Origin of the sequence: Pantoea sp. Seng, assembly GCF_009829935.1 — a bacterium.
GTDB lineage: Bacteria > Pseudomonadota > Gammaproteobacteria > Enterobacterales > Enterobacteriaceae > Pantoea > Pantoea communis.
In genome coordinates, this window is record NZ_SZZV01000011.1 from 1 (window position 1) to 57,671 (window position 57,671).

At 55.2% G+C, this 57,671-nt stretch carries 46 protein-coding genes and 1 tRNA gene (1 of these 47 running past the window's edge); 15 read left to right on the plus strand and 32 right to left on the minus strand.

Annotated elements, in window-relative coordinates; all coding sequences use genetic code 11:
* Window positions 1-155: 155 nt before the first annotated feature.
* The 4 genes from fabF to FD737_RS12845 form a co-directional block, all read right to left on the minus strand.
* On the minus strand, window positions 156-1,442 hold the full coding sequence (fabF, locus tag FD737_RS12830; protein WP_160833650.1) for a beta-ketoacyl-ACP synthase II: 1,287 nt from the start codon (window positions 1,440-1,442) through the stop codon (window positions 156-158).
* Between the two features lie 83 nt (window positions 1,443-1,525).
* Window positions 1,526-4,615, minus strand: coding sequence for an efflux RND transporter permease subunit (locus FD737_RS12835; RefSeq protein ID WP_160833651.1), 3,090 nt, complete (start codon window positions 4,613-4,615; stop codon window positions 1,526-1,528).
* On the minus strand, window positions 4,608-5,723 hold the full coding sequence (locus FD737_RS12840; RefSeq protein ID WP_160833652.1) for an efflux RND transporter periplasmic adaptor subunit: 1,116 nt from the start codon (window positions 5,721-5,723) through the stop codon (window positions 4,608-4,610). Before FD737_RS12840 ends, FD737_RS12835 begins: the two co-directional genes overlap by 8 nt.
* Window positions 5,724-5,798: 75 nt before the next feature.
* Window positions 5,799-6,413 (minus strand): TetR/AcrR family transcriptional regulator, encoded by a 615-nt coding sequence (locus FD737_RS12845; protein ID WP_160833653.1) that lies wholly within the window; start codon window positions 6,411-6,413, stop codon window positions 5,799-5,801.
* An 89-nt stretch (window positions 6,414-6,502) separates the two neighbouring features.
* On the opposite strand from FD737_RS12845, the gene FD737_RS12850 reads away from it, so the two are divergent.
* The 3 genes from FD737_RS12850 (at window position 6,503) to FD737_RS12860 (ending at window position 9,442) form a co-directional block, all read left to right on the plus strand.
* Window positions 6,503-7,972, plus strand: a complete 1,470-nt coding sequence (locus tag FD737_RS12850) for an efflux transporter outer membrane subunit (protein ID WP_160833654.1) — start codon at window positions 6,503-6,505, stop codon at window positions 7,970-7,972.
* Between the two features lie 86 nt (window positions 7,973-8,058).
* A complete protein-coding gene (locus FD737_RS12855; protein WP_160833655.1) occupies window positions 8,059-8,535 on the plus strand; it encodes a hypothetical protein in 477 nt (158 codons plus the stop codon).
* 121 nt (window positions 8,536-8,656) lie between these two features.
* Window positions 8,657-9,442, plus strand: a complete 786-nt coding sequence (locus FD737_RS12860; RefSeq protein WP_160833656.1) for an SDR family oxidoreductase — start codon at window positions 8,657-8,659, stop codon at window positions 9,440-9,442.
* Window positions 9,443-10,196: 754 nt separating this feature from the next.
* Here the strand turns inward: FD737_RS12860 and FD737_RS12865 are convergent.
* A tRNA-Phe gene (locus FD737_RS12865) sits at window positions 10,197-10,272 on the minus strand.
* 194 nt (window positions 10,273-10,466) lie between these two features.
* Here FD737_RS12865 and FD737_RS12870 point away from each other — a divergent pair.
* The 5 genes from FD737_RS12870 (at window position 10,467) to FD737_RS12890 (ending at window position 14,778) form a co-directional block, all read left to right on the plus strand.
* Window positions 10,467-11,789, plus strand: coding sequence for a PAS domain-containing methyl-accepting chemotaxis protein (locus FD737_RS12870; protein WP_160833657.1), 1,323 nt, complete (start codon window positions 10,467-10,469; stop codon window positions 11,787-11,789).
* A gap of 102 nt (window positions 11,790-11,891) precedes the next feature.
* Complete coding sequence (locus FD737_RS12875; protein WP_034828500.1) at window positions 11,892-13,115, plus strand: SpoIIE family protein phosphatase; 1,224 nt, start codon at window positions 11,892-11,894, stop codon at window positions 13,113-13,115.
* A gap of 10 nt (window positions 13,116-13,125) precedes the next feature.
* Window positions 13,126-13,677, plus strand: a complete 552-nt coding sequence (locus FD737_RS12880; protein WP_160833658.1) for a SiaB family protein kinase — start codon at window positions 13,126-13,128, stop codon at window positions 13,675-13,677.
* A gap of 7 nt (window positions 13,678-13,684) precedes the next feature.
* Window positions 13,685-14,071, plus strand: a complete 387-nt coding sequence (locus FD737_RS12885; RefSeq protein WP_160833659.1) for a DUF1987 domain-containing protein — start codon at window positions 13,685-13,687, stop codon at window positions 14,069-14,071.
* Entirely contained in the window at window positions 14,068-14,778 is a 711-nt protein-coding gene (locus FD737_RS12890; protein ID WP_160833660.1) for a GGDEF domain-containing protein, read from the plus strand. Before FD737_RS12885 ends, FD737_RS12890 begins: the two co-directional genes overlap by 4 nt.
* A gap of 103 nt (window positions 14,779-14,881) precedes the next feature.
* On the opposite strand, the gene mrdA is transcribed toward FD737_RS12890, so the two are convergent.
* The 11 genes from mrdA to FD737_RS12940 all read right to left on the minus strand — a co-directional run bounded on the left by mrdA (window position 14,882) and on the right by FD737_RS12940 (window position 27,724).
* Entirely contained in the window at window positions 14,882-16,759 is a 1,878-nt protein-coding gene (gene mrdA / locus FD737_RS12895) for a penicillin-binding protein 2 (protein WP_160833661.1), read from the minus strand.
* Window positions 16,760-17,045: 286 nt separating this feature from the next.
* Complete coding sequence (gene deoD / locus FD737_RS23730; protein WP_034828492.1) at window positions 17,046-17,759, minus strand: purine-nucleoside phosphorylase; 714 nt, start codon at window positions 17,757-17,759, stop codon at window positions 17,046-17,048.
* 33 nt (window positions 17,760-17,792) lie between these two features.
* Window positions 17,793-19,016, minus strand: coding sequence for a phosphopentomutase (deoB, locus tag FD737_RS23735; protein ID WP_034828490.1), 1,224 nt, complete (start codon window positions 19,014-19,016; stop codon window positions 17,793-17,795).
* A 91-nt stretch (window positions 19,017-19,107) separates the two neighbouring features.
* Window positions 19,108-20,430 (minus strand): thymidine phosphorylase, encoded by a 1,323-nt coding sequence (gene deoA, locus FD737_RS12905; RefSeq protein ID WP_160833662.1) that lies wholly within the window; start codon window positions 20,428-20,430, stop codon window positions 19,108-19,110.
* A gap of 79 nt (window positions 20,431-20,509) precedes the next feature.
* Complete coding sequence (deoC, locus tag FD737_RS12910; protein ID WP_097118107.1) at window positions 20,510-21,289, minus strand: deoxyribose-phosphate aldolase; 780 nt, start codon at window positions 21,287-21,289, stop codon at window positions 20,510-20,512.
* A 291-nt stretch (window positions 21,290-21,580) separates the two neighbouring features.
* Entirely contained in the window at window positions 21,581-22,357 is a 777-nt protein-coding gene (locus tag FD737_RS12915) for a TatD family hydrolase (protein ID WP_160833663.1), read from the minus strand.
* Window positions 22,354-23,406, minus strand: coding sequence for a patatin family protein (locus FD737_RS12920; protein ID WP_160833664.1), 1,053 nt, complete (start codon window positions 23,404-23,406; stop codon window positions 22,354-22,356). Before FD737_RS12920 ends, FD737_RS12915 begins: the two co-directional genes overlap by 4 nt.
* Before the next feature lie 178 nt (window positions 23,407-23,584).
* The gene (locus FD737_RS12925) at window positions 23,585-23,746 is read right to left on the minus strand and encodes a DUF1328 domain-containing protein (protein WP_007893192.1); all 162 of its coding nucleotides are present in this window, start codon (window positions 23,744-23,746) and stop codon (window positions 23,585-23,587) included.
* Between the two features lie 95 nt (window positions 23,747-23,841).
* On the minus strand, window positions 23,842-24,429 hold the full coding sequence (osmY, locus tag FD737_RS12930) for a molecular chaperone OsmY (protein WP_058959206.1): 588 nt from the start codon (window positions 24,427-24,429) through the stop codon (window positions 23,842-23,844).
* A 257-nt stretch (window positions 24,430-24,686) separates the two neighbouring features.
* Window positions 24,687-26,276 carry a peptide chain release factor 3 gene (gene prfC / locus FD737_RS12935; protein WP_160833665.1) on the minus strand — a complete coding sequence of 530 codons (1,590 nt, stop codon included), beginning with the start codon at window positions 26,274-26,276 and terminating at the stop codon, window positions 24,687-24,689.
* Window positions 26,277-26,620: 344 nt separating this feature from the next.
* On the minus strand, window positions 26,621-27,724 hold the full coding sequence (locus FD737_RS12940; RefSeq protein WP_160833666.1) for a M20 peptidase aminoacylase family protein: 1,104 nt from the start codon (window positions 27,722-27,724) through the stop codon (window positions 26,621-26,623).
* A gap of 238 nt (window positions 27,725-27,962) precedes the next feature.
* Between FD737_RS12940 and ftnA the strand changes: the two genes are divergently transcribed.
* Window positions 27,963-28,472, plus strand: a complete 510-nt coding sequence (gene ftnA / locus FD737_RS12945; protein ID WP_097118111.1) for a non-heme ferritin — start codon at window positions 27,963-27,965, stop codon at window positions 28,470-28,472.
* 170 nt (window positions 28,473-28,642) lie between these two features.
* Here the strand turns inward: ftnA and FD737_RS12950 are convergent, their stop codons facing one another.
* The 11 genes from FD737_RS12950 to FD737_RS13000 all read right to left on the minus strand — a co-directional run bounded on the left by FD737_RS12950 (window position 28,643) and on the right by FD737_RS13000 (window position 43,292).
* A complete protein-coding gene (locus FD737_RS12950) occupies window positions 28,643-31,486 on the minus strand; it encodes a bifunctional diguanylate cyclase/phosphodiesterase (RefSeq protein WP_160833667.1) in 2,844 nt (947 codons plus the stop codon).
* Window positions 31,487-31,652: 166 nt separating this feature from the next.
* Window positions 31,653-32,771: an MBL fold metallo-hydrolase gene (locus FD737_RS12955; RefSeq protein ID WP_097118113.1), complete on the minus strand. Its 1,119-nt coding sequence runs from the start codon at window positions 32,769-32,771 to the stop codon at window positions 31,653-31,655.
* The gene (locus FD737_RS12960; RefSeq protein WP_160833668.1) at window positions 32,759-34,501 is read right to left on the minus strand and encodes an iron ABC transporter permease; all 1,743 of its coding nucleotides are present in this window, start codon (window positions 34,499-34,501) and stop codon (window positions 32,759-32,761) included. Before FD737_RS12960 ends, FD737_RS12955 begins: the two co-directional genes overlap by 13 nt.
* A 2-nt stretch (window positions 34,502-34,503) precedes the next feature.
* On the minus strand, window positions 34,504-35,493 hold the full coding sequence (locus tag FD737_RS12965) for an ABC transporter substrate-binding protein (protein ID WP_160833669.1): 990 nt from the start codon (window positions 35,491-35,493) through the stop codon (window positions 34,504-34,506).
* 24 nt (window positions 35,494-35,517) lie between these two features.
* On the minus strand, window positions 35,518-36,585 hold the full coding sequence (locus FD737_RS12970; RefSeq protein ID WP_160833670.1) for an ABC transporter ATP-binding protein: 1,068 nt from the start codon (window positions 36,583-36,585) through the stop codon (window positions 35,518-35,520).
* 122 nt (window positions 36,586-36,707) lie between these two features.
* Window positions 36,708-38,426 (minus strand): lysophospholipid acyltransferase family protein, encoded by a 1,719-nt coding sequence (locus tag FD737_RS12975; protein ID WP_097118117.1) that lies wholly within the window; start codon window positions 38,424-38,426, stop codon window positions 36,708-36,710.
* 240 nt (window positions 38,427-38,666) lie between these two features.
* Complete coding sequence (locus FD737_RS12980; protein WP_038644739.1) at window positions 38,667-39,371, minus strand: proteasome-type protease; 705 nt, start codon at window positions 39,369-39,371, stop codon at window positions 38,667-38,669.
* 21 nt (window positions 39,372-39,392) lie between these two features.
* On the minus strand, window positions 39,393-40,193 hold the full coding sequence (locus FD737_RS12985; protein WP_034828459.1) for a transglutaminase family protein: 801 nt from the start codon (window positions 40,191-40,193) through the stop codon (window positions 39,393-39,395).
* Entirely contained in the window at window positions 40,190-41,119 is a 930-nt protein-coding gene (locus FD737_RS12990; RefSeq protein WP_160833671.1) for an alpha-E domain-containing protein, read from the minus strand. The genes FD737_RS12985 and FD737_RS12990 overlap by 4 nt, the downstream gene beginning before the upstream one ends.
* Window positions 41,113-42,552, minus strand: coding sequence for a circularly permuted type 2 ATP-grasp protein (locus FD737_RS12995; RefSeq protein ID WP_097118120.1), 1,440 nt, complete (start codon window positions 42,550-42,552; stop codon window positions 41,113-41,115). Before FD737_RS12995 ends, FD737_RS12990 begins: the two co-directional genes overlap by 7 nt.
* A gap of 125 nt (window positions 42,553-42,677) precedes the next feature.
* On the minus strand, window positions 42,678-43,292 hold the full coding sequence (locus FD737_RS13000) for a cupin domain-containing protein (protein WP_160833672.1): 615 nt from the start codon (window positions 43,290-43,292) through the stop codon (window positions 42,678-42,680).
* 253 nt (window positions 43,293-43,545) lie between these two features.
* On the opposite strand from FD737_RS13000, the gene FD737_RS13005 reads away from it, so the two are divergent.
* A complete protein-coding gene (locus tag FD737_RS13005; protein ID WP_097118122.1) occupies window positions 43,546-44,028 on the plus strand; it encodes a YlaC family protein in 483 nt (160 codons plus the stop codon).
* A 171-nt stretch (window positions 44,029-44,199) separates the two neighbouring features.
* Here the strand turns inward: FD737_RS13005 and FD737_RS13010 are convergent, their stop codons facing one another.
* The 3 genes from FD737_RS13010 to FD737_RS13020 form a co-directional block, all read right to left on the minus strand.
* Window positions 44,200-45,615 (minus strand): PLP-dependent aminotransferase family protein, encoded by a 1,416-nt coding sequence (locus FD737_RS13010; RefSeq protein ID WP_160833673.1) that lies wholly within the window; start codon window positions 45,613-45,615, stop codon window positions 44,200-44,202.
* 108 nt (window positions 45,616-45,723) lie between these two features.
* Window positions 45,724-47,814: a bifunctional diguanylate cyclase/phosphodiesterase gene (locus FD737_RS13015; RefSeq protein ID WP_160833674.1), complete on the minus strand. Its 2,091-nt coding sequence runs from the start codon at window positions 47,812-47,814 to the stop codon at window positions 45,724-45,726.
* 159 nt (window positions 47,815-47,973) lie between these two features.
* Window positions 47,974-50,076, minus strand: a complete 2,103-nt coding sequence (locus FD737_RS13020; protein WP_160833675.1) for a bifunctional diguanylate cyclase/phosphodiesterase — start codon at window positions 50,074-50,076, stop codon at window positions 47,974-47,976.
* A 547-nt stretch (window positions 50,077-50,623) separates the two neighbouring features.
* On the opposite strand from FD737_RS13020, the gene FD737_RS13025 reads away from it, so the two are divergent.
* From FD737_RS13025 to FD737_RS13045, 5 genes are read left to right on the plus strand one after another with little or no spacing between them, the layout of a single operon-like run.
* Complete coding sequence (locus FD737_RS13025; RefSeq protein ID WP_160833676.1) at window positions 50,624-51,193, plus strand: spore coat protein U domain-containing protein; 570 nt, start codon at window positions 50,624-50,626, stop codon at window positions 51,191-51,193.
* A 22-nt stretch (window positions 51,194-51,215) separates the two neighbouring features.
* The gene (locus tag FD737_RS13030) at window positions 51,216-51,731 is read left to right on the plus strand and encodes a spore coat U domain-containing protein (RefSeq protein WP_160833677.1); all 516 of its coding nucleotides are present in this window, start codon (window positions 51,216-51,218) and stop codon (window positions 51,729-51,731) included.
* Between the two features lie 25 nt (window positions 51,732-51,756).
* The gene (locus tag FD737_RS13035) at window positions 51,757-52,455 is read left to right on the plus strand and encodes a molecular chaperone (protein WP_370523077.1); all 699 of its coding nucleotides are present in this window, start codon (window positions 51,757-51,759) and stop codon (window positions 52,453-52,455) included.
* A complete protein-coding gene (locus FD737_RS13040) occupies window positions 52,452-54,890 on the plus strand; it encodes a fimbria/pilus outer membrane usher protein (protein ID WP_202404541.1) in 2,439 nt (812 codons plus the stop codon). Before FD737_RS13035 ends, FD737_RS13040 begins: the two co-directional genes overlap by 4 nt.
* Complete coding sequence (locus tag FD737_RS13045; protein ID WP_160833680.1) at window positions 54,887-55,852, plus strand: spore coat protein U domain-containing protein; 966 nt, start codon at window positions 54,887-54,889, stop codon at window positions 55,850-55,852. Before FD737_RS13040 ends, FD737_RS13045 begins: the two co-directional genes overlap by 4 nt.
* Window positions 55,853-56,015: 163 nt before the next feature.
* On the opposite strand, the gene FD737_RS13050 is transcribed toward FD737_RS13045, so the two are convergent.
* Both FD737_RS13050 and exbD read right to left on the minus strand, forming a co-directional pair.
* The gene (locus tag FD737_RS13050) at window positions 56,016-57,338 is read right to left on the minus strand and encodes an MFS transporter (RefSeq protein ID WP_160833681.1); all 1,323 of its coding nucleotides are present in this window, start codon (window positions 57,336-57,338) and stop codon (window positions 56,016-56,018) included.
* Window positions 57,339-57,520: 182 nt separating this feature from the next.
* Window positions 57,521-57,671: the 3' portion of a TonB system transport protein ExbD gene (gene exbD / locus FD737_RS13055; protein WP_034828432.1), read on the minus strand. Its footprint extends 272 nt past the window's final position; only the last 151 of its 423 coding nucleotides appear in the window; its start codon lies beyond the right edge, outside the window; its stop codon occupies window positions 57,521-57,523.

Sequence of the window (57,671 nt, forward strand, 5' to 3'; positions counted from 1 at the left end):
CACGATCAACAACCTGTTTGACTGCTTCAATTTTAAACTCTTCTGGATAACGCTTACCGCTCATGGGCACCTCTCTTTAAGCCATCTTAAATGACTCTGAGGTGTCTGTTAAACCCATAGCGATTCATCTCTTCCATTCAGTCATGATACCCATATTAAATGGCTTCCCACCGGCGGAACAGAACGCTGGCATTCACCCCGCCAAATCCAAATCCGTTCGATAACGCATGTCGGATGGCAGAATAGCGTGCCTTTAATGCAACCAGGTTCAGACCTTCACCCGCCTGATCGGGATTATGTAAATTCAGCGTTGGCGGAATGATCTGGTCACGCAAAGCCAGTACGGTAAAGATGGCTTCAATACCGCCAGCCGCGCCCAGCAGATGCCCGGTAGCCGACTTGGTCGAACTGATAGCGACTTTGCTGTCTTTACCAAACACAGAACGGATCGCCGAGAGTTCTCCTTTATCTCCGACCATAGTTGAGGTGGCATGGGCATTGATGTGCTGTACATCATCGGCACTCACTCCAGCCTGGGCTAACGCAAGCGCAATGGCTCTGCGGGCTCCGCTGCCGTCTTCAGGTCCCGCAGTCAGATGCCATGCATCGGCGCTGGTGCCATACCCCACCAGTTCAGCCAGCGGCGTTGCCCCGCGGCTCAGCGCGTGTTCTAAAGACTCAATAACCAGTATGCCTGCACCTTCGGCCATCACAAATCCGTCCCGATCTGTGTCAAAGGGTCTTGAGGCTTCGCCAGGTTTATCACCATTATTTGTGGAGAGTGCGCGTGCTGCAGAAAAACATCCCAGCGTAACGCGATCTATTGCGGCTTCTGTCCCGCCGCAAACTGCAATATCGGCTTCGCCGGTTTTAATCAGCCTGGCCGCATCACCGATGGCCTGCACACCTGCAGCACATGCTGTTACTGGCGCACCAACAGGTCCCCGGAAGCCATGCTTAATTGAGACATGACCCGCAGCCATGTTTGCAAGAAAAGAAGGTGCAGTGAACGGTGATAAGCGGCGTGGTCCGCGTGTGTCGGTCGTTCTTACTGCGTCGGCAATAGCACCAAATCCACCTACGCCGGAGGCAATCACTGTGGCAGTTCGCTCGCGCGCGTGTTCATTATCCGGCTGCCAGCCGGCCTGAGTCAGGGCTTCCTGGGCCGCAATGAGAGCAAACTCAATGAAGCGATCCATTTTTTTACGCTCTTTAACAGCAATATACCGCTCCGGCTCATAACCTGCGTCAGGATCTTCTTCGAGTGAAGGTACACGTCCGGCAACATATACGCCGGTGCCTTCCCTGATTTCTGCTGGAAGAACGGTTATTCCTGACGAGCCCTCAATCAGCCTGCGCCAGACGGTTTCGGTACCACATCCTAGCGGGCTGACGATGCCGCAGCCGGTTATGACTATTCGTACAGAATTATTTTGATCCATGATAAAAACCTCATGTTTTTGTTTGCATAGCGTCAGGACATGAGCCTGTATTCAGGGGGAACGTATCCCCCTATGGTTAACGGTTATTTTGCGACTTTATCCTCCGCGTATTTCTGGTAGTCGGGACGTATCCTGAACCAGATGGCATACATAGCAGGCAGGAAAACCAGAGTGACGATGGTGCCGGCAAATGTTCCGCCAATCAGCGTGTAAGCCAGCGTTCCCCAGAAAACAGAGTGCGTGAGCGGTATAAAGGCCAGGATGGCGGCCATCGCCGTCAGTAATACGGGCCGGGCACGCTGAATCGTGGCTTCAACGACGGATTCAAACGGGGTCAGCCCTTCATGTTCATTGTGATGGATCTGACCTATAAGGATTAATGTATTACGCATCAGAATTCCCGACAGTGCGATCAGTCCTACCAGCGCATTTATCCCGAACGGCTGGCCGAAAAGCAGTAGCGTCGGGACAACGCCAATCAGCCCCAGCGGCGCGGTCAGAAACACCATCACCATCGCTGACATTGACCGCACCTGCAGAATGATAATCAGAAGCGTTATGGCAATCATAATCGGGAACAGCGGAGCCATGGCTTTAGTCGCTTTACCTGACTCCTCAATTGGGCCCCCCTGCTCAATGCGGTATCCGGCCGGAAGCTTGTTTATGACAGGCTGCAACTGTTTCAGGATTGCCGTGGAGACATCGGGCGGCTGCATGCTGTCGGAAATATCGCCCCGTACGGTAATCGTCGGAGTACGGTCGCGACGTCGCAGCACAGGATCTTCCATTTTTACCTGAACATCGCCAATCTGAGACAGCGGAATGCGCTGACCTGACGACCCCACCAGAGTAAATCCGGCTATTCTTGCAGGATCGAGTCTGATATCGCCTGCTGCACGGCCAATTACCTGTACGGAGCGGATGTCTTCGCGAACGGACGTGATGGGCACGCCAGAGAGCAGGAACTGGAGTTGCTGCGCAACGGCATTAGAAGTCAGTCCTACTGCCTGAAGGCGATCCTGATTCAGCGAGAAGTGAAGCGTGGGCACGCGCTGCCCCCAGTCAGTGTTGACGGTCCTCATGTCGGGACTGGCCAGCATTACCGTCTCTACTTCGCCAGCTATTTCGCGCAGTTTATCCGGATCAGGTCCCATCACCCTGTAGGCAACCGGATAGGGTGAATACGGACCGAATACCAGCTGTGTTATGCGAACACGCGCTTCAGGAGCAAGTCCGCTGGCTGCGGCTTCACGCAGCCGCTCCTTAAGGACATCTCGGGCATCCTGACTCTCTGTCAGCACGACAATCTTAGCAAAAGAGGGATCGGGGAGCTCAGGTGCCATCGCCAGATAGAATCGGGGTGAGCCCTGTCCGATGTAAGAGGTGACAATTTCCGCCTCTTTCTGCTTTTTCAGCCAGTTTTCAATTTTCGCCGTGGTCGCACTGGTCTGCTCAATTGAAGTGCCGTAAGGCATCTGAACCTCAATTAATACCTCCGGACGATCTGATGTTGGGAAGAATTGTTTCTTAACCAGTCCCATGCCGAGAATGGCCATGGTAAAGACAATGATGACAGTCCCCGCGACTATCCATTTTCGCGCTATAACGCGGATCAGTAACCGGCGAAAATGGTTGTAGCGTGGTGTATCGTAGATTGCAGCGTGTCCGCCTGACACGGTTTTGATCTCTGGCAGCATTTTCACGCCCAGATACGGCGTGAACACAACGGCCACGATCCATGAAGCTATCAGTGCAATACCGACAATCCAGAACATGTTACTGGTGTATTCACCAGCAGTGGACTGAGCAAAGCCATTAGGCATAAAGCCCACGACCGTAATCAGGGTACCTGCCAGCATCGGGGCCGCAGTATGGCTCCAGGCATAGGCTGAGGCTTTGATTCGGTCGTATCCCTCCTCCATCTTTACTACCATCATCTCAATTGCAATGATGGCATCATCAACCAGGAGTCCCAATGCCAGAATCAGTGACCCCAAGGTTATGCGATCGAAGTTTTTACCTGTTGCCTCCATGACCATGAAAACAACAGCCAGCGTCAGAGGCACGGCAGCAGCTACCACCACGCCCACACGCCAGCCCATACTGACGAAGCAGACCACCATGACCACAAGTAGAGCAACGAAGAACTTGAGCATGAATTCATCGACGGCAGAACTGATGTTAACCGACTGATCCGTGACTTTCGTGAGCGTCATGCCCAGTGGCATGGACGCATTAATACTGGCGACTTCGGCATCCAGCGATTTCCCCAGTTTAAGGCCGTTCCACCCCTCCCGCATGATGATGCCCAGCAGCAGAGCCGGTTCACCCTGATTGCGAATCAGAAACGTGGCGGGATCCTCATATCCGCGTTCAACGGTGGCAATGTCCGACAGCAGCAGCGTTCTGCCATTAACAACGACGGGCGTTTTACGAATCTGCTCCAGTTTGTTAAAGCCACCGTCAAGACGGATGAATACCTGGGGACCCTGAGTGTCAATTGAGCCCGCGGGGGTAAGAACATTCTGGTTATTCAGGGCGGAAAATATGTCCTGAGGACTAACGCCAAGCGTGGCCAGTCGGTCATGAGAAAAAGAGACAAAGATGCGTTCGTTCTGCTCCCCAATGATGTTGACCTTTTTTACGCCAGGCACATGAAGAAGACGCTGGCGCAGTGATTCGGCATCGCGCACCAGTAAACGCTGGGGCTCACCTTTAGCTTTCAAAGCAAAGAGGGAAAATGTGACGTCCGAAAACTCGTCATTGACCATAGGCCCGATAACGCCTGCAGGCAGGTTTTTAGCTTCATCTCCCAGCTTTTTACGTGCCTGATAGAACTCTTCCTGCACCTGTGAAGGTGGCGTACTGTCCTGCAGCGACAGCATGGTGAATGCAATGCCCGGGCGGGTGTAAGTTTCAGTACGGTCGTACCATTTGAGTTCCTGCATCCGCTTTTCAAGCGGCTCAGCCACCTGATCCTGCATTTCCTGTGCCGTCGCGCCCGGCCATGCGGTGATGATTGTCATCTGTTTGACGGTAAACGGCGGATCTTCTGCCCGGCCCAATTCAAAAAAAGACAGTATGCCTATGATCGTGATCAGAATAATCAGGAACAACGTAATCGAGCGCTCACGGACAGCGAGTGCAGAAAGGTTAAAACGTGATTTACTCATGTGGCTGGCCTCCGGCGATACTGCCGTCACCCTGACGTGCAACGCGTATAGTTTCGCCGTCGTGCAGCAGGTGAGCGCCAAGCGCAACCACTTCTTCGCCGGGACTGATCCCACTTGTGACTTTTGCAACATCGTCACTCAGGCCATCTACACTAACCGCCCGCCAGGAAACTCTGGCAGGCTGACCGGTAATTACCCATACTCCCGGGCCTTTACCCTGGTCAAAGAGTGCGGATATAGGTACCTGCATGACCTTAAGTGAAGTATTTTTATCGGCAATATGAAGCGTGACCGTTGCGCCCAGCGGTGCGTCAGCCAGGGCCCCCCCAAGCACATATCGCGCTTCAAAAGTTCGCGTCAAAGGATCGGCTGCATCGGAAAGCACGCGAAGTCGCGCGCTAACGGACTGTTCTTTATCGCCGTACAGCGTCGCTTCAGCCTGGCTTTCAGGTGCCGGCCTGAGCGTTTCAGGCAGCTGGACAAGAGCTTCACGCTGCCCGGCCCTGGCTAACCTGATCACCGGCTGACCTGCGCTAACTACCTGACCCGGCTCAGCAAGCGTATCCATGACGACGCCATCAGCGTCAGCCAGCAATACGGCATAGCTTTTTGCATTCTGTGCAACGTCAGCCTGCGCCTGTGCAGCACCAAGGTCGGCTTTTGCCGTGTCTGCAGCAGCCTTTATTTGATCATAGGCTGATGCGGAAACAGCGCCCGCTGAAACCAGGCCTCTGTAGCGTACTTCGTCCTGAGAAGCCTGCCTGGCGCGGGCACGTGCAGCAGTTACGGCCTGCTCCTGAGCCTGTACCTGTAGGCTCAGATCAACAGGATCAAGACGCATCAGCGGCTGCCCTCGTCTGACTGTCTGCCCCGTATCAACAAGGCGTTCAAGGATTTTGCCCTGAACCCGGAAGCCGAGGTCGCTCTGAGTGCGTGCGACCACCACGCCGGTGAAAGAACGATATGCATTGTCAGCGCCCGCCACGTTTACAGCCCTAACCAGGGGCGGCTGCGTGCGCGGGTCATCAGTAACGGAATTGTCGCCGCAGGCCACCAGGGCGAGCGGCAATATGCAGACAGCTAAATGGACAGGCTTGATCCTGAGCATGGGTTACCTGATTAAAGTAAAAGGAAAGTAACCGCATTCTTATTCTTGTGACCACATTTGTCAATGGTCACAATTTTATGGAGAGAGACTACGTAGTATCAGAGCAGAAAGGAGTACGGCGGCTGAACCGGCTGATTCGAGGTTGTACTGTAACTGAACAGGACTGATGTAAGGTTTCATAAGAAGAAAAATAGCCAGCGTCGCCTCGTCAAGAGGGGTTTTTCTCTCAAACTCGCCCGAAGCTCTCCCTTCAACAATAATATTTTCAATGAGTTGTTTTATTCGTTCTTCATGAATAGCGGCGGATGGCCACTTATCCCTGGCGGCTACTGCGGCAATGTCATAGAGCCTGCGGTCGTGAAAAAAAAGGTCGCTTCCGGACTCTGTCAGCGCCTTCAGCAGCTGCCTAATCTTTTCCGATGCCGTCGGCGATTCTGCAACTGCAGAATTAACAATTTCCATAATCATATTCAGACGATTGGTGCAGATAACTTCACCAATGGCCTGTTTTGATCCAAAGAATTTATATATATAGGCCTTTGAAAAACCGATAGCTTTTGCCAGATCGGAAACAGTGGTTTTCTCATAGCCATAATGCCCAAAGTGTTCTGTTGCTGCTATGACCACCTGATCACGAATAGCGTGTTCAGAAGGCCCCCTTGAGGGGTTAGGAGTAGTATATGTATTCATTTTTTCAGCTTAGCGTAACAGCGGTTGATTGACAACTTGTGACCATTTGGTAATGTAGTCACAAATGAAATTTGTCTCAAGGCCCATTCATGCTCCCTTTACGTCCCACTGCTCTGATGCTGAGTGCCGGTTTACTGGCGGGTTGCGCCGTTGGACCAGATTACTATCGTCCGGATGTACCGCTTGCAGAAAGCTACATAAGTGAATCTGCCGTTCTGCAAAGAGGCGCTTCACATTCCGCCACTTTTACCGAGTGGTGGGAAGGGTTCAATGATCCTCTTTTAAGTAATTTCGTGACAGACGCACTGGCGCAGAACCTTGACCTTGCACAGGCTACAGCCCGGATGGCGCAGTCGGGTGCCGGACTGGGCGCAGCCACTGCAGCGCTGTTGCCCTCTGCAACCGTCAGCGGTCAGGCGGGTCGGGCATATCAGTCCACCGAAACCCCGCTGGGTCAGGTTCTTAGCTCAACGCCGGATTTCAGTCGTTACGGCAATAGCTATGAAGCCGATCTCAACGCAGGCTGGGAGATTGATATTTTTGGTGGGTTACGCCGCGGTCGCGAGGCCGCTCTGGCTGACTACCAGGCTTCTGAAGCGGGAGTGGTGGCCACCCGGCTTGCTGTTGCCGCTCGGACTGCGGATATCTACATAACACTACGCGGATTACAGGCCCGACTGGACATCGCTGAGAAGCAGGTCAGGACACAGCAGGAGTTACTTGAAAAGGTCAAGCTCCTTCAGACAAAAGGGCTGGCTCCGTTGTATCAGGTTCGTCAGACCGAAGGTGCGCTCGCACAGGTTCAGGCAAGCGTGCCGGTTCTTCGTACAGGGCTTGATGCCGCAATGAATGCGTTAGATGTGATGCTCGGTACCCCCCCGGGAACTCACCGTAAAGTGTTAGCATTGCCGGGAGCCATTCCGCAGGCTCCACAGATAACCTCTACCGGGACACCTGCTGATCTTTTACGCCGCAGACCCGACATTATTGTAGCAGAGCGTCATCTTGCGGCTTCAAATGCACGTATCGGTGTAGCTGTGAGCGAGTACTATCCGAAGTTTTCCCTTAGTGCACTACTCGGCAGCGCAACGTCGGTATCAAGCGGTAATCTTTTCTCAGGCGCAGCCAGCCAGGCCGCAGGCGCGGTAGGACTGCGCTGGCGACTATTTGATTTCGGACGTATTAACGCACAGATAGATCAGGCCAAAGGCGAGCAAGCTGAGGCTCTCGCTGCCTATCGCCTGTCAGTATTGCGTGCAAGTGAGGACGTTGAAAACGCATTCTCGTCACTCATCAACAGTGAAATGCAGACCGCCATTCTGACCAGCGGAGTCAACGCATTATACGGAGCTCGTCAGTCGTCTTTTACCGCATGGAAACAGGGTACTGCAAGCCTGATCGATGTCTTACATGATGATGAAAATCTTTTGCAGGCTTCTGACACTAAAGCCCAGGCTCAGACAGGGAGCGCGCGCGCAGCTGTAGCCGCTTTTCGGGCTTTGGGCGGGGGCTGGCAGCCACCTGCGATTAGCGCAGATGCACCAAAACAGTTCCGGTAATGTGGACCCGGTGTGTTCGCTTTAGAGACATAAATCTTTTCAACCACTGAAGCAGCGTTGTTTTAGGCCTGACGCCCGGAGGATGTATGAACAGGTTGGGGTTTATAGGCATAGATGAGTTGTCTGAAGGCATAATAATGGCAATTTGTCGTACCGCACCAGAAATGCAGGTATTCCTTTATCCTTCAGTCTGCAGCCATGTTCAAAAACTGGCAAGAGTTTATCCCTGCTGGACGCTGGATGACTGTCTGGCTGTTTCTGAGGAATCAGAGATAATTTTTCTAAGCAAGACTCTCACCGATCTGGTTGATGTATCGAAAAGCCTGAATCTTAATAGCATGCATACTGTCGTTTCGCTGAACCCGGCCCTGTCCGTTCAGCAATTACGTTTTGTTTTCCCTCACAGTGATTGCGTCAGGATGACGATGATTAACCACGAAGACGGCAATAAACCGGTGGCTGTTTTCACTGACAACAATCAACGTCTTAAGCATTTCCTTTGCAAGGCAGGATTGCCGTTTATTGCATTAAGTGAAAACCAGTTCAATTTCATAATCAGGTGAACGGTTTAGAATCAATCCAGATTTTAAGCAGTCAATTCATTAAATCCTCAGAGAGATGACAGTATCATCAGACAACTGGGGATAACCGCTTCTATAACAAATCAACCCAGGAGAAGTTTATATGAAAAACACAGATGCAGAATGGGTACTCATTACCGGTGCCTCCGGGGGATTTGGCGAAGAATTTGCACGCCAGTTCGCCGCACAGGGAAGGCCGCTGATACTTGTAGCAAGAAGACGCGATAAAATGGAATCTCTGGCGCAGGAAATACGTGAACGATACAAAACTGACGTTATTGTAGAGCAGGTTGATCTTGCTATCATTGAAGCAGTCAGTGATCTTCACCGACGCCTGAAAGCACAGAACATTCAGGTTGATACACTGGTGAATAATGCAGGTTACGGACTACAGGGTCGTTTTCTCGACCATTCTGTTACTGAATCTCTGAATATGATAAATCTCGACATCGGCAGTCTGACTGCGGTTACCCGGGTTTTTGCAGAAGATATGAAGAACGCAGGAAAAGGGCATATTTTGATGGTTGCAAGTCTGTTGTCTTATCAGGGTGTAAAAAATTTTGCAGTCTACTCAGCAGCTAAATCTTATGTGCTGAGATTTTCAGAAGCTTTACACCGCGAACTCAAAACTGAGGGTATAACCGTAACGGCCCTTTGTCCGGGAATGTCTGACACCGGGTTTGCCGCTGCAGCTCATCAAAAGCTTACCCCGATGCTCAAAAGCGTCATGATGAAACCGGCCCCCGTAGTTAAAGCAGGTATTAATGCTCTTGCAGCCGGAAAGATGAGCGTTGTGCCGGGAATGGGTAATAAAGCAATAACCTTTTTTACCTGGGCTACCCCCCGACGCCTTCATCAAGCAGTCATGTCATATGTTATGGGGGTGTAAAATATATCAATCAGGAATACACTCCTGAATTTTTATAAATTAATTACATCTTTCAGTATGTTAACTGGAAGTATAAGAAATTCAGAAATTCGTGATGCGCATAATCTAAATATTCGCTTTTCGCTCACCGCGGAACTTGATTCATCGTTTTTAGAAAAAGCAGTACATGATGAATGTAGCTGAGATCTATCGGTGATATTTAAGCATACCCAAAAGTCATAGGGTAAATCGTCCCTGAAAGTCCCTAATGTCATCACCTATATGCCATGGGCATAATTTTCATGGGTTAGTTCGTTCTTAGGGCGCAATTTAGTAGGTTTGTTGCCGAAGATGTTTACTACATGACCGCATAACGTTTTGAAGGCGCGAGGGGGTAGATGGAATCATGAACAAATGACTGGCTTGGCTAAGGATTTTTTACTAAACGAACAGACGCATATTATAACGTGGGGCGTAAAAGGGATGGCTTGAGAAAAATGTAAGGCTCATTTTGATGGGCGGCATCAACGGTAATGGCTGGAAGGGTTAAGTAAATCTAACGAAACTGGAGGTTTTGTTGACAGATGCGACAATGATTGCAATTATTTACGCCAACGAGAAAAGGGCATCAGCGTCAACTGATACCCTTTCTTGAAGATTTTTTATGTTCAATCTTGGATGATGCATCTGTCAATGCAGTCACCGTTGCTTTGAACACCATCTTCGTTTAGACACCCGTTAGAGATCTCACTTCTAACCAGTGTGCTTCGATGTATGGTGCCCGGACGCGGAATCGAACCACGGACACGGGGATTTTCAATCCCCTGCTCTACCGACTGAGCTATCCGGGCAACGGGGCGCATTAAACCCTACTCAGGCCGCACCGTCAAACGCTTTTCAGCAAAAATCCGCTGACTGCTGGCTTTTACAGCAACCTTCAGACCATCCGGTAAAAAATTTCTGCAACGACCAACTTTAGTGGTGAATTTTTAACCGCACCCGCCGATAACCGATGTGACGACAAATTCCAATTATAAGGTCCACCATGTTTAGCACTATTACATCGGGAATAATGTCACGCCTGGCGTGGCAGAAGCGCGCTCGCAGCAGCGCCACGCTCAGCTCGTTGCAGGAGGCGATTGCAATGGTTGAGTTTACGCCGGAAGGCCACATTCTCGCCGCCAATGAACTGTTTCTGGAGCGCATGGGATACACGCTGAAGGAGATTGCCGGCCAGCATCACAGCATGTTCTGTACGGCTGATTTAGTCCAATCCCCGCAGTATCGCGATTTCTGGCGCCGCCTGAACCGGGGCGAAGGCTTCAGCGATAAATTCCTGCGCGTTGCCAAACACAGCCGTCCCATCTGGCTGGAGGCTAACTATGTGCCGGTGCAGGATCGCAGCGGTCGGGTAATCAAAATCGTTAAGCTGGCGAGCGATATCACCGCACGGATTATTGATGCGCAAGAGCAGCGCGCCATGACCACCGCCATTGAGCGTTCGATGGCGGTCATTGCCTTTAACCTCAAAGGCGAAGTGCTGATGACCAATGACAATTTCCTCAAAACCATGGGTTATCGCAGCGATGAGGTGATTGGCGTCCATCACAGTCAGTTCTGCCCGCCGCAGATGCGCAACAGTGAAGAGTATCGCCGCTTCTGGCACAAGCTGAATCAGGGCGAATTTATCTCCGGACAGTTTGAGCGCGTGAACAAATCAGGCCGCACCGTGTGGCTGCGCGCCACTTATAACCCGGTGTTTAACGAAGCGGGCGAACTGTACAAAGTGGTGAAATTCGCCACCGATGTGACTGCACAGGTGGAGAAGAACCATCTGGAGCGCGAAGCGGCACAGCAGGCATATCAAACGGCACTGCAAACCAGCGAGAGCACACGCCTCGGGGCTACGGTGATTGAAAACAGTGTGCAAACCATCAATGAGCTGGCGGGCGAACTGCACGGTATTTCCGGCGATATCAGTAACCTCAGCGAATCCTCAGACCGCATTGGTGCGATTGTCGAGAGCATTCGCCGCATTGCCGATCAGACTAACCTGCTGGCACTCAACGCCGCGGTGGAAGCCGCCCGAGCGGGTCAGCACGGTCGCAGTTTTGCCGTGGTGGCTAACGAGGTGCGCACGCTGGCGGCAAACATCAACCGCGCCACCACCGAGATCGAGAATATGGTGCAGCACAATCACACTCTCGCCGAAAAAGCGTTAAAAGGTATCGAATCGAACCTGAAACGTGCCGATCATGGCGTCGTGTTAGCCAAAGAAGCGGGTGGCGTGATCTCTGAGATTCGCGGCAGCTCCAGCGAAGTGGTGCGCGCCATCAGTCATGTGGCTGAGGCCTTGAAAGAAGAGTAATTTTTCCTGCTTTCTCTTCTTCTATTGCACTGCTGTGACATAAAACTGTCATGGCAGTGCAGTAATCTAGGATAAATCCTAATCAATGCCAGAATAATTCTTATGCAGCTGCCTGATTTACGCGCAGGATTAAACTCCCTGTCGAGCCGTTCCCGTGCGCGTTCGCTGTGCATTGAGGTGCCGTTTGTCAGTCCAGCCATGGACAACACAGCGGTCATGGCTCTGTTTACTGAACACAAAGATTTGATCGGTTTGCCAGTGATCGAGAACGGCACGCCGTTTGGCATGATCAACCGCCATATCTTCCTGTCACAGATGACGCGCCCGTTCTTCCGCGAACTCTATGACCGCAAAAGCTGTATCGCTTTTATGGACAAAGAGCCGCTGGTGATTGATGCCGATACCGAGTTGGATCAGGTGGCGCATCAGGTGGTGGCAACCGGGGATAAATCGGTCACCGACGGATTTATTTTGACCGAACAAGGCCGCTATATCGGCATCGGTTTGGGGATCGATTTGATCCGCACCGTCTCCGATTTGCAGGCGCAGCAGCATCAACAAATTTTGCAGAGTATCGATTATGCGCGCGTGATTCAGGACGCGATGCTTGATCGCTCAAAACAGCAAATGGCCCAGCAGCTCAATGACTGGTGCCTGCACTGGCAGCCGCGCGATGGCGTGGGCGGCGACTATTATGCATTCCATCAGGATGAACACGGCTGGCTGGCATTGATTGCCGACTGCACCGGCCATGGCATTCCGGGTGCCTTTATGACGGTGATCCTGCAATCCGCGCTGGAAAACGCGCTGCAGAAAAACCGTCGGGCACCGTCCGATCTGCTGCAATCACTGAATCGTCATATTAAACAAACCCTTGGGCAGCTCAATGCCACGCAGCAAACGTCGCTCTCCAATGACGGCTGTGATGCTATCGCGCTACGCCTTGATACTCACCAACATCAACTCAGCTGGGCCAGCGCACGCATGCATGCGCTGTTACATCCGGCCGCTGGCGAAGCGGAATCGCTCAAGGCCGATCGCGTCGGTGTGGGTTACACCGATACGCCGCAGGATTACATCTGGCCGGAACATCAACGCACGCTGCATCCCGGCGATATGTTGTTGGTGATGACCGATGGCGTGACCGATCAGCCCGGCGGTGAACGCCATATTATGTTTGGCAAAAAGCGCATTCAGACGCTGGTAACACAATATCAAACCCTGCCGATGGACGAGCTGTCAGCGACCTTTGAGCGGGAATTTCTCAACTGGCAAGGCAACCAGCCGCGACGCGATGACGTCACCTGGTTTGGCTTCCGTTATTGATGAGCACCTTATGAACTCAGGTTCTACCCTTAGCCGCTTACCGCCAGAAAGCGTTGCACTGCACTATACTGGCTTCTTCTCGCCGCAGAACATCACCGCCATGGGCGAGGTGATTAAGGTCTTTCTGGAGAACCAGCAGGCGCCGGTGAAAGTGCGCCGCCGCTTGTTCTCCAGCTTTGTTGAAATCGTACAGAATATCCTGCGTTATTCGCAGGATAGCCGCGTCATGAACCACGCCGAGCAGGATTTTCGCTTCGGCACCGTTACGCTGCGCGTAGATGGCGACACCTACGTGCTGGAAAGCAGCAATCAGGTTGATGAAGTCGCCTGTGAGCAGCTGCGTTACTGGCTGGATTTGCTGCGTACCATGAGCAATGAAGAGATCAAACAAGCATACCGCGTAGGTCTGCGAGCTGAGAGCCCTGCCACAAGCAAAGGGGCCAACATAGGATTACTGACACTTGCCCGTGATGTCAGTGAACCGCTGGAGTATGAACTGCGTCCGCTGGAGTCCAGTGGTTACGCCACGTTTTGGCTCAAAGCCACCATTCACCAGGATTGAATTGTTTATGCAAAACCTTGTTATTGCTGCCACAGAAAGCACGCCCGAGGTCAATTTTGACTTCGAAAGCGGTCAGTTTTCCCTGCGCGGAGAATCCTGGCCGGAAAACGCCGCCGCCTTCTACCGTCCGTTGCTGGATGCGCTGGAAAGCTGGCAGCCCGCACAAAGCGGCCAGATCGAAGCCAGTATCGCCCTGCGCTATTTCAACAGCTCCAGCACCAAAATGCTGTTCAGCCTGTTTGATCTGTTCAATCAGCTGGCGCAGAAAGGCCAGAAGGTTGAACTCAACTGGTTCTTTGATGAAGAAGATGATGTGTCTGAAGAGTTCGGCCAGGAACTGGCGCTGGACTTTACCGATCTGCAGGTGAATCTGCGAGCGGAAATGGCCTCATGATGGACCTGAATGAGCTGTTTCGCGAAGAGAGCGAGGTGCTAACGCGCGCTCAGGATGTTGCGGCTCAGACCTCGCTCAGTGCAGACGATTATCGTAATGCGTTGCTGAACGTTAATCGCCACTATCAGCGCCTGATGCGCGAGACCTATCGCATGATCTCGCGCAGTGACCGTGCTGAACGCGAGCTGAACCGCGTCAATGAGCAGCTGCATCAACTGGCTCAGGAGCTGGAATACAAAGCCAGCCACGACCCACTCACTGCTGTCTGGAACCGCGGTGCCATCATTCAGCGTATTACGAATACGATGAGCAATGGCCCGGCGGCGCTGATCATTCTCGATATCGACCACTTCAAGAAGATCAACGATGAGTTCGGACATCCGATGGGCGATAAGGTGATTTGCGGTCTGGTGTCGCGTATCCAGACGCACTGTCCGGAAGATGCCAGCATTGGCCGTATTGGCGGTGAAGAGTTTACCGTGCTGCTGCCGCACTACCGTTTGTCGGACGCGGTGATTGTCGCGGGCGCGATTCACGCCTCCCTGAATGCCTCGCCACTGGCGGTGCTGCCGGGTCAGTTAGTGACGGCCAGCCTCGGCGTGAGCTACGGCAAACCGGGTTCTGATTTCGAAACCCTGTATAACAATGCTGATGCCGCGCTATATGATGCGAAAAACCACGGTCGCAACCGGGTTTTCTTCCGCTAGAAGAGCCTTGTCGCGACAGCATTTATAGCGCAGAGATCAGCATTACCGCTCAGGATCGCGCGATAAATCGCACCGCGACGTTGGGTGCGCGATCTCGCGCAAATTAATTTTTCTGCGCCGTTTCTACCGGCGGCTCAGACGGTGGCGGCAGGAAGATGTGATCGAGAATATTGCGCATCAACGGTGCTGCCGTCACCCCTTCACTTCCCCCGTTTTCCAGAATCAACGCCACTGCGACTTTCGGATCATTAAACGGTGCGAACGCGGTATAGAAGATGTGGTCACGCAGGCGCGTCGGGATCATTTTCGCGTTGTAGACCTGGTTCTGCTTCAGACTGAACACCTGAGACGTCCCCGACTTCGCCGCAATGCCGTAAGGCGCAGTGTGGAAATACTTATAACCGGTGCCGTTCGGTGCATTGGCCATACCGAACATCGCGTGACGCACCAGCGACCAATACGGTGATTTTGGATCGCCAATCTGCGGTTGCGGCAATTTAGGTTGATAAAGCTGTTGTTCCTTACCACGCTGCGATTTTTCCAGCAGGTGCGGATTAATCACCCGGCCATTATTGAGCAGTGCCACCAGCGCTTTCACCATCTGAATCGGCGTCGCAATCCAGTAACCCTGCCCAATCCCCACCGACACCGTATCGCCCTGATACCATGCGTGTTTATGCACTTTCTGCTTCCACTCACGACTAGGCAGCAATCCTGAATACTCTTCATTAAGATCGATGCCGGTGGGTTTGCCGTAGCCAAACTGGCTCAGCATGGTGTGAATACGATCGATGCCCATCATAAACGCCACCTGATAGAAGAAGCTGTCCGCCGACTCCTCAATCGCCTTGGTGACATCCAGCGTGCCATGCCCCGACTTTTTCCAGTCACGATATTTACGATCGGTGCCCGGCAGCGTCCAGGTGGGTGCGCCAAATATGGTGAAACTGGGGGTAATGACTTTGGTCAGCAGCGCGGACATCGCCATGTAAGGTTTAACCGTCGATGCCGGTGGGTAGAGACCTTGCGTGACACGGTTGATCAGCGGCAGGTTTTTATCCGCCAGCAACGTTTTGTAGGCTTTGTAGCTGATGCCTTTTACAAACGGATTCGGGTCATAGCTGGGCGCAGATACCATCGCCAGCACGCTGCCATCGCGCGGATCTTCAATCAGCGCCGCCGCACGCTGGCCGGCGAGCTGGCTCTCAACGTACTGTTGCAGATGCAAATCCAGCGTCAGATAGACGTTCTGGCCGGCAACCGGCGGCACTTCTTTCAGCACGCGCACAATGCGACCGTGGTTATCCACTTCCACTTCCTGATAACCGGTTTTGCCGTGCAAAATGGACTCGTAATAGCCTTCAATGCCCTGCTTACCGATGTTGTGGTCAGCAGCATAGTTTTCGCCAATGCCTTCGGCATTCAGGCGTTTGAAATCGTTATCGTTGATCTTGGAAACATAGCCCACCACATGAGCTAAATCGGCGCCATAGGGATACTCGCGGTCCTCATAGGTGTCGATGGCCACGCCGGTGAAACGGAACTGATTGACGGAGAAGCGCGCCACCTGCTCATCGGTGAGTTCTGCTTTTAGCTCGACCGGCTTATAGCGGCTGTTCTGTTTGAGTTCGTGCTCGAAGGTTTCAATTTCTTCCGGCGTCAGGTCGACAATCGGCGTCAGCTGCTTCAGCGTTTCCTGCATATTGTCGATTTTGTAAGGCGTCACGAGGATGTCGTACCAGGTGACGTTACGCACCAGCGGAATACCGTTGCGATCGTAGATCAACCCTCGCGTCGGCGCGATGGGGATCATTTTGATGTCGTTTTCGTTGGACCGCGTCTGGTAATAGCTGTGCTGATCCACCTGCAGACGATACAGGTTAACGCCAAGGATAATGAAACAGATGACGACCAGAGCAAAAGCGACAAGCGCACGGCGGACAAACAGTTTTTCTTCAGCTTCGAAATTACGGAAATTCATCAGGGGGGCTTAGTCTCTTTGTTATCACGCTAATGATAAGCAGAGATGGCTTTAGAGCCAGCACGAAGATGCACAAGCCTGGGTAAAAGTGTGTCAGATGTTTACGAGGAGAGGTTCAGGTCGCCCTGAGTGGTATCGATGATTCCGAGCGGTGAGTAACGAGGTGGTGATAAATGGCAGGGTTCATTTCGCGCGAAGAAGAACAAGGTCGCCACCCATGACGACCCTGTGCGCTGGTGGGTTTCGTCAGGTGCGCGTTGAAGCGCACCGAACAAAACAGACGGGATTAATCCCCCAGCAGCACCGACTCCAGCGCGATCTTGATCATATCGTTGAAGGTGGTCTGGCGCTCAGCCGCCGTGGTCTGCTCGTGCGTGCGGATATGATCCGACACGGTGCAGATGGTCAGCGCTTTAGCACCGAACTCCGCTGCCACACCGTAGATACCGGCGGCTTCCATTTCCACGCCCAGAATGCCGTATTTCTCCATCACATCGAACATCTGCGGATCTGGTGTGTAGAACAGGTCAGCAGAGAAGATATTGCCAACGCGTGCGTCCACACCCAGCGCTTTGGCGGCATCAACCGCGTTACGCACCATGTCGAAGTCCGCAATCGCCGCGAAGTCGTGATCCTTGAAACGCATACGGTTCACTTTGGAATCGGTGCAAGCACCCAGACCAATCACCACGTCACGCAGTTTCACATCGGCACGCACTGCGCCGCAGGAACCGACACGGATGATTTTCTTCACGCCGAAATCGGTGATCAGCTCTTTGGTGTAGATCGAGCAGGATGGTATACCCATACCGTGGCCCATGACCGAAATCTTACGGCCTTTGTACGTCCCGGTGTAACCCAGCATGCCGCGCACGTTGTTCACTTCAACCGCATCTTCCAGGAAGGTTTCTGCGATGTGCTTAGCGCGCAGCGGATCGCCCGGCATCAGCACCACGTCCGCGAAGTCACCCATTTCTGCATTAATATGAGGCGTTGCCATGGTTATTTTCCTTTTTAAAATTGGTGGGCTGTTTTACAGCAGGCTTTTGCCGTAGTCCATGCTGGACAGGCCAAAATACTTCGCAATGGTCTGGCCGATATCCGCAAAGGTATCGCGATAACCCAGCGATCCTGGCTTCACTTTTGGACCGTAAATCAAAATCGGGATGTGCTCGCGCGTGTGCTCGGTGCCCTTCCAGCTTGGGTCACAACCGTGGTCGGCGGTGAGGATCAGAATATCACCCTCTTTCACCAGCGCCATCAGCTCCGGCAAACGACGGTCGAAGAACTCTAAACCCCCCGCATATCCGGCGATATCGCGACGATGGCCCCAGGTGGAGTCAAAATCAACGAAGTTGGTGAAGACAATGGAATTATCTGGCGCCTTTTTCATCTGCTCGATGGTGGCGTTAAACAGTGCATCCAGCCCGGTAGCTTTCACTTTCTGGGTGATGCCCTGCTCGGCGTAGATATCCGCAATTTTACCCACGGAGATCACTTCGCCGCCCTTCTCGTCCACCAGCTTTTTCAGCATGGTTGGCGCAGGGGGTTCCACGGCGAGATCGTGACGGTTGCCGGTACGCTCAAAGTTGCCCGCTTTGTCGCCGACAAACGGACGCGCAATCACACGGCCGATGTTGTAGCCACCGTTGGTCAGCTCTTCACGCGCGATTTCGCACAGTTCGTACAGACGATCCAGACCAAAGGTCTCTTCGTGACAGGCAATCTGGAATACCGAGTCCGCCGAGGTGTAGAAAATCGGCTTGCCGGACTTCATGTGCTCTTCGCCCAGTTGGTCGAGGATCACCGTACCGGACGAATGGCAGTTACCAAGATAACCCGGTAAATCGGCGCGTTTTACCAGCACGTCGAGCAGCTCCTGCGGGAAGCTGTTCTCTTTGTCGCTGAAGTAGCCCCAGTCAAACAGTACCGGCACGCCGGCGATTTCCCAGTGGCCTGACGGCGTATCTTTACCGGATGACAGCTCGCTGGCGTAAGCGTAGGCACCAATGATTTCAGCATTGGCGTCGAGGCCTGGCGGGAAGCGGCCGGTAGAGAGTTCAGCGGCTTTACCCAGACCGAGCGCAGTCAGGTTGGGCAGATGCAGCGGGCCTTCGCGACCTTCATTGGCGCGGCCTTCGAAGCACGCTTCGGCGATATGGCCGAGCGTATCCGATCCTTCATCACCGAATTTATCGGCGTCTTTGCTGGAGCCGATCCCGAAGGAGTCGAGAACCATAATAAAAGCACGTTTCATGCAAGTCTCCTGCGCAATGGCGCGATGACAAGTCAAAAAAAAGCGATCAGATCAGTATACCCGAATGGCCGCTGCCTGGCACGAAGAAGCGTTACTCGCTGATGCGGCGATAGACCACCGGCGTTTCCGCTGGCGCGCTATCACTCAGCGTGATAGCTGCTTTGACCGCTTCCGCAGCCTGCTGCCACTGCGCTTCCGACGCGGCATGAATCACCGCCAGCGGGCGCTGTGCATCAACCTGCGTGCCGAGCGTGGTCATGTCACTTAAGCCCACGCTGTAATCAATGCTGTCGCTGGCACGCTGACGCCCCCCACCCAGCGACACCACTGCCATGCCCAGCGCACGGGTATCCATGGCGCTGACAATCCCGGCGCGATCGGCATACACCGCTTTGCTCAGGGTCGGGGCAGGCAGATAGCTGTCCATCCGCTCGATGAAATCCACCGGACCATTCTGCGCCGCCACCATGCGCGCGAACACTTCCGCCGCTTTACCGTTATCCAGCACGTTCTGCAATTTCTGTCGTGCTTCGGCGTCGTTGTCGGCCAGCTTGCCGGAGATCAGCATTTCCGAGCACAGCGCCATGGTCACTTCCAGCAAGCGCGGGTTGCGCGCCTCGCCGGTGAGAAACTGCACTGCTTCGCGGACTTCCAGCGCATTACCGGCGGTGGATGCCAGCACCTGATTCATATCAGTGAGCAGCGCAGTGGTTTTGCAGCCCGCGCCGTTCGCCACGCCAACAATCGCCTGCGCCAGGTTTTCGGAAGCCTCGAAGGTCGGCATAAAAGCACCGGAACCGACTTTCACATCCATCACCAGCGCATCCAATCCTTCCGCCAGTTTCTTGGCAAGGATCGATGCGGTGATCAGCGGGATCGAGTCAACGGTAGCGGTGATATCACGCGTGGCGTAGAAACGTTTATCGGCGGGGGCCAGTGAGTTGGTCTGGCCGATAATCGCGATACCGACATCCTTGATGATCTGGCGGAAACGATCGTCGCTCGGGAAGATATCGAAACCGGGGATCGCTTCCAGCTTATCCAGCGTGCCGCCGGTGTGGCCGAGGCCGCGCCCGGAGATCATCGGGACATAACCGCCACACGCTGCCACCATCGGGCCGAGCATCAGCGAAGTCACATCGCCCACGCCGCCGGTGGAGTGCTTATCAACAATCGGGCCGTTGAGGTTCAACGACTTCCAGTTGAGCACCGAGCCGGAATCGCGCATCGCCATGGTCAGCGCCACGCGCTCTTCAAGATTCATATCGTGGAAGTAGATGGTCATTGCCAGCGCGGCAATCTGACCTTCTGATACGCTGTTGTCGCGCACGCCATTGATAAAGAAACGGATCTCCGCTTCGCTCAGTGGCTGGCCGTCGCGTTTTTTTCGAATAATTTCTTGTGGCAGGAACAAGGTTGCCTCCCCGGGAGATTGCTGTGAAATGCATCAAACATTATTTGGGTCGCCATTGATGGCGACCCTGAGGCTGGGATCAGTAGCCCGCTTTGCTGGTCGCTGTCGCGTGGCCCAGCGTATTCAGCAGGCTCGCCAGCAGGCTTGAAGCACCAAAGCGGAAGTGGCGCGCATCCGCCCAGCCTTCGCCCAGAATGTCATCCGCCAGTTTCAGATAGATTGCGGCATCTTCCGCCGTGCGCACGCCGCCCGCAGGCTTGAATCCCACCTGCTGCTGCACGCCTTTATCGTGAATCACCTGCATCATGATCGCCGCCACTTCTGGCGTGGCGTTAACCGGCACTTTACCGGTTGAGGTTTTGATGAAATCCGCACCGGCATCGATAGCGATTTCAGAAGCGGCGCGAATCAGCGCTTCTTCTTTCAGTTCACCGGTTTCGATGATCACTTTCAGCAGCACGTTGGCAGCGGCGCAGGCTTCTTTACAGGCTTTCACCAGCGTAAAACCGATGTCGCGATTACCGGCAATCAGCGCGCGATACGGGAAGACCACATCCACTTCGTCTGCACCGTATGCAATCGCCGCACGGGTTTCTGCCAGCGCGATCTCAACGTCATCGTTGCCGTGCGGGAAGTTGGTGACCGTGGCGATGCGAATATCAGGCGTGCCCTGCTCGCGCAATGCTTTACGTGCCGCAGGGATGAAACGTGGATAGATGCAAATGGCCGCAGTGTTACCGGCTGGCGACTTCGCCTGATGACACAGCGCGATCACCTTCTCATCGGTGTCATCGTCGTTCAGGGTGGTCAAATCCATCAGTTGCAGGGCGCGTTGTGCAGCCGCTTTAAGATCGGTCATGATGCTCTCCAAAAGGTGACCGGCAGACGACGCCCACCGGATAATGTGATAATTCTAACAAATCACACCTGAATGAATTGAGCTTCATATCACATGAAAAAGAAAAATCGCCATATGAATACAATTATTTAGTGATTTAAATCACAAATAACCGCCAGCACACCCGTTTTCAGGCGCAATACAGATTGTGAATATTATCACAAAAAAGAGCAGAAAAGGGTAATGCCGATTTTATTACTGTAGCCAATACCCGCCAAAACCGCGGGAAATCCAGATTGTGTCGGGAGGAGGTCAGGCAGGCAGGGCAAACACGCGCAGGCTGTTCTGCCACAGCGTATCAGCAATGATATCGGGCGATTCACTGCGCAACTGACACAGCACATCAAACACGTTGCGCGCGCGCTCAGGACGGTTGGGCTGCCCCTGATAACCCTGCAACGGCATATCAGGCGCATCGGTTTCCAGTAACAGTGAGGTGAGCGGCAGATTAGCAATAGTGTTGCGGGTTTTACTGGCGCGTTCATAGGTGATGGTGCCGCCCACGCCGATCGCATAGCCAAGCTGGATAAAACGTTCCGCCTGCTGCTGGCTGCCAGCAAAACCGTGTACCACGCCACGGCGCGGTAAATCATGGCGACGCAAATGCAGCGCCAGCTGATCGTGGGTGCGGCGCGAATGCAGGATCACCGGCAAATCATACTGTTTCGCCAGTTTGAGCTGTGCATCGAGTAATCGCGTCTGCTTATCAAATTGCGCGTCCTGCATATAGAGATCGAGGCCAATCTCGCCGATCGCCACGCGTTTACTATCAGGCGTTTTCAACCACTGTTCCAGCTGATCCAGATGCGCATCCTGATGCTCGGCAATATTGATCGGATGCAGCCCTAATGCGGCATACAGCGCCACGTGCTGTTGCGCCAACTGGCTGACCAGTGCAAAGCGGCTGGCATCGACGCTCGGCACAATAATGCGTTCCACACCCGACTGCGCCGCACGGGCGATGCTGCCTGCGGCGTCATCGACAAAAGGCGGGAAATCGAAATGGCAGTGGGTGTCGATAAATCTCATGCCAGCGATCCTGCATCAAAATCGGCATCATTATCCGCCAGCGGCGGCGTATGCACGGCGCGATTGTCTGGTGCATTCGCCACGGCGGCCGGTGGTGTCACGGTAGTCTGGCGCAGGAACGGTTCGGCATCGCTCAGCCATTGACCTAGCGTCGCGAGGAAATAGCGGCCGCTGCGGCGTCCTAAATGGTAATCCTGATTCAGTGAAGCCAAACGGCTGCCCAGCGCCATACTCGCCAGCGGTTTCGGCGGGTAAATTTCAATGATGCGCAGGTCGTCTGGCGGCTGTTCGATAAACTGCTGAATCTCACGATAGCTCTCTTCATGGTGATGCAGGATGTTGATCATCGGCTGCAGTGCGCTGTCACCCAGCCAGCGCTCCATACGTTTGAACCATTTAGGCGTGTAAGACATTTGTGATGGCACGGTGCGGATCACCACAATGGTATCGGCACCGCGTCGTGCCGCTTCACGCACCGGAATGGCATCGCTAATGCCGCCATCCAGATAGTTCACCCCATCCATCAGTACGCCGCTGCGATAGAACCCCGGAATGGCGCTGGAAGCTTTGATCACGTCATGCCAGTTCAGGCTGGTAGGATTGAAATATTCGGCACGATAATCGTCACCGCGACAGGCGCACATATAGAACTCGCTGCCTTTGGCAAACAGCCCTTCGGCGGTGCTCAGCGACAAGGGAAATTCTTGTTTGGTGATGTCGATCAGCCAGTCGAGATCGATAAGATGGCCACCGCGCACAAAGCGCAACGGATCATAAAACAGTTTGCTGGTGGTGTAACGCGTGATGACACGACGAGCATAGCCCGGCTGGGCACAGACGAACGCCGACAGGTTTTGTGCCCCTGCGGAGGTGCCCAGCATCAATTGAAAGGGATTAAAACCGGCACGTTGAAACTCATCCAGCACGCCTGCGGTGAAGATGCCGCGTTGACCGCCGCCTTCGCAGACCAGGGCAATTTTTTTGGATTTAAATGGGGTGAGCGCCAGGGGCTCAAAGGTGTCCAGTGACACCGGGATGCGTATTCCCAATGGATGTCCCTCAGTTTTCCTGCTCTGAGGGAGCCGCTGACGGCAGCATCCCGGAGAACCAGTCATTGTCATTCCCTGACCTATTGCATCGTGCAATCGGTGCGGCTAACTATTATGCCGCAAATGACTGGTCTCCGCTTTAGTGACTCGCGGGTTAGCGTTGTGTTAACGCAATCGGTCAGGGTCGTTTACGCCCGGTAAACAGGCTTACGAGGAACAGAATAATACCGACAATGAAGACAATTTTAGCTGCCCATGCTGCCGTACCCGCCAGACCGCCGAAACCTAACGCTGCAGCAATCAGAGCGATGACCAGAAAGATAATACCCCAACGAAACATAAGCCTCTCCTTACCGTAGTGAAAATCGAACTGCTTATTCATACAACATTGTTTTTATTACGAAACGGCACCGAAACAGTGCCGCTTCGCTCGCGTTAAGATTTCACCTTCAGGTCATTCTTCACGCTTTTGACGCCTTCAATGGCTTTGGCGATTTTCTCAGCACGATCGGACTGTGCCTGGTTCGCCACTTCTCCTGATAACTGCACCACGCCATCGGTGGTTTCCACCTTCACGTTGCGCGATGGCACAATGTCATCTGCTAAAAGCTTAGCTTTGATTTCACTGGTGGTTGCGGTATCCCCCGCATAACCTTTCAGTGTGGTCTCTTTGCTGTCTTTAACGTGCAGTTTGTCACTGACGGATTTCACACCCTCAACTTTTTGCACCAGCGCCACGGCTTTTTCCGCCTGATCCTGCGAAGCGACAAAGCCGCTCAGCGTGACCACGCCCTGATGCGTTTTTACTGAGATATCCGTACTTTTAATCGCTTCATCATCCACCAGCGCCGCTTTGGCTTTAGCAGTGATGCCGCTGTCATCCATAAAACCATCGACTTTTTTCATAGAACTATCGATTTTAGAACCCGTGCTGCTGGTGTCCGCAGCGTAGGCTGCGCCGCCCAACAGAGCAGTGGTAGCCAGAGCGGCAATCAGGGTTTTAGCAATCTTAGTCTTATTCATCGATATCATCCTTCTATCAGTTAACTCACTCGCAACTGCGAATGCGCCAGCAACAAACGGCGTTGCTGCATTCATAGACGTAATGAAACCAGAGGTCTCTTTTCTCGTCCGACAGGATAATCATAGTAGGGATTACAGGTTTTGCTGGCTTTTGTGGTTGATATCTCGCCAAAAAGCGATAAACGCAGCGCAATTAGGAGGAGTCTGTAGGATAAAAATAGGGCCAGTAAAATCACTGGCCCTGTTGTGATGCGGGATTAATGCTCGCGCGTTTTGCGGAACTTCACGTCAGGATAGCGTTCCTGCGTGATGTTGAGGTTTACCATAGTTGGGGCGATGTAAGTGAGGTTATCACCGCCATCCAGCGCCAGGTTCACTTCGTTTTTGCGCTGGAAATCGTCGAATTTCTTCGCATCGCTACATTCAACCCAGCGGGCAGTCGCGACATTGATGGCTTCATAAATCGCTTCAACGTTGTATTCGCTTTTCAGGCGCGCCACAACCACTTCGAACTGCAGCACACCAACCGCACCCACGATCAGATCGTTGTTGTGCACCGGGCGGAACACCTGCACCGCGCCCTCTTCCGACAGCTGAACCAGACCTTTCAGCAGCTGTTTCTGCTTCAGCGGATCGCGCAGACGGATACGACGGAACAGTTCCGGCGCGAAGTTCGGAATACCGGTGAACTTCATGTTTTCACCCTGGGTAAAGGTGTCGCCGATCTGAATGGTGCCGTGGTTGTGCAAGCCGATGATATCGCCAGGGAAAGCTTCTTCTACGTGCGAACGGTCGCCGGCCATGAAGGTCAACGCATCCGAAATCACCACGTCTTTGCCAGTACGCACCTGGCGCAGCTTCATGCCTTTCTCGTACTTGCCAGAAACCACACGCATGAAGGCAACACGGTCACGGTGTTTCGGATCCATATTCGCCTGGATCTTAAACACGAAGCCGCTGAATTTCTCCTCGCTGGATTCCACCAGACGCGCATCGGTTTTACGTGGCATCGGCGTCGGTGCCCAGGCCACTAAGCCATCGAGCATATGATCGACGCCGAAGTTACCCAGTGCGGTGCCGAAGAACACCGGGGTAATTTCACCGCTCAGGAACAGCTCCTGATCGAACTCGTGGGACGCGCCCTGTACCAGTTCCAGCTCATCACGCAGTTGTTGTGCCAGGTCTTCACCCACCGCCGCGTCGAGATCCGGGTTCGCCAGACCTTTGACAATGCGCACATCCTGAATGGTATGGCCCTTACCGGTTTGATACAGGTAAGTTTCATCTTTGTAGAGGTGATACACGCCCTTGAACAGCTTACCGCAGCCAATCGGCCAGGTGATTGGCGCGCAGGCAATCTTCAGCTCGCTCTCAACTTCATCCAGCAGTTCCATCGGATCGCGGATGTCACGGTCAAGTTTGTTCATAAAGGTGATGATCGGCGTATCGCGCAGACGGGTCACTTCCATCAGCTTACGGGTACGATCTTCAACACCTTTCGCGGCATCGATCACCATCAAACAGCAGTCAACCGCCGTCAGCGTACGGTAGGTATCTTCAGAGAAGTCTTCGTGCCCTGGGGTATCCAGCAGGTTCACCAGACTGTCGCGATACGGGAATTGCATCACCGAGGTGGTGATGGAGATACCACGTTGTTTCTCCATCTCCATCCAGTCAGATTTAGCATGCTGGCTGGAGCCGCGGCCTTTGACGGTACCGGCGGTTTGGATCGCCTGCCCGAACAGCAGCACTTTTTCGGTAATGGTGGTTTTACCGGCATCCGGGTGCGAGATGATCGCAAACGTACGGCGGCGCGCCACTTCATCTAAAAAGGAAGCAATAGACATGTGTGAATTCTTCTTCAAGGGCAACGCGCGGGCGGCGCGCTGCGAATAAATCGTTCCGGGCAAAGCCGGAGGATAACGGAACCAATGGTGACGCAGTGGCGTCAGTTCACAGCAAGATGTGCGCGATCTACATTGGCGGCAGTCCGGTTATCCAGTCAGCATTAAGGCGGCATAGCATACAATATTTCAGCAGGCGGGGAAATCGCGGGATGGAACCTGTGTACACCCTCGCCCTGCCGCTTTCCTGCAAGCGAGAAGAAGAGACTGCTCGAGCGAGGCTTTCATTCAGGGTTACAGCCTCGCCCATTTGCGGGAGAGGCTGGGGTGTGGGAAACGACACACGACTAACCCAATACGCGCACCACTGCCGCCTTAAAGATCTTCACCCCAATCTCCAGCGAACTCAGTTCAAAACGCATATCAGGATGATGCAGGCCCGGCACCAGATTGGTACCCAGCCCCCAGAAACCGGCTTTCACCTGCGGTCTTTTCACCGGGTAGTAGAAGAAGTCTTCACTGCCTGGCGTGGATTTGGTGTCGAGCAGCCCTTCTTCCCCCAGTACATCGACGATCGCTGCCCGGATCACTGCCGTGGCTTCCTCGTGGATTTCTGCGGCGGGCATCTCTTTCAGTACCACCACTTCAGCGCTCGCACCCAATGCAGCCACGCTATGCTGAATCGCCTGCGTCACTTTCTGTTTCAGCACCTCCATCGGTGTGTTCTCCTGCGAACGCAGATCCCACACCACGCGCGCCTCATCCGGCACGGAGTTGGTGACGCCGGCATCACACAAGAAACGAGTAGCTTTCACGCTCCAGGTTAGCCCCGGTGCCAGGTGGATGCTGTTTACCGCCTGCACCGCTTGTACCGCAGCATCTAAAGCATTCACGCCCAAATGTGGGCGCGCGGCATGAGAAGGCACACCTTTAATTGTCGCTTCCAGCGTACTGCACGCCGAATAAAGCACGGCTGGCGTGGCTTGTCCGACATGGCACTCTTCCAGTGGACGCACATGGAAACCGAGGATCATCTCAACATCCTCCAGCGCACCGTCCTCAATCATCGATAACGCACCCGCACCGAGTTCTTCCGCAGGCTGGAACAGCAGCTTAAGCTTGCCGCGCTTGATCGCACCCTCTTTCAGCAACTCCTGTGCCGCCGTCAGCACCACCGAAGAGTGCCCATCGTGGCCGCAGGTATGGCGTGCACAGGCGACGCCGTTAATGATGTGGCCGAGTGCATCCATATCTGCACGTAGCGCCAGTACCGGACCCGGCACGCCGCTGTCAATTTCCGCCACGATGCCGGTGGTGTGATTAATGCCGCGCGTCACGCTGATGCCAGTCTGCTCAAGCTGGTCGGCGATATAGGCGGAAGTTTTGAATTCTTCGAATCCCAGTTCCGGGATTTCATGCAGGTAATGGTAATGATCTAATACGTTCGACACCGCTAAGCTCCTGACAAGTAAAGGCTCATCACAGCATCCGCCGATGTACGGCTATAATCAATCCAGGGTGAATGAAAATGAGTCAAACCTGAGAACTCTTCGCATTCAATAAATGAAATAATTCCATTTACAATCAATAAGATAATTTCAACTTTTTGTCGAAAAAGCCTTCACAAAAAAGTATAGATTGATGCATAATTCACCGTACTTCACCTGACAAATTAAAAAGGACTCAGCCATGTTAACTGCTGAAATGACCTCTCGCCTGAACGATCAACTGAACCTCGAATTCTTCTCTGCCAACCTGTATCTGCAGATGAGCGCATGGTGCAGCGACAAAGGTTTTGAAGGTGCTGCCGCTTTCCTGAAGATGCATTCTCGCGAAGAGATGGAACACATGCAGCGCCTGTTCGATTACGTTAGCGATGCCGGTTCTCTGCCGGTGCTGGGCAGCATTGCCGCCCCTGCCGTTAGCTGGAACTCACTGAATGACGTGCTGGAAGAAGCGCTGAAGCATGAGCAGCTGATCACGCAGCGCATCAACGACCTGGTACACACCGCGTTGATGTCTCAGGACTACTCAACCTTCAACTTCCTGCAGTGGTATGTGGCTGAGCAGCACGAAGAAGAGAAGCTGTTCAAAACCGTACTGGATAAACTGGCGCTGGTGGGCAACAAAGGCGAAGGCCTGTTCCTGGTGGACAAAGACCTGGGGCGCATGAACGTCGAAGGCCACGGCCAGTCATAATAAAGACGACACACAGCTGAAAACACCACGCCCGGCAATGCCGGGCGTTTTTTTATGCTGAAATCGTACGCTTAGATGGCGACGAGCGTACAAACGATCAGGAACATAGACTCAACCAGGGGCGCATCAATGCCCCCCTGCGTTGTCGCATCGCCATACATGGCGACCGCTTACTCCAGCTCTCTCAGACGCAGTTCTGAAGGCTGCGGGCGGCCAAAGAAATAGCCCTGGAACAGGGTACAACCCTCTTCACGCAGCTTGGCGAATTGCTCGCTGCTCTCCACCCCTTCGGCGGTGATCTGAATATCCAGACTGCGGCTCATGCCGGTGATCGCCCGGATAATCGCCAGCGCTTCGCGGCTGTCTCCCATATCGTTGATAAACGACTTGTCGATTTTGATCTTGTCGAACGGGAAGGATCGCAGATAGCTCAGCGATGAATAGCCGGTACCGAAATCATCCAGTGCAATCTGCACACCAATCGCTTTCAGGCTTTGCAGGGTGCGGATGTTACCCAGCGTGTCATCCAGCAGCACCGATTCCGTGATCTCCACCTCGAGGCGGTGCGGAGCCAGCCCGGATTCGCGCAACGCGCCTTCCACCACCGACACCAGCGAGCTGTTCTTAAACTGCAGCGGCGACAGGTTAACCGACACAGACTGCTCGGTGCCCCAACTCTGTGCCTCGCGGCAGGCTTCATACAGCGCATAAGCGCCCAGCATATGGATAAGCCCGGTCTCTTCGGCAATCGGGATAAAATCATTCGGCATGATCAAGCCCTTAACCGGATGGTGCCAGCGCATCAGCGCTTCATAACCAATGATTTCGTCCTCATTGGTGATCGGCTGATAGTAGAGTTTCAGCTGACGCCCGGTGATTGCCTCACGCAGATCGTTTTCAATCACGCGGCGACTGCGCGCCACATCATCCATTTCCATGGTGAAGTGTTCATAGCGGTTACGTCCGTTGCGTTTGGCTTCGTACAACGCCATATCCGCACAGCGCAGCATGTGCTCCGGCGTGTTGGTGACCTGTGACGTCAACGCAATGCCCACGCTCAACCCAACGGAAAGATTGTGCCCTTCAACATTAATAGGCGGACGGATCGCTTCGATCAGGCGCTGAGCCACCACCGCCGCTTCCTGCGCGTTATTGATATTCGGCAGCACGATAGCAAACTCATCGCCGCCAATACGTGCCAGCGTGTCGTGATCGCGCAGCACACTGCGCAAGCGTTTTGCCACCACGCGCAGCAGATCGTCTCCAATCTGATGGCCCAGCGCATCGTTAACGTTCTTGAAGTTATCAAGATCGAGGCACAGCGTGGCGCTCAACGCATGGTGATGATTATCCTGACGCAGCGCTTCACTCAGCTTCTGCCGGAACAGAATACGGTTTGGCAGGCTGGTAAGGTTATCGTGGTGCGCCATGTGGTGAATACGCGCATCGGCTTCACGCTGATCGGTAACGTCCTCAACAATCAGCATCACGTAGTTCTGACGCATATCTTTGCCACTGATGGTGGTGGCGCGGGTATGCAGAATACGATCACCGCCTGCGGTCAGCAGCAGCTGCTCGCGTGAATGGATGCCTTCGCTGCGCAGCGCGATATCCGCCAGGCTGTTGAAATAGTCGCTCAGCTCCGCCGACATACACTCGTGCGGACGCTTGTGCATAATCAAAGATTTACTGACGCCAAACAGCTGCTCGGCTTTGTCATTAACCATCAAAATTTCGCGGCTGATGGCGTCTTCCACAATCACGCAAGACGGAATGTTAGCGATGATGGTATCGAGGAAACCAGACAGCTCAGACATCTTAGCGCTCTGCGCCTGCGCCAGATCCCGCGCACGCAGCAGTTGCTGCTCGTTCTCACGACGTTCGGTGACATCACGGGTGATCTTAGCAAAGCCGATCATCTTGCCATCTTCATTGTGGATGGCATCGATCACCACATGCGCCCAGAACGCCGAGCCATCTTTACGATAGCGCCAGCCTTCATCTTCAAATCGGCCGGTTTTCAGCGCAATACCCAGGTTGGCTTCCGGCGTGTTGGCCAGCCGCTCCTGAGAACCGTAAAACACTGAAAAATGCTGGCCGACAATCTCCTCGGAAAGATAGCCTTTGGCACGCTGTGCCCCGGCGTTCCAGTTCACTACACGGCCCTGCAGATCCAGCATGTAGATAGCGTAATCGGTCACACCTTCCACCAGCAGTCGGAAGGTTTTCTCGTATTCCTGCTGTTTGCGTTGCAGCTCGCGCTGCTCGGTGCAGTCACGGGTGATTTTGGCGTAGCCAATCAGCTTGCCCGCATCATCACGAATCGCATCAATGATCACATGTGCCCAGAACGCGCTGCCATCTTTGCGATAGCGCCAGCCTTCATCCTCAAAGCGCCCGGTTTTGAAAGCGGTGCTGAGGTTTTTCTCTGGGATATGATTTTTGCGGTCCTGCGCACTGTAGAAGCGTGAGAAGTTCTGTCCAACAATCTCTTCGGCCACATAACCTTTGGCACGCTGCGCGCCGGCATTCCAGTTTTCGACGTTACCGTCGAGATCAAGCATGTAGATGGCGTAGTCCGTTACGCCTTCAACTAATAAACGGAAACGTTGCTCCTGTTCCTGCTGTTTGCGCTGCTGTTCTTGCTGAACCGTGCAGTCGCGGGTGATTTTGGCAAAGCCCAGCATTTCGCCGAAGTCGTCGCGAATCGCATCTATCACCACATGTGCCCAGAAGGCGCTGCCATCTTTACGATAACGCCAGCCTTCGGTTTCGAAGCGCCCCACCGCTGTCGCTATGGAAAGCCCGCGCTGTGGCGCCCCGTTTTTACGATCTTCTTCGCTGTAAAACAGCGCAAAATTTTTGCCGACGATTTCGTCCGGCGTATAACCTTTGGCGCGTTGCGCTCCTGCATTCCAGTTGGCGACGGTGCCATCGGGTTTGAGCATGTAAATGGCATAATCCACCACGCTCTGCACCAGCAGCCGGTACATGACGTCAGAGTTATTATTCATTGTTGTTCGCCTATTGCTGGCCTGGTATTAATTGCTTCTTAAGAAAAATCTTAATTACCGTGGAGACTTAAACGCAAAAGCGCAGCGCTGACAAGCGTTAATCGTCCACAGACAAAAGTTGGTAGTCAGGTTATCGGCAATGGCGAAAAAACATTCAGAGGGATACTCAATATATTCTGCTACGTTGACGCTGCTCCTGGGGAAAACGCGGACTATCCAGATGGCATTGCAGGGGGAGATGCGCTTGCCAGCATAATGGCGCGCGTGTCGCTAAAATCGGGCACTCTGCCGCCGCAATAAAGGCCGGGATCACGCGCTGGGCAGCGGTTTTCTCAATTAACCATAGCTGATCGTCAAGCGGCGGATGGACGTTCCACGGCAGCCAGCGTGCCTGCTGCTCGGCCAGCAGCCGCGCAGCGCGTGTGCCGGGCGCAACGTGACTGCTGAAAATCAGCTTAAAGCCTGGCTGAGCACTGAGCTGCGCGGCTAAGCCGCTGTCGGCCACCGCATCGGCCGCCACAATGACATCTGCAGGCCGCCATTGTTCCGGCTGCGGCTGTTTCAACAAGCGCACCAATCCCAGCGCCGTGGTGGCGGGCAGTTTGTCCATCGCCAGCAGTTGCGCGACCTCACTGCGAATTTGCGGGCAGAGCTGAACCGCCAGCCCCCGTGCGGTGAGCTGTAAAGCCACTTCCGGACCGCGTCCGTGTTCCGGCACGGCAATCACCGCGCCGTGGGTGGCGGCCATCCCCAGTGCATCCATCTGATCGCACAAACGCTGCGTGCGATCGCCGTAGGACGCATCAGTGATCAACAGCTTAGCCTGCGGCGGGCAGTCAAACGGCAACAGCAGCGCTTCGCGGCTCCAGTCGCCCATATAGGTGATGCCACCGGCAATCGGCAGATGGAACCATACCGAACCCGGTGAATGGCCGCTGCGGCCGGTAAACAGATTTAACGGGCCAATGGCCGTTTGCCCGCGTAGCGGTAACAAACGTCGCGCATACATTGGCACCGCGACGTTAGCCAACTGCAACCAGGTTTGCTCGGTGGCGTACACCGGCGGTGAGCCGATTTGCGCCCAGCAGTCGAGCGAGGCGGCGTGATCAATGTGCGAGTGGGTCAAACACAACGCATCAACCCGGCCAATGGCGCGGATATCCGGGCGCACGCCGGGTTGCGGACCGGCGCCGAGATCCCACAGCAGGCGATAGCCTTCCATCTCAACCAAAAAGGCCGCGGGCAGCTTGCCGCCCACACCGCTGATAACCGTTAAGCTTGCCATGGTAAAACCCCTTGCGGCAGGCGCCGCGCCAGCCGCGTTGCCAATCCCATCAGCAAACACACGACCAGAATCATTAGGCAGCCTACCGCGGCCGCCAGCGAGGCGGAGCCCCCTTCGTCGAGGAACACGATGGTGGGTCCGATGGTTTGGGTTTGCGAGGTGACCAGCAATACCGAAACCTGGATTTCATTCAGTGCGGTGAGGAACACCAGCACCGTGCCCGCCAGCGCAGAAGGCGCAGCCAGCGGCAGTAAAATATCGCGCATGCGGCGCATAAAGCTGGCACCGCACAAGCGTGCCGCCTCATCCAGCGCTGGTTCCAGTTGCGCGAAGCCTGCCAGGGTCGGGCGCAGCACCAGCGCAAGGAAGTTCGCCAGATACGCGGCGAGGATGATCCACACCGTGCCATACAGCGACACATTGATTATCGGCAGCGGCCGCAGGAAGAACAGCATCGCGGCGACACCGCTAACAATGCCCGGCAAGGCATAGGTGAGTTCACTGGCCAGCCACAGGCCGCGCACCAGTTTGGTCCGTCGCCAGCTGAGGAAATACGCCAGGAACAGCGCGGTGGACGTCAAAATCATCGCCGCCAGCGTGGTTAGCCCGAGGCTGGTCATAAAGGCGTGGCGCACCGCTGGGTAGCCCCATAGCGCGCTGCGGAAGTTCTCCAGGGTCAGCGTTTGCCAGGTGAGTGCCTGACCATATCCGCTGGTGAGTGCAGTGATCAGCAGCGCACTGACCGGCAGCAGCAGCGTCAGCACCATCCACAGCCAGGCGGTACCTTCAATCGCCACGCGCCCGCGTCCCAATGATTGCTGCCACAGGCGCGGCGCACCGTTGACGCGCACATCATGGCGCCCACCGAGCCAGGCGCTGGCCGCCATGCCCGCCAACGTGATTACAGCAATCAGCAGCGCGTAAACGGCGGTATTGGGTAAGGCACTCGGACCAATGCCGTTGAGCTGCTGATAGACCAGCGTGATCAGTGTCGGCACGCGGGCAGGAATACCCAGCATCGCCTGAATACCGAAGTTACCGGCAGCGGCGACAAAGGTCAGCGCGGCCCCGGCAAAGATCGCCGGACGCGCCAGCGGCAGAATGATGGTGAACAGCACGCGCATCCTGGACGCGCCGCTGATCTGTGCCGCTTCGACTAAATCGGCCGGTAAGCGACGTAAACCCGCGCGCACGGTGAGAAACACCAGTGGCGCGTTGTGTGTACCGAGCAGCAGCACGATGCCGCTCAGCGAATAGAGCGGCTGTTCGCCGGGCGCAAACCACGGCAAGCCGAGCGAACCAAACAGCAGTGCTAACGGGCTGGACGGTGCCAGCGCCTGCAGCCACGCCAGCGCCGTGACCTGCGGCGGAATCATCAGCGGCAGGATAAAGGCAAACACCCAGGCGGTTTTGGCGCGCAAATCGCTCAGCGCCACCAGCCAGGCGGCGGCGGCGCCGAGCAGCACCGAAATCAGGGTCGAGCTAAAGGCGATGAGCAACGTATTGCCACTGGCAATCAGCACGCGGTCGCTGGCTACCAAGCGCGTTAACCGAGCCATGTCCGGCACGCCCTGAGGAGCAATCGCCGTCCACACCAGTCGCAGCAGCGGCGCGACAGACAGCAAACCAATCAGCAGCACCATCAGCGCCAGGATCAGCTTTTCGCTGTTGAGACGCCAGCGTTGGCCGCCACGCGTCGCGTTACGCCATTCGTTGCTCACCACGCTCATGCTTAGCCGCCAAACATTGCGGTGAACTGATCGCGCACCGTGGCATCTTCCTTGATGGCTTTCGCCACGTCAGGGGTCAGCAGTTTGATTTTATTAATGGGCGTAAAGCCGGCCGGTGCAGAAACACGATCGTCCACCGGACGGTTACCCTGCTCGACCACCAGCTTCTGGCCTTGCTCAGACAGCATAAAGTTTACGAAGGCTTTAGCGGCGGGCAGGTTGTGTACCGACTTCATGATCGCTACCGGCTCCGTCACATAAGAGACACCCTCTTTCGGGTAAACCAGATCCACCGGCGAGCCTTTTTTCTTCGCCAGAATCACGTCAGCATCAGTGATGATGCCGTACTTATCCAGTCCGCTGGCCACCGCTTTCAGCGCCGGGCCATTGCCGCCCTGCGGAGCCACACCAATCGCTGCCAGCTTCTTGTAGAAGTTCCAGCCGATGGTTGGCGTGTTGATATCGGTGTGCAGCTTGTACAGCGCCGCACCAGAGTAGAGCGGGCTTGGCATGGCGATCTGACCTTTATTGGCCTCTACCGCCAGCGCGTTCCAGCTGTCAATCGGCTGTGCGTGCTGGGTGTTATAAGCAATCACCGTGGCGATGATTTTGGTGCCAAAGAAGGTTTTGTCTTTGTCGTAGAACGACGGATTGATGTGGCTCAGTGGCGCATCTTTGTAGCTGTAGAGCTGGTTCTGATTCTTCAACGCGCCAAGGTTGATGGCATCGGCAATCAGCAGCACATCTGGCTTAGCGCCACCGCTCATCATCTCGGTCTGCAATACGTTCATCAGCTGTGTGGTGCCGTTACGCGTCCACTCCACTTCGACTTTCGGGTACGCGGCTTTGAACGCGTCCACGGTTTGCTGCGCGATTTCCGGTGCCTGTGAGGTGTAAATCACCAGCTTGCCGGACGGGGCATCATCGGCGTGGCTGGTGGCGGCAAACACTAATCCACTGGCTAACATCAAAGCGTTAAAAGACGTGCGCATAGCAATTTCCCTAAGGTTTGAACGTTATGAAGGAAGAATCCAACCGTCGCGCAGCGCCACACCAAGGGTCGCGTCAACAACGGGTAAAGCGGCATCGGCCAGCTGCAGCGTGATGCTGTGGTCTGGTGCCTCGATGGGTGCAACATCAATTTGGTAATGGCTGCCGCGATAGATCACCCGCTGCACGCGTGCCGCAAACTGCGGTTCACCCGGTTCAGCGAGACGGAAATCCACCGCATGAAAACTGGCTTTGCCATGGGGCATCGGGCGTTGATCCGGTGCACAGCGCAAGGTGACGCGCAGACCGCACAACGTGGCGAGCGCTTTGCCCTCGCCGGTAGGTTCGATATCGCTGACCGGCAGCACTTTGCCGTCATCGATAAATCCCGCCACCATTGCATTCGCCGGTTCACGCCACAGGGTTTGCGGCGTGGCGAACTGCATCACGCGGCCGCTGTCCATCACGACAATGCGGTCGGCCAGCGCCATCGCTTCGTGCTGATCGTGGGTGATGTAGAGCAAGGTGGCGTGGCTGTGGCGATGGAAGCGTCGAAACTCCTCTTCCATGGTAGCGCGCAGGTGCACATCAAGGTTGGCCAATGGCTCATCGAGCAGCACCAGCGTCGGTTTAGCGACCAGACAGCGGGCTAACGCCACACGCTGACGCTGTCCACCGGAAAGATCGGCAGGACGGCGCGAGGCAAAGTTTTCTAATCCCACCAGTTCCAGCGCCTGCTGCGTGCGGCTGTCACGCTCATGGCGCGCCACGCCGTTGACTTTCAGGCTGTAGGCGACGTTTTCCGCCACCGTCATATGTGGCCACAGCGCATAGCTCTGGAACACCACGCCGAGCTGGCGATCTTCCGGCGGCAGGTGCACGCCCGGCGCAGCAAAGCAGCGCTCACCGACGTGGATTTCACCGGCATCAGCGGTTTCAAAGCCCGCCAGCAGACGTAATAAGGTGGTTTTGCCGCAGCCCGAAGGACCCAGAACGGCGATGAACTCTCCCTGCGCAATCTGCAGCGAGATATCCTGAAGTACCGGCTGGGCAGCAAAGGCTTTGCTTAACCCGCGAAGTATGATCGTTGCCATGTTTCTGGCCTTTATCTGACAGTCCGGCTAAGACCCTACGACAATCAGATGACGATCCCGTGACATCGATTTGACGTTTCCGTGCTCAAACAAAACGGGAGGCCCTAAAGCCTCCCTGCTACTTATTCGACGCTTTCAACCTGCAAATGCATGCCGATGTAGCGCTCATAGCGTGATGGCTTCACGCGTGACAGGTCCACCAGCACCAGCCCGTCGATACAGTTGTTGAAATCAGGATCGCTGCCGAAATCGATAAACTGCACTCCGCCCGGTTCACACACTTCCGAGTACTGCTTGTAGAGCGTGGGAATCGCGGTGCCGAGATTTGCCAGCAGATGCTTCAGACGACGCAAGTCTTCCGCATAGTTATCACCGGTAAACTGCGCCAGCACCTCCGGCAGCGAGGCCGGATAAGGACGGCGCGATTTTGCCAGCGGCAATTCAGTCGGGAAGTACATGCGGTAGAACGCCACCAGCAGATCGCGCGCCGCCAGCGGCATACCGCCGGAGATCGACACCGGACCGAACAGGTAACGGGTCTCCGGGTATTTGGCGATATAGGCACCAATGCCCATCCACAGATAATCCAGGCCGCGTTTGCCCCAGTAGGCGGGCTGGATAAAGCTGCGACCCAGCTCCAGGCCCTGATTGATGATCGGCAACATGCGCTCGTCGTAGTGGAACAGGCTGTCGCTGTAGATGCCTTCCAGACCACGACGCTCCAGCTGCTCGGCACCCGGAATAAAGCGATAAGCGCCCACAATCTCCAGCGCATCGTCATCCCACAGAATCAGGTGATAGTAATCGTCATCGTATTTATCGAGGTCACGGCGGCGACCGCTGCCCTCGCCCACCGCGCGGAAGGCGATTTCACGCAGGCGTCCGAGTTCACGCAGCAGCGGCACCCAGGTCGCGCCGTTACGACGCCACAGGTAAATCTGTTTGCCATCCGGCAGCGAGCCGAGACGCTCACTCTCCATCAGCGCTTTTTTCAGTTCGGCACGATCTTCCGGGCGCGCAATCGCCGCTTCAGTCTGGAACAGACCACGACGGCCCTGACCAATGCGATATAAGTGCTTGCGCAGCCGTTTCGCCAGCTCTTTGCCCGGCGTGTGGCCATCGTGCCAGTTGGCAAACGGGATCTGCTCGCCAATGTGCAGCTTGATGCGCGATCCACGCTGGCGGAACATCTCGCGCACCAGCATCAGCAGCGCCAGCGGTGAGGCGATTTTGGCGGCGGCATAGAACGCAAGGCTATTACGTCCGACGACGTGTGCCGGAACAATCGGCGCACGAGCACGGGCGGCCAGGCGCAGGAAGCTGTGATGCCAGCGGTTATCGCGCACACCACGGCTCGAAAGGCGCGACACTTCACCCGCCGGGAAGATAATCAGTGCGCCCTGATTGTCGAGATGCTGCTGCATGCGCGTCAGCTGTTCGCGACTGGTGCGGTTGCCCATGTTATCCACCGGCAACATCAGATTGTTGATCGGCTCCAGCATCATCAGCATGCGGTTTGCCACGATTTTCACATCACGACGCACCTGAGACACGGCCGCCAGCAGCGCCAGCCCGTCCAGCGCACCGAGCGGATGGTTGGCGACAATCACGACCGGACCGCTGGTCGGGATCTGCTCCAAATCGCGTTCACTTAATTCACAGCGCACATCCAGGTGCTCCAGCACTTGCTCGACCATATCCACCCCTTTCAGGTGGCGATAACGGTCAGCAAAAGATTGGAATTCATGTTCACGAACCGCCCATTTCAACAGGCTTTTTTGCCAGTTCGCGGGGTGATGGCCTGGCCAGTAAGTATCGAGAAGCTGATCAACAGAAAACATCATTCACCTTTTGTGCGCAGAGGTTTATGGCACCGAAGTTAAACAGGCTTGTTTTCAGATTTATGACCAGTGAGAAAGCGAAACGGAAATAACGGGGGGAAACGCAGGGCGTTAGTCAGTAATGGCACCGCTAGCGAACCGTATAGAGGATTGTCGAGCCAGCGAGCGGCAGAAGCCGCCCCTGAAAAGACAACCACTTATCGATGGTGTGGCACCGCCCGATTCATCGTGCGTGAGCGGTTAAAGTTTTAACGGCGGCAATTGTGAGAACACGCTCAACAAGCCTTTGCTCCACAACTGACGAATCTGCGAAAAGTAAGGGTGCTGTTCGGTAATATGATGCTGTTCGTTATCTTTGAAGCTGTCGGTGTGATACACCATCACATCCAGCGGCAGGCCCACCGAAATATTACTCGCCAGCGTCGAGTCCATGGAAATCAGCGCACACTGCATCGCCTGGCTGAGCGGGGTTTCATAACGCAATACGCGATCAATAATCGGCTTGCCGTACTTGCTTTCACCAATCTGGAAATAAGGCGTATCCACACTGGCTTCAATGAAGTTGCCCTGCGGATAGATCTGGAACAGGCGCGGCTCTTCACCACGAATCTGTCCCCCTAATAGCAGCGTGCCACCAAACTCTTCGCCATCACGTTTGATCACTTCACGCAGGGTTTCCCCCACCAGCAGCGCAATGTCATACAGCGAGCGCCCATTCAGCAGATTGGGCTGATCGCTGTCGTGGTTATTACGCCGTAGCAAACTCATCACGCTTTGCGTGGTCGCCAGATTACCGGCGCTTTGCAGCACCAGCGTGCGTTCATCATCCACCTGAAACACGTGTAATTTACGGAACGAGGAAATATGATCGACGCCCGCGTTGGTGCGTGAATCCGATACAAAAATCATCCCTGACGATAAACGCATTGCCACACAATAAGTCATAGTCACGCCTGCAAAAAAATATCACTGCTGCGCATGCACCTGCTGCACCGCGGCCATCGCCAGCATATCCTCACCGCCGCCGCCCAGCCGCATACCGCGCACCGGACAAGCATCGAGATAATCCACACCCACCGCCAGACGTAAATGCTGGCGCGTACTGCGCGTATTGTTGGTGATATCAAAGCTGTGCCAACTGCCATCCAGCCAGGCTTCAACCCAGGCGTGAGTAGCAACGTGTTCTACATTGTCCGTATAAAGATAGCCGCTGACATAGCGCGCCGGGATCCCGAGACTGCGACAACAAGCCAGAAACACATGGCTGTGATCCTGGCAAACGCCGCTGCCCGCCGCAAATACTTTCGCTGCGGTATCACTCACCTGGGTGCTGCCAGGCTGGTACGGCATTTTTAACAGCAGCTCATCCATCAGTTTTTCCAGGCTGGCGAGCGGTTTTTCCGCGTGCCAGTAGCGCTGTGCGAAATCGCGTATCGCCGCATCGGGCAAGGTTAATGGCGTGGCGCGCAGAAACACCAATGGCGAAAGGATCGATTCAGGGTCGGGGGAATACTCCCCTTCATCCAGAATTTCCACCACCCCGCGTGCGGCAATCTCCAGTTGCTGATGTGGCGTATCCAGCGTCAGCACATGCAACACGTTGCCGTAAGCATCCAGGGTGCGCGTGGCTTCGCACGGTAAATCGAGATCCCATGACAGAATCTGCTGGTGCACCGAGTTCTGCGGCGTCAGGCGCAGATACTGGGTGCTGAGTTTGACCTGATGCTCATAGGCATACCAGGTTTTGTGCTCGATATTCAGTCTCATTTCGCCTCCAGATAGGTCTGATTGATGCTTTCTGCCAGCGCATTGGTCTGCGAGAGAAAGTGATTAAGCCAGCTGTACAACCCGTCACGCGTCAGACTTTCCCAGGTGCTGAAGCGCATTTCGGCCAACAGCACCGTCACCAGATAGCGTGAACGATCCTCACCGCTGCTGCCGATCTGTTCCAGCTGGTTGGCGATCTCCTCAATGCAGGAGTGCAGCGAACGCGGGCTTTCGTTACGCAGGATCAGCATCTCGTTCACCAGATCCGGCATCAGCTGCTGCTTAAAGATCGCGTTATAGGCTTCACGCGCCGACACCGCACGCAGCAAGGTATCGAGGCAGTAGTATTCCCGCACCGAATCGGGGTTCTGCTCCAGCAGTTGCTGGTTGACGCTCAACAAACGCGCGGTACCGTCGCTGCGCTCCATCAGCGTGCCGATACGGATAAAACACATCGCATCGCCACGCAGCAAAGTGCCGAACATCGCGCCACGAAACAGGTGAGAACGCTCTTTAACCCAGTCAAAAAAGCTGTCAGCGTTGGCGCTGGTGATGCCGCGTCGCCGCATGTTACGCATCTCAATCCACGTCGAGTTGATGCTCTCCCACACTTCAGACGACAGACTGCCGCGCACCGCGTGCGCATTGTTCCACGCCTCCTGCCAGCAGCTAAAAATACTGCTAGGGTTGCGATCGTCGAGGGCGAAAAAGTTAAACAGCTGCGGCATGGTGAAACGCCCGTTCAGGGTTTCAAACAGCTGGCGCGTGCCGGTGAGATTGAGCGGCAACAACAGCTCATCGGTTTGGCTGTTACGCACCGGCATCAGCGAAAGCCGGTTGGTGACATCCAGCACCCGGGCAAGTTGTTCTGCGCGCTCCAGATAGCGCGCCATCCAATAGAGGCCACTGGCCGTGCGGCTTAGCATGATGCGTCATCCTCCAGAACCCAGGTGTCCTTGGTGCCACCGCCCTGCGATGAGTTCACCACCAGCGAACCTTCGGTCAGCGCCACGCGGGTTAAGCCACCCGGCACTAAACGAATATCCGCACCGCATAAGGCAAAGGGACGCAAATCGATATGACGCGGCGCCAGGCCGTTGTCGATAAACGTCGGGCAGGTGGAGAGCGAGAGCGTGTCCTGCGCGATATAGTTTTCCGGGCGTGCTTTCAAACGATCGCGAAAATCACTCAGCTCCTGCTGGCTGGCCACCGGGCCAATCAACATGCCGTAACCGCCAGCGCCGTGTACCTCTTTCACCACCATTTTGCTGAGATTGGCGAGGACGTAAGTCAGATCCTGCGGCTTACGGCACTGCCAGGTCGGCACGTTGTTGAGGATCGGATCTTCATCCAGATAGAAGCGGATCATGTCGGGCACGTAGGGATAGATCGATTTGTCATCGGCCACGCCAGTTCCAATGGCATTGGCCAACACCACGTTACCGGATCGATACACCGACAGCAGGCCCGGCACGCCGAGCATCGAATCGGGACGGAACGCCAGCGGATCGAGGAACGCATCATCAATACGGCGATAGATCACATCGACTTTGCACGGCCCGGCGGTGGTGCGCATCATCACCGCACCGTCTTTGACAAACAGATCGGCACTTTCCACCAGCTCAACGCCCATCTGCTGCGCAAGGAAACTGTGTTCGAAGTAGGCGCTGTTGAAGCGGCCCGGCGTCAGCACCACTACCACCGGATCGTTGACCGGTGAGCTTTCGCGCAGGGTTTGCAGCAGGTGTGAAGGATAGCGTTCTACCGGCGCAATATGCTGCTCGACGAACAGTTCCGGGTAGAGGCGCATCATCATCTTGCGGTTCTCCAGCATGTAGGAGACACCAGAAGGCGTGCGCAGATTGTCCTCCAGTACGTAGTACTCGCCGTCGTTGTTGCGCACCATATCGACACCGGTGATGTGCGCATAGATGTTGCGGTGCAGATCGACACCTTGCATGCAGGGCTGATATTGATCGTTTACCAGCACCTGCTCGGCAGGCACGATCCCCGCCTTGAGGATGTGTTGTTGATGGTAGATATCATGCAGGAAGGCATTCAGGGCTTGCACGCGCTGGCGGATGCCGCGATCGAGCATCGCCCACTCACTGGCCGGAATAATACGCGGCACGCTATCGAACGGGATGAGCCGCTCCGCGCCGCCGTCTTCACCATAGACGTTGAAGGTGATGCCCACGCGATGAAACAGCAGTTCCGCTTCTTCGCGTTTCCGCGCCACAGCCTCTTTGTCCGCCTGTTGTAACCACTCCCAGTAATGCTGATAGTGCGCACGGTGTTCGCCGTTGCTCAATAACATCTCATCATAGAAGTGTGACGCTATCTGGTAGCTTTCTTTCATGATTTACCCGGCGCTTGTCAGAGGACCTGGATCCTCTCCTGCACAAAGTGTGCCAGAGGCTCACGCCCCAAACGGCACACGCACCCCGATAGTGGAGCAGCGCCGAATAACACTCAGATTGCACCTTACTGGTGCATTAGCTGCTGCGCAATTGGCAGCCAGATATCCGTCATCGCTCCATCGCCCCCCGTGAAAGGATCGCGCTGCGGCAAAGGTACGCGCGCGATCTGATCTTTCGCCGCGCGTAAACGAGAAGGTTCATCACGCACGGTTTCCGGGGACATCCCTTCAGGATAGGCGCCAACGGCGAAAAAATCGTCTGAGGCGAACACCTGTTTATGGCCGACACCGGCGGGGATCAGCACCGCATCACCCTCACGTAGCGTCACCATACGGCCGCTATCGCCGCCAAACAGCACTTCCGCCCAGCCCGACGCGACGCCCAGAATTTCATGGGTGTTGGGATGGTAATGGGTGTAAGGGAAGATTGGCGCGCGCCACGCGGCCGGCCAGCCGTTAGCCGTGAAGGTTTTTTCAAACCATTCGGCGCTGTTGCTTTGCAGCTCCTCATCATAGTCAGGCGCAATGCTGGGCCAGATGATCAGCGGCAGTAGATTGTTCGGGATGCCGCCCGAGGGCACCGACAGCATCAGATGCTGCGGATTATTTGATGAACCTGCAGAAAAGGTACCGGCGGCGAAAGACATCAGTAACAGCAGGCTGGAAGTGTTGGCAGTCATACTCTTTCTCCGGGAAGCCACGTTGCTTAATTGTGGCAAACCCCGACGGCATTGCAATGTGCGCCCGCCGACAAAATTCACATAACAGAATGATTTACCTTACTAAAGCCAAATTACCTGGCAACATATTTAACATTTTGTGGGACCGGAAAAGCCGCCAATAAACTGTTATAAAAAAACACCTCAATTCTGTATCTGATTCGCTTCACTGTTATGTGATTAACTGGCAGGCAGTAACATTCAGAGGTGAACTATGGAAGCGATCAAACAAATTCTGCTCGATGAAATCGCCACGCTTAACCGTGAAGGCCAGCGCGATAATCTGCCACGCTTTAGCTTATCATTCCTTAAAACCCATCCGGGGCTGTGGGCGATCATGTATCTGTGTTACGCGCTGTGCGTGGCGCTGATCTTCTCCACCGACATGCTTGGCTGGCCAGCGTTTTGGTTCGCCACCGCCTTTGTATTGGTGATGAGCTTCCTGATGCTGATGGATATCAACCCCAAATACCGCTTTGAGGATATCGACACGCTGGATTTGCGCGTTTGCTACAACGGTGAGTGGTATTATGTGCAGCCAGTTTCACAGCAAGCGCTGGATAAAATCGTGGAAAATCCCGGCACGCCCGACCGCGTGCGCAGCGGCATCGATCGCCTGATGAAGCAGAAAGGTGAGGTGGATTTTTATGATGTTTATTACCTGACATGGGGCAATAAGCAGGCAGCAACTATCTGATGAATATCGTCTTGCACGAGATGCGAGACAGCACAGGCTACAAAAATCTGACGCGATGTTGTCAGGTTGCCCTGCAGGTACAACCGGCACATTGATGACAATTCAGACTGACCACATTGGTCATCCTTTGTGGTCAGTCGTGTCAGGGGCCAACATTTTGCGGCAGAGCCCTTAAGCCGACGCCAACTGAGCAATCAATTTCCCTAACGTCTCCACCGCCGCCTCGGCGCGCGCATCCCACGGCCAGGCGGTGTTGAAGCGAAAACAGTGGCTGAATCCTTCACTGCCCGAGAACAGCTGACCGGGCGCGATGCTGATGCCCTCTTTCAACGCCAGATGATAAAGCTGCGTCGTATTGATCTGTTCCGGCAGCGTAATCCACAGGAAATAGCCGCCCGGCGTATCACCGATCTGCGCATCAGCAGGCAGCACATGGCGCAATGCTTGCTGGGCCAGTTGCTTACGCTTTGCCAGCGTCTGGCTCAGCTTCTTTAAATGCGTGTCGTAACTGCGGGTGCTGAGGAAGTCGGCCAATGCCAGTTGCATCGGTGCGCTGGTGGAGAGCGTACTCATGAGCTGAATACGCTGCACGCGCTGCGCATAGCGCCCGGCTGCCACCCAACCGACGCGAAATCCCGCTACCAGATTCTTGGAAAAACTGCCGCAGTGCAGCACATTCCCCTCGCGATCAAAAGCTTTGGCGGGCAAAGGCTTGTCGTGGCCGCTGTAGAGATCGCTGTAAACGTCATCCTCAATCATCGCGACCTGGTAGCGCGACAGCAGAGTGACCAACTGTTGTTTTCGTTCAGCGCTCAGGGTAAAGCCCAGCGGGTTTTGTCGATTGGTCATCAGCCAGCAGGCTTTGACCGGCCAGCGTTGCAATGCCTGCTCCAGCTCGTAGAGATCGATGCCCTGCTCGACATCGCTGGCGATGGCAATCGCATTTAGTTTCAGGCGCTCAATTACCTGCAAGGCCCCGTAGAACGAAGGATTTTCGATCACCACCCAATCACCGGGTTCAGTCACCGCTTGCAGGCTGAGGTTGAGCGCTTCCATCGCGCCGTTGGTGATGACGATATCGTCCGGCGACAAGGTGATGCCCTGCTGGGCATAACGTTGCGCCAGAATTTTCCGCAGCGCTTCGTTGCCGGGCGGCAGGTTATTCAGGGCATCGCTGGGTTTCAGATTGTGTGAGACTTTGACCAGCGAGCGCATCAGCTGACGCTGCGGAAAGAGTTCGGGATCGGGAAAGGCAGAGCCAAACGGCATGATGGCGGGATCGCGCGTGGCTTGCAGCACATCAAACACGAAGCTGTTGGTGTCCGCCTGCTCGGTTTTGGCAATCGCCTGTGTCGGCAAACGTGGGCGGCTTTCGGCAGCACGAGGCGCAACGTAGTATCCGGATTGCGGTTTTGACAGGATCCAGCCCTGGCTTTCCAGCACTTCATAGGCGTGCATCACCGTCATCAGGCTAAGGCCGCTCTGCTCCGCCTGCTGACGTAATGACGGCAGCTTTTCGCCCGGCGGCCAGATGCGCGCTTCGATCTGCGTCCGAAGTTGATCCACCAACTGCTGATATTTCGCCACCCTGGCTCCGATATGGGAAATGAGTGCGGCTATTTTCTCTCACCCTGGCCCCTTCCCGCAAGCGCGAGAGGGGATGGTTGGGATGAGACCATCACCGCACACATGCCCTTACGGCAGCTGCACCAGCTGCTGCTCATTTTCGACAAAGTTCGGCAGTTCGTGGATGCGTTCCGGCGGCACCGGTTTGCCCAGCAAATACCCCTGCAAGGTATCGCAACCCAGGCCGGTGAGGAACGCTTGTTGATCCTGCGTTTCCACCCCTTCCGCCACCACTTTGAGATCGAGTGACTGCGCCAGTGCCACAATGGCGGAAACGATGGTGGCATCTTCCGATTTTGCCTGCAGTTCATTGACGAACGCGCGGTCGATCTTCAACTCACTGGCGGGCAAACGTTTGAGATAAAGCAGGCTGGAGTAACCGGTGCCGAAATCATCGATCGAGGCTTTCACGCCCATATCCGTCAGTTGCGTCATGATACGCACACTCTCTTCCGGATCACGCATCGCCGTGGTTTCCGTCACTTCCAGCGTCAGCAATTCGGCCGGGATCTGATGCTTCGCCAGCGCCTGCGTCACGGTTTCCACCAGGTTGCTCTGCTCAAACTGCAGCGCGGAGAGATTCACCGCGACCGACCAGTGTGGATGGCCCTGCAGATGCCAGCAGTGCAATTGACGGCAGGCTTCGTTAATCACCCAGTTACCGATGTTGATGATCATGCCGGTCTTCTCGGCGATCGGCAGGAATTTGTCCGGTGCCAGCAAACCGCGTGTCGGATGCTCCCAACGTAACAGGGCTTCAAAGCCGAGAATCGGGCCGCTCGGCGCACAGTATTTTGGCTGATAGAACAGACGTAACTCTTTGTTATCCAGCGCTTGCCACAGATCGTTATTCAGCTGTAGCTGCGACTGCGCGAGGGTATTCATCGACGGCTGGAAGAAGTTGTAGCCGTTACGACCATTGTTTTTGGTGTGATACATCGCCGCATCGGCGTTAAACATCAGCTCGCGATCATCTTGACCGTCGCCGGGATAGACCGCGATGCCGATACTCAGTGACACCACCAGCTCATAGCGTGAAATATCAAACGGGCGGTCGACCGCTTTCACCAATGCATCCGCTACCGCTGCGGCGTCATTGGGCTCATCGATTTCGATCAGCAGCACGAACTCGTCACCGCCCATACGTGCCAGGGTGTAGTGCCCTTTCATCTGGCCGATCATGCGCTCGGCCACGGCAATCAGCAGGTTGTCACCCACATGGTGACCAAAGGCGTCATTGACCGCTTTGAAGCCATCCAAGTCCATGAACATCAGCGCAAACTGCGACTTCTCGCGATTGGCTTTGTTGATCGATTGCTCCAGACGATCTTCCAGCAAAATACGGTTAGGCAGGCGCGTCAGGTTATCGTGCAGAGCCAGTTGCGCCAGCTCGCGGTTGGCTTCCGCCAGCGAGTGCGCAAGGATGGAGGTGCGCGCTTGCAGGCGTGCATCCAGCATCGAAACCAGCAACGTAATGCCGAGGATCGCCAGTGTTACCACGGTGACCACAATCGCCAGCCAGTTGCTGTTAACGCCCATGTGCGTGGCATGACTCATCATCGGGAAGCTGGCCGCGGCCATACCGGTGTAGTGCATGCCAGCAATGGCGCAGCCCATTACCACCGAAGCACCAAGACGCAGAATGTTCACGCGACCATGTCCTTCGCGCAGGTTAAAGGCCAGCCACAGGGCCGCCCCCGATGCCACCAGCGCAATCACCACTGAAGCGGCGACCCAGCCCCAATTCCAGACGATGCCCGGCGCAAACATCAGCGCGGCCATGCCCATGTAGTGCATGGCGACCACGCCGGAACCGAGCACCAAAGCCCCGCCCGTTAAGCGCCGCCAGGATAAATCATGCGATGAGCACACCAGCCACAAGGCAAAAATTGATGCCAGGATTGCCACTGCCATCGACGTCGCCGTCAGCAGCGGATCGTAGCTCATCACCATATCCAGGCTCATCGACAGCATGCCGATGAAATGCATCGCCCAGACGCCCACGCCCATGGCGAATCCACCGCCTAATAACCAAATCAGCGCCACCTTGCCAGTTGAAGAAGCCACGCGTCCCGCCATATCCAGCGCGGTAAACGAGGCCAGCATCGCCACCAGAATGGAAACGATGACAGTAAACGAATCGTACGAAGTCACTAACATAGTGATTTCCCAAGTTAAAGCCGTTATCAATCAGCTGTGGTGTTATGAAAAAAAGTCAAGGCTATAGGTTTTATGGTGTGTTTTATCGGCAGGATCACTGCCGATTTGAGTCTTTGAACGATGAAACCTTCCGATGTGGAAGAAAATAAAAACTGTTTATCAGGCGCTGGTTAAGGGCAGCGGGTGCTCAGCAAACAGCGGCGGTGCATTAAACACAGCGGTAAATTCACCGATACGCTCCGCCGGTGTTGGCTTGCCCAGCAGATAGCCCTGCAGCGTGTCAAAACCGAGCCCGGTCAGCAGACGCTGCTGTTCCTCGGTTTCTACCCCTTCGGCCACCATGCGCAGATTGAGACTTTGTGCCAGTGTCAGCATCGCGCTCACGACGGTGGCGTCCTCGCTGTCGGCACGCAGGCTGTTAATAAAGGCTCGGTCGATTTTCAGTTCGGTGGCTTCCAGATGTTTCAGATGCAGTAAATTTGCATAGCCGATACCGAAGTTATCGATCGCCACTTTCACGCCGAGCTGATGCAATTCTGCAATGCGCTGCTGGCTGAACTGCGGGTCGCGCATCGCGATATTCTCGGTAATCTCCAGCATCAGCGCCCCCTCCGGCAGCTGATAGCGCAGCAGTGCATGACGCAAGCTGTCGATGAGATCGCGCTGATGGAATTGCAACGCCGAAAGGTTAACTGACACGCTCCAGTCGCGGTTGCCTTCATCGTGCCACTGTTTTAACTGACGGCACGCTTCGTTGATCACCCAATTGCCCAGCGCCACGATTTGCCCGGTTTTCTCCGCACGCGGCAGGAACATATCCGGCATCAGTAATCCGCGACGCGGATGTTGCCAGCGCAGCAGCGCTTCGAAGCCCATGAGCACCGTGCCGCCTGCGCGGAATTTTGGCTGATAAAACAGGCACATTTCCTGGTATTCCAGCGCATTCCACAGGTCATTCGCCAGCGCCAGCTGATGCTGTGCCACGGCGCTCATCATCGGTTCAAACAGACACCAGCCGTTTCGGCCGCTGTGTTTGGTGTGATACATGGCGGAGTCGGCGTTGAACATCATCTCCTGCTGGCTACGACCGTGCTGCGGGAACACCACGATGCCGATACTCAACGACACCCGCAGTGAATAACGATCCAGTTCAAACGGCGCATCAATCGCATTCACCAGCTGCTGCGCCAGCGCCGAGGCTTGTAAATCATTGTATTGTGGACACAGCAGCACAAACTCATCGCCCCCCAGTCGCGCCAGCAGCACGCCCTCGCCCAGCTGCACGCGCAGACGTTCGGCGACCGCGATAAGCAGGCGATCGCCCACGTGATGGCCCCAGGTATCGTTGACGGCTTTGAAGCCATCGAGATCCATAAACATCAGCGCAAAAGTCTCATCCTGCAACGTGGCTTGCTTGATCTGCGCCGTCAATTGCTGCTCCAGCAGCACGCGGTTGGGAAGCGAGGTGAGATTGTCATGCAACGCCAGCTGGCGCAGTTCACTGTTGGCACGCTTGAGCTTGGCCGCCAGACGCGCCGCGCGTAGCTGAGCGTCCAGCATCGAAACCAGCAGCGTGACGCCGAGAATGGACAGCGTGATAATGGTCACCCATACCGCCAGTCCATCCTCACTGATGCCATGATGTTGCTGCATGGTGCTTGGCACGCTGTACTCCGCTGCCGCCATGCCGGTGTAGTGCATTCCGGCGATGGCAATACCCATCACCAGTGCCGCGCAGACGCGCATGATCCACACGCTCTCGCCCTGACGCAGATGAAACGCCAGCCACAGTGCTGCCCCCGAGGCGGCATAGGCAATCACCACGGAGAGTGCGACCAACGGCATGTCCCAGCGAATCGCCGGTTCAATCATCAGGGCATTCATGCCAATGTAATGCATTGCCACCACGCCGCTGCCGAGTATCAGGGTGCCACTTAACAGCCGACGTGGGGTCAGATGGCTGCCCTGAACACCCTGGGCGAAGGCGAAGATGGCAGAGAGGATCGCCACCAGCAGGGAAACCGTGGTGAGGGTAATGTCATAACGCATGGTCATCGGCATCATCATCGCCAGCATGCCAATGAAGTGCATCGCCCAGATGCCAATGCCCATCGCGGTGCCACCGCCAATCAGCCACATTTTCGCCAGGTAGCCGCGTGATATCGCGACGCGTCCTGCCGTATCCAGTGCGGTAAACGCAGCAATGAAGGCCACGATTAATGAAACCGTGACCAGAACGCTATCCCAGGTAACCAGCAGCATGTGCGCTCCTAAACTCAGCCCGCTGCGGAGCAGGTGCTGTATCGTCAAAAAAGTTCAAAGAGTTCGAAACATTGATTAAGGGTGAGTAATGACCGCACGCAGTGAGGCAGAGGGGGGAGCCGATCCAGATAATTCTGGAAACACCACGCTATGTTTTTTGTTTTTCATCATCCGTCGCAGTCAGAAAAATTAATAATATCTGATTAATGCACGAACATAACATTGAACGATTAATCGCGGTAGAGGGTGAAATCACTCGCTGTTTAGTTTTTTTAACCGGTTGTCACTCCTTGCGATTACTGCATTATCGGCGAAAATTGTGAATTGATTAATGAAAAATCTAACCGCAACGCTCCCAGTGTTGATTTGCTGATCTATAGTAAAGAAAACTGATATAAATCATAAACCCTCCATCTAAGAATATTCCTAGATGCCGGGCACTTACGCAGTAAAGTCGATCGTGGCTCTTGTTTGACTTCGGATTCGTTACATAAATGAATCACCAGGTGAAAAAGCACTGACTACGGATAATCAGTAAGGAATGATTATGAAACTCAAGCTTTTTCTTTTGGCGTCCAGCCTGAGCGTAGTGCTCGCCCCTCATGCGGCTTTTGCCGCCACCACAACGGGAACCATTAATGCGACCCTGACCCTGACCACCGGCTGTCTGGTGAATGGTCAGTCTGCCACCACAGGCGTCAACTTCGGTACCCTGAACTTTGGTAGCAGCGCCGCAACCTTCGATACCCTGAATGCCACGTTGGTCGGCGCATCAGGCAACGGTATCTATGTTCGCTGCACTACCGGCCAGACTTTCAACGTGCAGGTCACCAGCAGTAACGCCGCGCCAGCGACCATTTATGGCACCGTCAGCGGCCAGCCGCGCTATCTGATCCTCGGTTCCAATAACACCCAAGGCATTGCCTATACCCTGTATAGCGATGTGGCATTCACCACCGCCATCGCCAATAACACCAACATTGCCGCCAGCGGCACCACGGACCCGACCTTAGGCACTAACTACGCCATTTATGGTCGTGTGGTGGGCGGCGGGTTTAACCCACTGATTCCGGCAGGGACTTATACCGACACCATTAACGTTGCGGTGAACTACTGAGGTCAGTTGTGGGGTAATCAGGGTGGCCGTGGTGCAGCGTTGGGTGCACATTGCAGGCGGCCTCGCCCTGCTGATAGGGAGCGTCTCTGCCTGGGGGTTGCCAACCGCAACCTTTCAGGTCTCTGCATCAGTAGTGGCAGGCTGTGTTGTCTCCGGTACCAATACCGGGGTCTTTGGCACGCTTAATTTCGGTACGCAATCTGGCGTATCGTCCAGCAGCGTGAGCGCCAGCTATGTGCAAAGCACCACCATCATTCTCGCCTGCACGCCAGGCACCGCCGTTAGCATGAGCATTAATGGCGGCGCCAATTACTCTACTACCCGCAATCTCAAGGTCTCGGGTAACACCAATACCGTGCCCTATTCCCTTTACACCAACGCGGCACACTCCACGGCTATCCCAGTGAATAGCGCCGTGGCGTTGAGTTACAGCAACGCCAATAACATTACTTTGCCGATTTATGGCCTGTTAACGCTGCCCGGCCCCACACGCGCCGGCACTTATACCGACACCTTAACCGTTACGCTTAGCTGGTGACGGCAGTGATAAAGAAGGATGAATAATCATGAACCTGCGCGCCCTGTTACTGTTGTTTATCATGGCACTAATGCCTGCTGCCCACGCTGCCAATTCGCTGATGATTTGGCCCATCGATCCCACCATCAGTCCCGATGATAAAGCCAGTGAGCTTTGGCTGGAAAACCGTGGGAATGCCACCACCATGATGCAGGTGCGCATCTTTAGCTGGCTGCAAGTGGGCGGTCAGGAACAGTATCAAACTCAGCAGCAAGTGGTTGCCAGCCCGCCGATGGTGCGCCTCGAACCGGGTCAGAAACAACTGGTGCGACTCATTAAGCAGGGCGCGCCGGAAGCGGGACGCGAAATGTCCTACCGCGTGGTGCTGGATGAAATCCCTACGCCACGCACGCCCGGCGAAAATCAGGCGGGATTAACCTTCCAGATGCGCTATTCGGTTCCGCTGTTTGTTTATGGTAACGGCGTCACCAGCGACAGTGCGAAGCCGCATCTCAGCTGGCAACAGGTGGACAGTGGTGGCAAACGCTGGCTGGAACTCACCAACCGTGGCAATGGCCATGCGCGGCTGAGTAACGTCACCATCGGTGGTCGCCGCCTGGGCAATGGCCTGTTTGGCTACGTACTGGCAAACAGCAGTAACCGCTGGCCATTAACCAGCAGCGTGAGCGGTGAGCTGTCCGCAGAAGTGAATAAAGGGCACTGGAGCAGCGCGGCCGCGCGTTGATGACGTTTTCGCTGCATCCCTGCACGTTGGCAGTGGCTAGCGTGCTATGCCTGTTACCTCAAATCAGTAGCGCGGAGACCTTTTCCGAGCTACCACCGCCCCCTGCGCTGGAGAACAACGCCAGCGGTCAGCAGTACATGCTGGAGCTGGTGGTGAATCAGAACGCGCGCGGCGATATCGTGCCGGTGGAGCGCAAAAACGGCGACTTTTGGCTGCGCAGTGGCGATTTACAGCGTGCCGGTATCCCTGCAGAGAAACTCCAGGGCGAGCAAATCGATGTGAATCAACTTGCGGAGGTGAAAGCAGAATATGACGAGCGCCGTCAGCGCCTGTTGCTCACCGTTCCGCCCGCCTGGCTGCCCGGCCAGGTGATCGGTAAAGATCAGCGCGGCCCTCGCTACCCGGGGCGAGCCAGTAACGGTGCGCTGCTCAATTACGACTTTTACGCCACGCGTACCGATAATGCCGGTTCCCGCCTGTCGAGCTGGAATGAGCTGCGCGTGTTTGGCCCCAGCGGGCAATTCTCCACCAATGGCGTCTACACCCAACAACTGGAAGGCGGTGTCAGCGGTCAGCAAGAGGGATACATTCGCTACGATACCTGGTTCAGCAATGAAGATGAGAACGATGCAATTAGCTGGCGCGCCGGGGATCTGGTCACCGATGCGCTGAGCTGGAGTAACAGCGTGCGTCTGGGTGGCGTGCAGATTGCGCGTGATTTCAGCGTGCGACCGGATTTGGTCACTTACCCGCTACCGGCGTTTTCCGGCCAGGCCGCAGTGCCCTCTTCCGTCGATCTGTTTATTAACGGTTATCGCAGCACGCAAGCCAATGTGCAGCCGGGTCCGTGGTCGCTGACCAATGTGCCGTTCGTTAATGGCGCGGGCGATGCGGTGATCACCACCACCGATGCCGTGGGGCGCCAGGTCACTACCACGCTGCCGTTTTATGTCTCCAGCAGCCTGCTGCGACAGGGTTTGTCGGATTACTCCTTCTCGGCCGGTGCTATTCGTGAAAACTACGGACTGGACAACTTCGACTATGGCGCAGCAGCAGCCAGCGGCTCTTATCGTTATGGGTTAACCGACTGGCTGACGCTGGAGAGCCATGCGGAAGGCAGCGACAGCGTGGCCACCGGCGGCGCTGGGGGATTGGTGAAGCTCGGCAGCTGGGGCGTGGTCAATGGTGCGCTGGCACAAAGTCAGATGGAAGGTAAACCCGGCACGCAATACAGTTGGGGTTATCAATACAACAACAGCTGGTTTAGCCTCGGCACGCAGCATGTATTACGCACCGCCGATTACGGCAATCTGGCGCTGGTCGGCAGCCGGGGCGACAGCGCCAACACCAGCTACTCACTGGCGCGACGCAGTGCGCAGTACACCGCCAGCGTGTCACTCAATCAATACGGCAGTCTGGGCCTGGCCTACTTTGATATTGCCGGCGGATCGGGCGATCGCACCCGTTTATGGAACCTGTCCTGGAGTAAAAACCTGTGGGGTAACAGCAGCCTGTATATCTCCGCCAGCCGCGATCAGGAACAGGGCGACTGGAGCGGTGCCATCTCTTTGGTGATCCCATTCGGCGAGCAGAGCAGTGCTTCGGTGAGCTATGAGCGCGATCAGCAGGGCAACAACAATCAGCGCCTCTACGTGTCACGCGCTATGCCGACCGATGGTGGCTTTGCGTATGATGCGGCCTGGGCCAATCAGGGTGGCGACAGCGGTGATTACCGCCAGGCAAGCCTGCGCTATCGCAATAACAAAATCGACACCTCAGCCGGATTCTACGGTGATAACGATAACACCACGCAGTGGGTCGATTTCACCGGTTCGCTGGTGCTGATGGATAACCGCGTGTTTGCCGCCAACGACATCAATGATGCGTTTGTGGTGGTGAAAACCGATTACCCGGATGTCACGGTGCGCTATGAAAACCAGGCAATGGGACGCACTGATAATCAGGGCTATTTGCTGGTGCCATCGATCAGCAGTTACTACGGCGCAAAATACGATATCGATACCCTGGATTTACCCGCCGATCGCACCGCACCCAAGGTGGAACAGCGTTTTACGGTGAAACGGAAAAGCGGTTACCTGCTGAACTTCCCGGTGGAGCGCCTGCGTGCCGCCAGCGTGGTGCTGCACGATAAACAGGGGCAACCGTTGCCGATCTCCAGCCAGGTGCTGCGCCCGAATCAGGGTACGGAATATATCGGATGGGATGGCATTGTCTGGATGGAGAATCTGAGCGCTGAAAACCCAATTCATGTGGTGACGCCTGATGGGCGCAGTTGTGATACCACGCTGACCATTGCGGACGGCCAGCCAAAAGCGCTGGAGACCTACGGTCCGCTGACGTGCGACCTGCCGCCGTCGTCGCCGGGTTCGGCGGTCAGCACGGCCAATAATTCACAGTCAGGAATTTCGCCATGAGAAAGTTTCTTCTGCTGCTGGCACTGTTTATCTTGCCGGGCACCAGCTATGCGCTTTGCAGTTTATCGGCCCCAACGGCGACCTTTGGCTCCGTGACCACCTTCGCGGTGGGCTCCACAGTGCAGAACACCTCCAGCACCACCAACGTCAACTGTGGGTCAGGTACGCTGTCGTTGCTGGGCACCGATAACGTCACTTACGCCTTCACCACCGCGACCTATCTTAGCGGCGCGCGCGCGGTGTTGAAAACCGCCAGCACCGGCACGGACAGTATTCCGATTCAGATGTGTATCGACAGCGCCTGTGCCAGCGAACTCACGCAGGGGTCTAACCACGTTTACAGTTCATCGGCGTTGTTAACACTGGGCAGCACGCTCAATTTCAATATTCCGCTCTATTTCCGCACAGTGCCTGGACAGGTGATTGCCGCAGGCAGTTATACGACGACGATTACGCTCACTGTGAGCTATACGGTATGTGCCGGGTTGAACGTAGCAGGTTTATGCGTGGGTACGGTGCAAACCAGTACCGGCACCGCGATGCCGATTACCGTTAACCTGGTTGTGACCAATGATTGCACCACCATCACCGCGCCCAATGTGAGTTTTGGCAGCGCACCCTTGGTGGGAAGTTTCTCCACGGTGCAGCAGACCATCAACGTGGTGTGTTCTAAAGGCAGCACTTTCACTGTGGGGTTGAGCAATGGCAGCTACTACAGCGGCACCACGCGCCAGATGGCGAGCGGGACTAACCGGCTGGCTTATGACATTTATAAAGGCACCACCACCACGACACGCTGGGGACCGACCGGCACTGACCGCTGGAGTAGCGCCAGCGCCACCTCTCTGAACGCGGATCTGGTGACGCGCAACTTCACCTATACAGCGCAGATTCTGACGACGCAGAATACGCCAGCGGCGGGGAGTTATACGGATAGCGTGGTGGTGGATCTGTCGTTTTAGGCAGGGCATGGGCGACGATGTCGTTTATAGGCCCGATGATTGCTTTTCACTGCGCCATACCTACATATCTGCATAAACAAAAAAGCAGCCCCTTGAACAAGGGGCTGCTTTATTCGAATCGCTTCTTAACGGGCTGACATGAGGCCCGTTGTCAGCCAGGGCTTTACAGCGAAGCTCCCACCGGCGTGCCGCCATGGCGCGCCTGATACTGCTTCACCATGCGACCAATCAGCAGCGTGCCGATCAATCCGCACACTGCCGCGAATGACAACCACACGCCGGGCATCGCTTTATCGCCCGTGGCATGGATCAGGTAGCTTGAAACCGCTGGCGTGAAGCCACCAAACAGCGCGGTCGCCAGACTGTACGCCAGAGAGAAACCGGTGGCGCGCACTTCAGCCGGCATAATTTCCGCCAGATAGACCACCATCGCACCGTTATAGCTGGCATACAGGAACGATAACCACAATTCCGCTTCCACCAGATGCGCAAAGGTGGGCGATCCCACCAGCCAGTGCAGCACTGGCCAGGTGGTAAGAATCATCAGGATAGTAAAAGTGATCAGCAGCGGGCGGCGTCCTATGCGGTCTGACAGCGAACCCATCACCGGCAGCCAGATCAGGTTAGAGATGCCGACAAACAGCGTCACCATAAAGCTCTGCTCGTCGCTCATCATCAACACGGTTTTGCCAAAAGTCGGGGTGAAGGCGGTGATCATGTAGAACATCACCGTGGTGGTCACCACCATCAGCATCCCCGCCAGTACCAATGCCCAGTTCTCACCGACCGAGCGCATAATCTGTCCCATGGAAGGATGCTGCTTGCGCTTGCTGAACGCTTCGGTTTCTTCCAGCATGCGGCGGATCCAGAACAGGAACGGCACAATCATACAACCGACAACGAACGGAATACGCCAGCCCCACTCGGTGACCGCATCCTTCGCCAGCAGATGGTTCAGGCCGAGGCCGAGCAGCGCCGCGAAGATCACCGCAACCTGCTGGCTTCCAGACTGCCAGCTAACATAAAAACCTTTGCGTCCTTTTGGTGCTACTTCAGACAGATAAACTGACACACCGCCCAATTCCACACCCGCAGAGAAGCCCTGCAGCAAACGACCCAGCAGAATCAGAATCGGTGCGGCGGCACCCAGCGTGGCATAGCCCGGCACCAGGGCGATGGTGAGTGTGCCCAACGCCATCAAGCCCAATGTCAGCAACAGTCCTTTACGGCGTCCGTGATGGTCGATGTAGGCACCCAGAATAATCGCGCCAAGTGGACGCATCAGGAAGCCCGCACCAAAGGTCATCAGCGTGAGCATCAATGAAGCAAAGGGATCATCTCCGGGGAAAAAGGTTTTGGCGATCGCCGTAGCGTAATAGCCAAACACCATAAAATCGTACATCTCAAGAAAGTTACCGCTGGTAACGCTAAAGATGGTTTTGGCCCCGCCTTGCGATGGCTTTTGTAAAGATTGACTCACGCTCATGTTGTCCTTCCTGGGTTTTTCTACCGTTGTAGCGGGTTGCGCCAGGAATAGATGTGATCGGCTTCACCATTGCAGTTTACAAAAGTGAGACCAAAAGTAACAAGAAATTAACATTAACGGCAGGAGCAAATAAAAAGGGCCGCTATCGATAGCGGCCCTTATGAGCGATAAGAGGGGGTGATTTATTTCTTCACCGTCTCCATGCCCATCAAACCAATCTTCAGATAACCCGCTTCACGCAATTGATCCATCACGCTCATCAGGGTTTCATAATCCACTGACTTATCCGCCTGGAAGAAGATGGTGGTGTCTTTCTTGCCTTCGGTCTGCGCC

Bases quoted from the DNA above. Each gene is read 5' to 3' on its own strand.
- fabF (WP_160833650.1), bottom strand. From the start codon at position 1,442: ATGGATCAAAATAATTCTGTACGAATAGTCATAACCGGCTGCGGCATC.
- FD737_RS12835 (WP_160833651.1), bottom strand. From the start codon at position 4,615: ATGAGTAAATCACGTTTTAACCTTTCTGCACTCGCTGTCCGTGAGCGC.
- FD737_RS12840 (WP_160833652.1), bottom strand. From the start codon at position 5,723: ATGCTCAGGATCAAGCCTGTCCATTTAGCTGTCTGCATATTGCCGCTC.
- FD737_RS12845 (WP_160833653.1), bottom strand. From the start codon at position 6,413: ATGAATACATATACTACTCCTAACCCCTCAAGGGGGCCTTCTGAACAC.
- FD737_RS12850 (WP_160833654.1), top strand. From the start codon at position 6,503: ATGCTCCCTTTACGTCCCACTGCTCTGATGCTGAGTGCCGGTTTACTG.
- FD737_RS12855 (WP_160833655.1), top strand. From the start codon at position 8,059: ATGAACAGGTTGGGGTTTATAGGCATAGATGAGTTGTCTGAAGGCATA.
- FD737_RS12860 (WP_160833656.1), top strand. From the start codon at position 8,657: ATGAAAAACACAGATGCAGAATGGGTACTCATTACCGGTGCCTCCGGG.
- FD737_RS12870 (WP_160833657.1), top strand. From the start codon at position 10,467: ATGTTTAGCACTATTACATCGGGAATAATGTCACGCCTGGCGTGGCAG.
- FD737_RS12875 (WP_034828500.1), top strand. From the start codon at position 11,892: ATGCAGCTGCCTGATTTACGCGCAGGATTAAACTCCCTGTCGAGCCGT.
- FD737_RS12880 (WP_160833658.1), top strand. From the start codon at position 13,126: ATGAACTCAGGTTCTACCCTTAGCCGCTTACCGCCAGAAAGCGTTGCA.
- FD737_RS12885 (WP_160833659.1), top strand. From the start codon at position 13,685: ATGCAAAACCTTGTTATTGCTGCCACAGAAAGCACGCCCGAGGTCAAT.
- FD737_RS12890 (WP_160833660.1), top strand. From the start codon at position 14,068: ATGATGGACCTGAATGAGCTGTTTCGCGAAGAGAGCGAGGTGCTAACG.
- mrdA (WP_160833661.1), bottom strand. From the start codon at position 16,759: ATGAATTTCCGTAATTTCGAAGCTGAAGAAAAACTGTTTGTCCGCCGT.
- deoD (WP_034828492.1), bottom strand. From the start codon at position 17,759: ATGGCAACGCCTCATATTAATGCAGAAATGGGTGACTTCGCGGACGTG.
- deoB (WP_034828490.1), bottom strand. From the start codon at position 19,016: ATGAAACGTGCTTTTATTATGGTTCTCGACTCCTTCGGGATCGGCTCC.
- deoC (WP_097118107.1), bottom strand. From the start codon at position 21,289: ATGACCGATCTTAAAGCGGCTGCACAACGCGCCCTGCAACTGATGGAT.
- FD737_RS12915 (WP_160833663.1), bottom strand. From the start codon at position 22,357: ATGAGATTTATCGACACCCACTGCCATTTCGATTTCCCGCCTTTTGTC.
- FD737_RS12925 (WP_007893192.1), bottom strand. From the start codon at position 23,746: ATGTTTCGTTGGGGTATTATCTTTCTGGTCATCGCTCTGATTGCTGCA.
- osmY (WP_058959206.1), bottom strand. From the start codon at position 24,429: ATGAATAAGACTAAGATTGCTAAAACCCTGATTGCCGCTCTGGCTACC.
- prfC (WP_160833665.1), bottom strand. From the start codon at position 26,276: ATGTCTATTGCTTCCTTTTTAGATGAAGTGGCGCGCCGCCGTACGTTT.
- ftnA (WP_097118111.1), top strand. From the start codon at position 27,963: ATGTTAACTGCTGAAATGACCTCTCGCCTGAACGATCAACTGAACCTC.
- FD737_RS12950 (WP_160833667.1), bottom strand. From the start codon at position 31,486: ATGAATAATAACTCTGACGTCATGTACCGGCTGCTGGTGCAGAGCGTG.
- FD737_RS12955 (WP_097118113.1), bottom strand. From the start codon at position 32,771: ATGGCAAGCTTAACGGTTATCAGCGGTGTGGGCGGCAAGCTGCCCGCG.
- FD737_RS12960 (WP_160833668.1), bottom strand. From the start codon at position 34,501: ATGAGCGTGGTGAGCAACGAATGGCGTAACGCGACGCGTGGCGGCCAA.
- FD737_RS12965 (WP_160833669.1), bottom strand. From the start codon at position 35,493: ATGCGCACGTCTTTTAACGCTTTGATGTTAGCCAGTGGATTAGTGTTT.
- FD737_RS12970 (WP_160833670.1), bottom strand. From the start codon at position 36,585: ATGGCAACGATCATACTTCGCGGGTTAAGCAAAGCCTTTGCTGCCCAG.
- FD737_RS12975 (WP_097118117.1), bottom strand. From the start codon at position 38,426: ATGTTTTCTGTTGATCAGCTTCTCGATACTTACTGGCCAGGCCATCAC.
- FD737_RS12980 (WP_038644739.1), bottom strand. From the start codon at position 39,371: ATGACTTATTGTGTGGCAATGCGTTTATCGTCAGGGATGATTTTTGTA.
- FD737_RS12985 (WP_034828459.1), bottom strand. From the start codon at position 40,193: ATGAGACTGAATATCGAGCACAAAACCTGGTATGCCTATGAGCATCAG.
- FD737_RS12990 (WP_160833671.1), bottom strand. From the start codon at position 41,119: ATGCTAAGCCGCACGGCCAGTGGCCTCTATTGGATGGCGCGCTATCTG.
- FD737_RS12995 (WP_097118120.1), bottom strand. From the start codon at position 42,552: ATGAAAGAAAGCTACCAGATAGCGTCACACTTCTATGATGAGATGTTA.
- FD737_RS13000 (WP_160833672.1), bottom strand. From the start codon at position 43,292: ATGACTGCCAACACTTCCAGCCTGCTGTTACTGATGTCTTTCGCCGCC.
- FD737_RS13005 (WP_097118122.1), top strand. From the start codon at position 43,546: ATGGAAGCGATCAAACAAATTCTGCTCGATGAAATCGCCACGCTTAAC.
- FD737_RS13015 (WP_160833674.1), bottom strand. From the start codon at position 47,814: ATGTTAGTGACTTCGTACGATTCGTTTACTGTCATCGTTTCCATTCTG.
- FD737_RS13020 (WP_160833675.1), bottom strand. From the start codon at position 50,076: ATGCTGCTGGTTACCTGGGATAGCGTTCTGGTCACGGTTTCATTAATC.
- FD737_RS13025 (WP_160833676.1), top strand. From the start codon at position 50,624: ATGAAACTCAAGCTTTTTCTTTTGGCGTCCAGCCTGAGCGTAGTGCTC.
- FD737_RS13045 (WP_160833680.1), top strand. From the start codon at position 54,887: ATGAGAAAGTTTCTTCTGCTGCTGGCACTGTTTATCTTGCCGGGCACC.
- FD737_RS13050 (WP_160833681.1), bottom strand. From the start codon at position 57,338: ATGAGCGTGAGTCAATCTTTACAAAAGCCATCGCAAGGCGGGGCCAAA.